Annotated in this window: 50 protein-coding genes and 4 tRNA genes; 30 read left to right on the plus strand and 24 right to left on the minus strand. The window is 39.7% G+C overall.

Annotated elements, in window-relative coordinates; genetic code table 11:
- The first annotated feature begins 138 nt into the window (after window positions 1-138).
- A complete protein-coding gene (locus AC1M89_RS13300) occupies window positions 139-1,302 on the plus strand; it encodes an acyl-CoA dehydrogenase family protein (protein WP_481592314.1) in 1,164 nt (387 codons plus the stop codon).
- Window positions 1,303-1,353: 51 nt separating this feature from the next.
- On the opposite strand, the gene AC1M89_RS13305 is transcribed toward AC1M89_RS13300, so the two are convergent.
- Complete coding sequence (locus AC1M89_RS13305; protein WP_035269534.1) at window positions 1,354-1,956, minus strand: TetR/AcrR family transcriptional regulator; 603 nt, start codon at window positions 1,954-1,956, stop codon at window positions 1,354-1,356.
- A gap of 154 nt (window positions 1,957-2,110) precedes the next feature.
- Between AC1M89_RS13305 and AC1M89_RS13310 the strand changes: the two genes are divergently transcribed.
- From AC1M89_RS13310 to AC1M89_RS13335, 6 genes are all read left to right on the plus strand, one after another.
- A complete protein-coding gene (locus AC1M89_RS13310) occupies window positions 2,111-3,916 on the plus strand; it encodes an acyclic terpene utilization AtuA family protein (protein ID WP_481592315.1) in 1,806 nt (601 codons plus the stop codon).
- 72 nt (window positions 3,917-3,988) lie between these two features.
- Entirely contained in the window at window positions 3,989-4,870 is an 882-nt protein-coding gene (locus AC1M89_RS13315) for an SDR family oxidoreductase (RefSeq protein WP_481592316.1), read from the plus strand.
- 31 nt (window positions 4,871-4,901) lie between these two features.
- Entirely contained in the window at window positions 4,902-6,515 is a 1,614-nt protein-coding gene (locus AC1M89_RS13320) for an acyl-CoA carboxylase subunit beta (RefSeq protein ID WP_481592317.1), read from the plus strand.
- A gap of 138 nt (window positions 6,516-6,653) precedes the next feature.
- Window positions 6,654-7,811, plus strand: a complete 1,158-nt coding sequence (locus AC1M89_RS13325) for an acyl-CoA dehydrogenase family protein (protein ID WP_481592318.1) — start codon at window positions 6,654-6,656, stop codon at window positions 7,809-7,811.
- A gap of 14 nt (window positions 7,812-7,825) precedes the next feature.
- Complete coding sequence (locus AC1M89_RS13330) at window positions 7,826-8,656, plus strand: enoyl-CoA hydratase/isomerase family protein (RefSeq protein ID WP_481592319.1); 831 nt, start codon at window positions 7,826-7,828, stop codon at window positions 8,654-8,656.
- Window positions 8,657-8,741: 85 nt separating this feature from the next.
- Entirely contained in the window at window positions 8,742-10,691 is a 1,950-nt protein-coding gene (locus AC1M89_RS13335; protein WP_481592320.1) for an acetyl/propionyl/methylcrotonyl-CoA carboxylase subunit alpha, read from the plus strand.
- Between the two features lie 45 nt (window positions 10,692-10,736).
- Here AC1M89_RS13335 and AC1M89_RS13340 read toward each other — a convergent pair whose 3' ends face one another.
- The 5 genes from AC1M89_RS13340 to rplM all read right to left on the minus strand — a co-directional run bounded on the left by AC1M89_RS13340 (window position 10,737) and on the right by rplM (window position 14,218).
- Window positions 10,737-11,387, minus strand: coding sequence for a hypothetical protein (locus AC1M89_RS13340; RefSeq protein ID WP_035269490.1), 651 nt, complete (start codon window positions 11,385-11,387; stop codon window positions 10,737-10,739).
- Between the two features lie 21 nt (window positions 11,388-11,408).
- Window positions 11,409-11,843, minus strand: a complete 435-nt coding sequence (locus AC1M89_RS13345; RefSeq protein WP_035269488.1) for a ClpXP protease specificity-enhancing factor — start codon at window positions 11,841-11,843, stop codon at window positions 11,409-11,411.
- 21 nt (window positions 11,844-11,864) lie between these two features.
- The gene (locus tag AC1M89_RS13350) at window positions 11,865-12,518 is read right to left on the minus strand and encodes a glutathione S-transferase N-terminal domain-containing protein (RefSeq protein ID WP_481592321.1); all 654 of its coding nucleotides are present in this window, start codon (window positions 12,516-12,518) and stop codon (window positions 11,865-11,867) included.
- A gap of 872 nt (window positions 12,519-13,390) precedes the next feature.
- The gene (rpsI, locus tag AC1M89_RS13355) at window positions 13,391-13,777 is read right to left on the minus strand and encodes a 30S ribosomal protein S9 (RefSeq protein WP_035270019.1); all 387 of its coding nucleotides are present in this window, start codon (window positions 13,775-13,777) and stop codon (window positions 13,391-13,393) included.
- A 12-nt stretch (window positions 13,778-13,789) separates the two neighbouring features.
- Window positions 13,790-14,218, minus strand: a complete 429-nt coding sequence (rplM, locus tag AC1M89_RS13360) for a 50S ribosomal protein L13 (RefSeq protein ID WP_035270016.1) — start codon at window positions 14,216-14,218, stop codon at window positions 13,790-13,792.
- A gap of 211 nt (window positions 14,219-14,429) precedes the next feature.
- On the opposite strand from rplM, the gene AC1M89_RS13365 reads away from it, so the two are divergent.
- The 4 genes from AC1M89_RS13365 to AC1M89_RS13380 all read left to right on the plus strand — a co-directional run bounded on the left by AC1M89_RS13365 (window position 14,430) and on the right by AC1M89_RS13380 (window position 17,634).
- A complete protein-coding gene (locus AC1M89_RS13365; RefSeq protein WP_481592323.1) occupies window positions 14,430-14,852 on the plus strand; it encodes a hypothetical protein in 423 nt (140 codons plus the stop codon).
- A 118-nt stretch (window positions 14,853-14,970) separates the two neighbouring features.
- Entirely contained in the window at window positions 14,971-15,939 is a 969-nt protein-coding gene (gene pdxA, locus AC1M89_RS13370) for a 4-hydroxythreonine-4-phosphate dehydrogenase PdxA (RefSeq protein ID WP_481592345.1), read from the plus strand.
- 30 nt (window positions 15,940-15,969) lie between these two features.
- Window positions 15,970-16,782, plus strand: a complete 813-nt coding sequence (gene rsmA / locus AC1M89_RS13375; protein ID WP_481592324.1) for a 16S rRNA (adenine(1518)-N(6)/adenine(1519)-N(6))-dimethyltransferase RsmA — start codon at window positions 15,970-15,972, stop codon at window positions 16,780-16,782.
- Window positions 16,783-17,634, plus strand: a complete 852-nt coding sequence (locus AC1M89_RS13380; RefSeq protein WP_481592325.1) for a symmetrical bis(5'-nucleosyl)-tetraphosphatase — start codon at window positions 16,783-16,785, stop codon at window positions 17,632-17,634.
- A gap of 75 nt (window positions 17,635-17,709) precedes the next feature.
- On the opposite strand, the gene AC1M89_RS13385 is transcribed toward AC1M89_RS13380, so the two are convergent.
- From AC1M89_RS13385 to hflX, 3 genes are read right to left on the minus strand one after another with little or no spacing between them, the layout of a single operon-like run.
- On the minus strand, window positions 17,710-18,387 hold the full coding sequence (locus AC1M89_RS13385) for an LrgB family protein (RefSeq protein WP_481592326.1): 678 nt from the start codon (window positions 18,385-18,387) through the stop codon (window positions 17,710-17,712).
- A gap of 9 nt (window positions 18,388-18,396) precedes the next feature.
- The gene (locus AC1M89_RS13390; RefSeq protein WP_092768555.1) at window positions 18,397-18,768 is read right to left on the minus strand and encodes a hypothetical protein; all 372 of its coding nucleotides are present in this window, start codon (window positions 18,766-18,768) and stop codon (window positions 18,397-18,399) included.
- Between the two features lie 42 nt (window positions 18,769-18,810).
- A complete protein-coding gene (hflX, locus tag AC1M89_RS13395) occupies window positions 18,811-20,142 on the minus strand; it encodes a ribosome rescue GTPase HflX (RefSeq protein WP_481592327.1) in 1,332 nt (443 codons plus the stop codon).
- A 378-nt stretch (window positions 20,143-20,520) separates the two neighbouring features.
- On the opposite strand from hflX, the gene AC1M89_RS13400 reads away from it, so the two are divergent.
- Complete coding sequence (locus AC1M89_RS13400) at window positions 20,521-21,315, plus strand: lysophospholipid acyltransferase family protein (RefSeq protein WP_481592328.1); 795 nt, start codon at window positions 20,521-20,523, stop codon at window positions 21,313-21,315.
- 34 nt (window positions 21,316-21,349) lie between these two features.
- On the opposite strand, the gene AC1M89_RS13405 is transcribed toward AC1M89_RS13400, so the two are convergent.
- A complete protein-coding gene (locus AC1M89_RS13405) occupies window positions 21,350-22,912 on the minus strand; it encodes a phospholipase D family protein (RefSeq protein ID WP_228143135.1) in 1,563 nt (520 codons plus the stop codon).
- Window positions 22,913-23,083: 171 nt separating this feature from the next.
- On the opposite strand from AC1M89_RS13405, the gene AC1M89_RS13410 reads away from it, so the two are divergent.
- Entirely contained in the window at window positions 23,084-24,094 is a 1,011-nt protein-coding gene (locus AC1M89_RS13410) for a metallophosphoesterase (RefSeq protein WP_035270000.1), read from the plus strand.
- A 43-nt stretch (window positions 24,095-24,137) separates the two neighbouring features.
- Here the strand turns inward: AC1M89_RS13410 and AC1M89_RS13415 are convergent, their stop codons facing one another.
- Window positions 24,138-25,448 carry an MFS transporter gene (locus AC1M89_RS13415; RefSeq protein ID WP_035267948.1) on the minus strand — a complete coding sequence of 437 codons (1,311 nt, stop codon included), beginning with the start codon at window positions 25,446-25,448 and terminating at the stop codon, window positions 24,138-24,140.
- 141 nt (window positions 25,449-25,589) lie between these two features.
- Entirely contained in the window at window positions 25,590-26,228 is a 639-nt protein-coding gene (trhA, locus tag AC1M89_RS13420; RefSeq protein WP_092768508.1) for a PAQR family membrane homeostasis protein TrhA, read from the minus strand.
- A gap of 103 nt (window positions 26,229-26,331) precedes the next feature.
- Between trhA and AC1M89_RS13425 the strand changes: the two genes are divergently transcribed.
- The gene (locus tag AC1M89_RS13425) at window positions 26,332-27,543 is read left to right on the plus strand and encodes a class I SAM-dependent methyltransferase (protein WP_481592329.1); all 1,212 of its coding nucleotides are present in this window, start codon (window positions 26,332-26,334) and stop codon (window positions 27,541-27,543) included.
- Between the two features lie 21 nt (window positions 27,544-27,564).
- On the plus strand, window positions 27,565-27,993 hold the full coding sequence (locus tag AC1M89_RS13430; protein WP_481592330.1) for a GNAT family N-acetyltransferase: 429 nt from the start codon (window positions 27,565-27,567) through the stop codon (window positions 27,991-27,993).
- A gap of 37 nt (window positions 27,994-28,030) precedes the next feature.
- Here the strand turns inward: AC1M89_RS13430 and AC1M89_RS13435 are convergent, their stop codons facing one another.
- From AC1M89_RS13435 to AC1M89_RS13455, 5 genes are all read right to left on the minus strand, one after another.
- Window positions 28,031-28,360 carry a hypothetical protein gene (locus tag AC1M89_RS13435; protein WP_481592331.1) on the minus strand — a complete coding sequence of 110 codons (330 nt, stop codon included), beginning with the start codon at window positions 28,358-28,360 and terminating at the stop codon, window positions 28,031-28,033.
- A gap of 113 nt (window positions 28,361-28,473) precedes the next feature.
- Window positions 28,474-30,606 carry a 3-hydroxyacyl-CoA dehydrogenase NAD-binding domain-containing protein gene (locus AC1M89_RS13440; RefSeq protein WP_481592332.1) on the minus strand — a complete coding sequence of 711 codons (2,133 nt, stop codon included), beginning with the start codon at window positions 30,604-30,606 and terminating at the stop codon, window positions 28,474-28,476.
- A gap of 11 nt (window positions 30,607-30,617) precedes the next feature.
- Window positions 30,618-31,823, minus strand: coding sequence for an acetyl-CoA C-acetyltransferase (locus AC1M89_RS13445; protein ID WP_035267939.1), 1,206 nt, complete (start codon window positions 31,821-31,823; stop codon window positions 30,618-30,620).
- 326 nt (window positions 31,824-32,149) lie between these two features.
- Window positions 32,150-32,461, minus strand: a complete 312-nt coding sequence (locus tag AC1M89_RS13450; protein ID WP_481614316.1) for a hypothetical protein — start codon at window positions 32,459-32,461, stop codon at window positions 32,150-32,152.
- A gap of 125 nt (window positions 32,462-32,586) precedes the next feature.
- A complete protein-coding gene (locus AC1M89_RS13455) occupies window positions 32,587-33,597 on the minus strand; it encodes an AraC family transcriptional regulator (RefSeq protein ID WP_092768523.1) in 1,011 nt (336 codons plus the stop codon).
- Window positions 33,598-33,807: 210 nt separating this feature from the next.
- Between AC1M89_RS13455 and AC1M89_RS13460 the strand changes: the two genes are divergently transcribed.
- The gene (locus AC1M89_RS13460) at window positions 33,808-34,926 is read left to right on the plus strand and encodes a CaiB/BaiF CoA transferase family protein (RefSeq protein ID WP_481592334.1); all 1,119 of its coding nucleotides are present in this window, start codon (window positions 33,808-33,810) and stop codon (window positions 34,924-34,926) included.
- A gap of 131 nt (window positions 34,927-35,057) precedes the next feature.
- Window positions 35,058-36,053, plus strand: coding sequence for a DUF2804 domain-containing protein (locus AC1M89_RS13465; protein ID WP_180028606.1), 996 nt, complete (start codon window positions 35,058-35,060; stop codon window positions 36,051-36,053).
- Between the two features lie 54 nt (window positions 36,054-36,107).
- Here the strand turns inward: AC1M89_RS13465 and AC1M89_RS13470 are convergent, their stop codons facing one another.
- Together AC1M89_RS13470 and AC1M89_RS13475 are read right to left on the minus strand one after the other, a co-directional pair.
- A complete protein-coding gene (locus tag AC1M89_RS13470) occupies window positions 36,108-36,977 on the minus strand; it encodes a metal-dependent hydrolase (protein WP_481609288.1) in 870 nt (289 codons plus the stop codon).
- Window positions 36,978-37,134: 157 nt separating this feature from the next.
- On the minus strand, window positions 37,135-38,010 hold the full coding sequence (locus AC1M89_RS13475; RefSeq protein WP_035267930.1) for a metal-dependent hydrolase: 876 nt from the start codon (window positions 38,008-38,010) through the stop codon (window positions 37,135-37,137).
- Between the two features lie 141 nt (window positions 38,011-38,151).
- Between AC1M89_RS13475 and AC1M89_RS13480 the strand changes: the two genes are divergently transcribed.
- Complete coding sequence (locus tag AC1M89_RS13480) at window positions 38,152-39,207, plus strand: AraC family transcriptional regulator (RefSeq protein ID WP_481590896.1); 1,056 nt, start codon at window positions 38,152-38,154, stop codon at window positions 39,205-39,207.
- Between the two features lie 62 nt (window positions 39,208-39,269).
- On the opposite strand, the gene AC1M89_RS13485 is transcribed toward AC1M89_RS13480, so the two are convergent.
- Complete coding sequence (locus AC1M89_RS13485; protein WP_481592336.1) at window positions 39,270-40,607, minus strand: Na+/H+ antiporter NhaC family protein; 1,338 nt, start codon at window positions 40,605-40,607, stop codon at window positions 39,270-39,272.
- A 351-nt stretch (window positions 40,608-40,958) separates the two neighbouring features.
- Between AC1M89_RS13485 and trpA the strand changes: the two genes are divergently transcribed.
- The 4 genes from trpA to AC1M89_RS13505 are packed head-to-tail and all read left to right on the plus strand — an operon-like array spanning window position 40,959 to window position 44,890.
- Window positions 40,959-41,762, plus strand: coding sequence for a tryptophan synthase subunit alpha (gene trpA / locus AC1M89_RS13490; RefSeq protein ID WP_035267926.1), 804 nt, complete (start codon window positions 40,959-40,961; stop codon window positions 41,760-41,762).
- Window positions 41,759-42,655 carry an acetyl-CoA carboxylase, carboxyltransferase subunit beta gene (gene accD, locus AC1M89_RS13495; protein ID WP_035267924.1) on the plus strand — a complete coding sequence of 299 codons (897 nt, stop codon included), beginning with the start codon at window positions 41,759-41,761 and terminating at the stop codon, window positions 42,653-42,655. The genes trpA and accD overlap by 4 nt, the downstream gene beginning before the upstream one ends.
- On the plus strand, window positions 42,652-43,941 hold the full coding sequence (gene folC / locus AC1M89_RS13500) for a bifunctional tetrahydrofolate synthase/dihydrofolate synthase (RefSeq protein WP_481592338.1): 1,290 nt from the start codon (window positions 42,652-42,654) through the stop codon (window positions 43,939-43,941). Before accD ends, folC begins: the two co-directional genes overlap by 4 nt.
- Complete coding sequence (locus tag AC1M89_RS13505; protein WP_481592339.1) at window positions 43,928-44,890, plus strand: SPOR domain-containing protein; 963 nt, start codon at window positions 43,928-43,930, stop codon at window positions 44,888-44,890. The genes folC and AC1M89_RS13505 overlap by 14 nt, the downstream gene beginning before the upstream one ends.
- Window positions 44,891-45,031: 141 nt before the next feature.
- Here the strand turns inward: AC1M89_RS13505 and AC1M89_RS13510 are convergent, their stop codons facing one another.
- On the minus strand, window positions 45,032-45,673 hold the full coding sequence (locus tag AC1M89_RS13510) for a peroxiredoxin (protein ID WP_481592340.1): 642 nt from the start codon (window positions 45,671-45,673) through the stop codon (window positions 45,032-45,034).
- Between the two features lie 330 nt (window positions 45,674-46,003).
- Here AC1M89_RS13510 and secA point away from each other — a divergent pair, with 330 nt between their 5' ends.
- The 8 genes from secA (at window position 46,004) to AC1M89_RS13550 (ending at window position 52,339) form a co-directional block, all read left to right on the plus strand.
- Window positions 46,004-48,718: a preprotein translocase subunit SecA gene (gene secA, locus AC1M89_RS13515; protein WP_035267914.1), complete on the plus strand. Its 2,715-nt coding sequence runs from the start codon at window positions 46,004-46,006 to the stop codon at window positions 48,716-48,718.
- A gap of 134 nt (window positions 48,719-48,852) precedes the next feature.
- On the plus strand, window positions 48,853-49,203 hold the full coding sequence (locus AC1M89_RS13520) for a hypothetical protein (protein WP_092768561.1): 351 nt from the start codon (window positions 48,853-48,855) through the stop codon (window positions 49,201-49,203).
- Window positions 49,204-49,372: 169 nt separating this feature from the next.
- Window positions 49,373-50,593: a bifunctional glutamate N-acetyltransferase/amino-acid acetyltransferase ArgJ gene (gene argJ / locus AC1M89_RS13525; protein WP_481592341.1), complete on the plus strand. Its 1,221-nt coding sequence runs from the start codon at window positions 49,373-49,375 to the stop codon at window positions 50,591-50,593.
- A 114-nt stretch (window positions 50,594-50,707) separates the two neighbouring features.
- Entirely contained in the window at window positions 50,708-51,775 is a 1,068-nt protein-coding gene (gene nadA, locus AC1M89_RS13530) for a quinolinate synthase NadA (protein ID WP_481590904.1), read from the plus strand.
- Between the two features lie 156 nt (window positions 51,776-51,931).
- A tRNA-Pro gene (locus AC1M89_RS13535) sits at window positions 51,932-52,008 on the plus strand.
- A 47-nt stretch (window positions 52,009-52,055) separates the two neighbouring features.
- A tRNA-Arg gene (locus tag AC1M89_RS13540) sits at window positions 52,056-52,132 on the plus strand.
- Between the two features lie 37 nt (window positions 52,133-52,169).
- Window positions 52,170-52,245, plus strand: a tRNA-His gene (locus tag AC1M89_RS13545).
- Between the two features lie 17 nt (window positions 52,246-52,262).
- Window positions 52,263-52,339 (plus strand) — tRNA-Pro (locus AC1M89_RS13550).
- Between the two features lie 110 nt (window positions 52,340-52,449).
- Here the strand turns inward: AC1M89_RS13550 and yfiB are convergent.
- From yfiB to yfiR, 3 genes are read right to left on the minus strand one after another with little or no spacing between them, the layout of a single operon-like run.
- Window positions 52,450-52,929, minus strand: a complete 480-nt coding sequence (gene yfiB, locus AC1M89_RS13555) for an outer membrane lipoprotein YfiB (RefSeq protein ID WP_481592342.1) — start codon at window positions 52,927-52,929, stop codon at window positions 52,450-52,452.
- Between the two features lie 24 nt (window positions 52,930-52,953).
- A complete protein-coding gene (gene dgcN, locus AC1M89_RS13560) occupies window positions 52,954-54,171 on the minus strand; it encodes a diguanylate cyclase DgcN/YfiN (protein WP_481596631.1) in 1,218 nt (405 codons plus the stop codon).
- On the minus strand, window positions 54,164-54,679 hold the full coding sequence (gene yfiR / locus AC1M89_RS13565) for a regulatory sequestration protein YfiR (protein ID WP_481592344.1): 516 nt from the start codon (window positions 54,677-54,679) through the stop codon (window positions 54,164-54,166). The genes dgcN and yfiR overlap by 8 nt, the downstream gene beginning before the upstream one ends.
- Window positions 54,680-54,932: the final 253 nt, after the last annotated feature.

The following is a 54,932-nucleotide window of genomic DNA, read 5'->3' on the forward strand; positions in this document are numbered from 1 at the left end:
TAATTAAACCCTTGTAATTAAATAAGAAGCTCCATTCAGTTAATTTATGCCAAAAGATTGATGATTCTTGCAATTAAAAAAACAACAATAAATGTCAGTATGCCTATGAGGATTTAAATAATTTCAGGGACATAGTTGATGCAATACAATCCGATCTATTACACAGATGAACACTTTGCATTTGCAGATGCAGTAAAAAAATTTGTAGAAAAAGAAATTATTCCCTATGTAAATGAGTGGGATGAAGCCGAATCTTTTCCACGAGAACTCTACAAAAAAGCTGCAGAAGTTGGATTGATGGCATCAGGTTTTGATGAAAAATACGGTGGTATCCCTGATACAGATGCATTCTATACTTTATTGGGGTGTGTGGAGTTGGCAAAGGCTGCATCAGGAGGGTTAATCGCTTCATTACTTTCACATATGATCGGTGCACCGCCAATCAATAGCTTTGCAAGTGAAGAGGTGAAAGCAGAGGTTTTGCCACAAATCTTATCAGGTGAGAAGATTTCGGCATTAGCAATAACAGAACCGGGAGGGGGGTCTGATGTTGCAGCACTTAAAACAAAAGCAGTAAAAGAAGGTAATTACTATGTAGTCAGTGGCGAAAAAACCTTTATTACTTCTGGTATTCGCGCTGATTACTATACCGTTGCCGTTCGAACTGATCCTGAAGGAAAAGGACCCAATGGTATCTCAATGCTACTGATTGATGCCCATACACCAGGTATTACAAAAACGAAGTTAGATAAAATGGGATGGTGGGCTTCTGATACCGCTCATCTACACTTCGATCAAGTTAAAGTGCCTGCAAGAAATTTGATTGGTCCTGAGAATATGGGTTTCTTTGTTATCATGAATAACTTCAATATGGAGCGTTTTTTCTTGGCTGCGAGTAGTTATGGTTATGCAAAAGTTTGTTATGAAGAAGCTCTAGATTGGGCTCAACAGCGACGTACTTTTGGTAAACGCTTGGTAGATCATCAAGTTGTTCGTCATAAATTGGTAGATATGGCAACACGTTTACAAACGACTCGCGCTTTACTTGAAGATACGGCATATAAAATGGGGCGTCCTGAACTTCAAGGGAATGAAATGATTGCACAAATTTGTATGCTCAAAAACGTAGCAACGCAAACTATGCAATTCTGTGCTGATGCAGCCGTTCAAACACTAGGTGGCATGGGCTTTATGCGTGGCATGAAATCTGAACGTATATATCGCGAAGTTAAAGTGAATATGATAGGCGGTGGAGCTGAGGAAATTATGAAAGATTTGGCAAGCCGACAGCTGGGCTTCTAAAAGAAATAAAAAGGTGGATAAGCCACCTTTTTTAATTGATCAGATATAAAGTTAAGCATTCATTGCCATATCCCAGACGATATTGGTTAACTCATCAAGTGACATTTTCCCTTCTGGATTGTACCAAGTTACGGTCCAAGCGATTGAACCACCAATCAGTCTTCGCCAGATAAAAGGATCGTGCTTAATTTTGCCTTTGTCATGTAATACCTTGATGACACTCAGCCATATCCCTTCATAATCATTTCTTAATTTTAATAGTTTCTTCTGATTTTCCTCAGAAAGTGAAAACCATTCATAGACCAATACAGCCATAGCGGAACCTGTATCCCCAGAGATCGCATCGAGTTCAGCTTTAATCAGAGCCTTGAGTTGTTGCTCTGGATGGTCTGAAGTGGATATGGCACTTTCAAGGCAAGCGTGATTGTAAATGATGGTTTGTTCCATCACATGCGCCAAAATATCGTCTTTGGTTTTGAAATGATGAAATAAACTTCCAGATTGGATGCCAATAAACTGTGCGAGTTCACGAACAGTGGTTTTGGCATAACCTTGTTTATGGAATAAATAAGCTGCCCCCAAAAGTAAACGACCACGTGGTGTATCGTCAAAGCAGGCTATTGGTTGAATTTGGTCAATAGAGGTCGCGATCATCTTGTTATTTTATCCTATTTTGTTTTCTAAACGCGTTGCTTCCATGCAAATTTTAGCGCAATAAGCAGATTTGCAAATAATAATAACATTTTGCACTTTACAAACCAAGCGCTTGCTTGGTAGATTAAGCTCAAATTCTAAACAGAATAATGAGATGGTTATGACAAATATTCAGGACGAACAAAAAATTGTAAAAATTGGCTGTGCTTCAGGTTTCTGGGGAGATACCAACACAGCTGCATTTCAATTGGTACACATGTCGGATATTAACTATTTAGTATTTGATTATCTTTCAGAAATCACCATGTCTATCATGGCAAAAGCCAAAATGAAAGATCCTTCTCATGGATATGCATTGGACTTTGTTAGTCGTGTTATGACACCGCTCATCAACAAAATTGCGGACAAGAAAATCAAAGTTGTAAGTAATGCTGGCGGTGTAAATCCATTGGCATGCCGTGATGCACTTCAAGAAGTGATCAAAAATGCTGGTTTAGATTTGAAAGTTGCGGTGGTACTTGGTGATGATTTAATGGATCAGCACGTTGAACTTCAAAAACAAAATATAAAAGAAATGTTTAATGGTGAGGATCTTCCTCCACATGTCGCAAGTAGTAATGCTTATTTGGGTGCTGTAGGGATTCGTGACGCTCTGGATTTAGGTGCAGACATTGTGATCACAGGTCGTGTCGTGGATTCGGCTGTGGTGATTGGGCCTTTATTGCATGAATACAAATGGGATTTAGCGGATTACGATAAATTGGCACAGGCGGCACTTGCAGGTCATGTGATTGAGTGTGGTGCACAATGTACTGGCGGTAACTTCACAGATTGGCGTTTGGTTGAAGGCTTTGACAATATGGGCTTCCCAATTGTTGAAGTGAAAGCAGATTCATCATTTGTGGTGACTAAGCCAAATGGTACAGGTGGTTTAGTATCTCCGGGTACGGTAGGCGAACAAATTGTATATGAGATTGGTCATCCACAAGCTTATCTATTGCCTGATGTAACGGCTGATTTTAGCCAAGTCAAACTTGAGCAAGTGGGTGTGCATCGTGTACTTGTGACAGGTGCAAAAGGTACAGCGCCAACACAACACTACAAAGTAAGCACGACCTATCCTGATGGTAACCGTGTATTAGTCAGCTTCTTACTTGCAGGCCAAGATGCAGAAGAAAAAGCTTATGCCGTTTCTAATGCAATTTTAAATAAAGTTGAGCGTGTAATGGCGCTTCGTTCAATTCCACCATTTACTGAAAAATCTATTGAGATTTTAGGTACGGAAACAACTTATGGTGCAAACCGACGTGTGCAAAATCCACGTGAAGTTGTGGTGAAAATTGCAGTTAAACATATGTTTAAAGAAGCATGTATGTTCTTTGCTTCTGAAATTGCACAAGCTTCTACAGGTATGGCACCTGCATTAACAGGGATTGTGGGGGGGCGTCCAAAACCATCTCCAGTAATTAAATTATTCTCGTTCTTGGTAGAAAAATCGAAATTAAATATCGAGGTGGATATCAATGGCGAGCGTCATAAAGTTGATGTTCCGCATGGTGAAGCACCACAAGAAATCCCAACCATTCCAGCAGGTGAAGTGGCAACTTTAACAGGTAATGAAGTTGAAGTGCCTTTAGTACAAGTTGCACATGCACGTAGTGGTGATAAAGGTAACTACAGCAACATCGGTGTACTTGCACGTAAACCAGAATTTTTACCTTGGATTCGTGCATCTTTAACTGAAGCGAATGTTGCGGAATATATGAAGCATGTGTTTGAAGGTGGTAATGGTGGCGAAGTACGTCGCTATGAATTGCCGGGCTTAAATGCACTTAACTTCTTGTTAATTGATGCGCTTGGTGGTGGTGGTGTTGCAAGTTTACGTATTGACCCACAAGGTAAAGCCTTTGCACAGCAATTATTAGATATGCCAGTGAAAGTGCCTGCAGATTTACTGTAAGCATAAATTTGGGCATCGCCATGGTGCCCAATCTAAAACAATTTACATCAATTAAAAATGGAAATATGCGCAATGGGTTATCAATCAATTTTTAGAAATGATGCATTCGCTGGCAAAGTCGTGATTGTAACAGGTGGTGGCTCGGGCATTGGTCGTTGTACGGCGCATGAGCTTGCATCACTTGGTGCGCAAGTGGTGATTACAGGTCGTAAGATCGAAAAACTTGAAAAAGTGATTGCTGAAATCACTGAAGATGGTGGTCGTGCACATGGCATCGTGTGTGATAACCGCGAAGAAGAACAAGTTAAAAAAATGATTGCGGAAGTGATCGAAAAATTCGGTCGTATTGATGGTTTAGTGAATAACGCAGGTGGTCAGTTCCCATCAACATTAGAAAGTATTTCTGCCAATGGTTTTGATGCGGTCATCCGTAATAACTTACATTCGACCTTCTATCTTATGCGTGAAGCCTATAACCAGTGGATGGCAAAAAATGGCGGTGCCATCGTCAATATGGCAGCAGATATGTGGGGCGGTATGCCGGGTATGGGGCACTCAGGTGCAGCACGTTCAGGTGTTGATAACCTGACCAAAACGGCTGCGGTGGAATGGGGTAAATCAGGTGTGCGGGTAAACTGTGTGGCACCGGGTTGGATTATCTCATCAGGGATGGATACCTATTCAGGCCCTGTCGCAGAATTCATTATCCCAAACCTTTCAGGCAATGTGCCTTTACAACGTATGGGAACAGAATCGGAAGTGTCTTCAGCGATTGTGTATTTACTTTCTGAAGCGGCCAACTTTGTTTCAGGGATGACAGTACGTATCGATGGTGCGGCTTCACAAGGTACACGCGTATTCCCATTATCATCTGCAGAAAATAGTGAGTCTTATAACGGCTTCCACCGTGCATTTATTCCAGATGTACTAAAGAAAAAAGACGAAAAGAATTAATCCAGATTATAAGGAACAAGGAGGAAACGGAATGGCAGTGATTCAGTCCGAAGTTGCAGTAGGAAGCGAAGTATTTGAACAGAATAAAGCGAAATTGCTCGAGCAAATCGAAGAGATTCGAGCGATTCAAAAAAGTGCGCTAGATCGTTCTTATAAAGCTAAGCCTAAGTTTGATAAAAAAGGAAAGATTTTACCGCATGAGCGTGTGCGTATGTTGCTCGATGCAGATTCTCCATTTGTAGAGTTGTGTGGTCTTGTGGGTTACAAGATGCATGATGATAAAGATGGTTCAGAAGCAGGTGGCGGGATCATTGCAGGGATTGGTTTTGTAAACGGTACACGTTGTATGGTGGCTGCCAATAATAGTGCGATCAAAGGTGGTACGATTGCTCCAATGGGTGTACACAAAAGCCTTCGTTTACACCAAATTGCGTTAGAGCAAAAATTACCAATCATTACTTTAGCAGAAAGTGGTGGTGCAAACTTAAACTACGCAGCAGAAGTATTTACTGCTGGTGGTACAACCTTTGCCAACCAAGCACGTTTATCTGCAAAAGGGATTCCACAAGTCTCTGTAGTCCATGGTAATGCCACAGCAGGTGGTGCATACCAACCGGGTCTTTCTGATTATGTGATTACGGTACGTAAGCAAACTGAAATGTTGCTTGCAGGACCGCCATTGTTATTGGCAGCAACAGGGGAAGTGGCAACTGCTGAAGAATTGGGTGGTGCAGAAATGCATGCACAAGTGGCCGGTACAGCAGAATACTTAGCAGAAAATGATGCTGATGGTATCCGTATCGCACGTGAAATCTTTAAGCATTTAAACTGGAAAGAGCAAGTTAAGCTTGAAACACCAGAATATAAAGAGCCACGTTATTCAGCAGAAGAATTACTTGGCATCATTCCATCAGATCCAAAACAACCATTGGATATGAAAGAAATCATTGCACGTATTGTTGATGATTCTGATTTCTTCGAATTTAAAAATGAGTATGATTCACATACGGTATGTGGTTGGTCGCAAATTGGTGGTATGCACTTAGGTATCATTACTAATAATGGCCCGATTACGCCACAAGGTGCAGCAAAAGCAGCACAGTTTATTCAATTATGTGAACAAACCAAACGCCCAATTTTATTCCTGCATAACACCACAGGTTTTATGGTGGGTACAGATGCAGAACAAAACGGCATCATTAAACATGGTTCTAAACTGATCCAAGCTGTTGCGAATTGTACAGTGCCGAAGATTTCGATCATTGCACATGGTTCATACGGTGCTGGTAACTATGCAATGTGTGGTCGTCCACTTGGCCCACAATTTATCTTCTCATGGCCGAACTCTCGTGTTGCGGTAATGGGTGGTGCGCAAGCTGGTAAGGTACTTCGTATTGTTGCAGAGGCGAAACAACGTGAATCTGGCATGGAGCCAAATGAGCAAATGTTGGACTTCTTAGAACAATCAACAGCGATGAAATTAGAGTCACAATCTACAGCGCTATTTAATACTGCAATGTTGCATGATGATGGCATTATCGACCCACGTGATACACGTAAATTGCTGATTTTCTTATTGCAAACGATTAATGAATCACAAGCACGTGAACTAAATCCAACACGTTTTGGTGTACCAAGATTCTAATAAATCCCTCTTGCGGAATATATTCCTCATCCCTGTGAAAAGTGAGGAATTCCCCCTCTTTTTAAAGTGGTGAGAAGCATGGCTTCGCAAGGGAGATTAAAGATTAAAAAAAATATTGAAATTTTAAGGAAGACAAAAATGAAATTTACTGAAGAACATGAAGCGCTACGCCGTACAACACGTCAATTTGTAGAAAACGAAATCAACCCATTTACAGCAGAATGGGAAAAAGCAGGTCGTTTCCCAATCCACGAAGTATTCAAAAAAATGGGTGATTTGGGTTTATTGGGTATCTGTAAACCTGAAGAAAACGGCGGTTTGGCACTCGATTATTCTTATAACTTGGTGGTTGCAGAAGAATTAGGTCGTATCAATGTTGGTGGTGTTGCACTTGCGATGGGTGTACAAACCGATATGGCAACGCCTGCGATTGCACGTTTTGGTTCTAAAGAGTTACGTGATGAGTTTTTAACGCCAGCAGTTGCAGGTGAAAAAGTTGCAGCGATTGCAGTATCTGAGGTTCAAGCAGGTTCTGACGTTGCAGCACTAAAAACCACAGCAACTAAAGATGGTGATGATTACATCATCAATGGTCACAAAATGTGGATTACAAACTCTCTACAAGCAGACTTCTTCTGTTTATTAGCGAATACCTCTGATGGTAAGCCACACTTTAACAAATCAATGATTGTGGTTCCTGCAAATACACCGGGTATTACATTCTCTGAGCCATTAGACAAGTTAGGTATGCGTTCAAGTACCACTGCACAGGTGTTCTTTGACAACGTACGTGTGCCACAGCGTAACTTAGTGGGTCAAGAAGGCATGGGCTTTATGATGCAAATGCTTCAGTTCCAAGAAGAGCGTATGTGGGGTGCTGCTAACGCCATGGGTGGTATGTTGCAATGTATCGAAAAAACAATTCAGTACACTAAAGAGCGTACGACATTTGGTCAGCCATTAATTGATAACCAATATATCCATTTCCGTTTTGCTGAATTAATGACTGAGATCGAAGCGCTGAAAGCATTAACCTATCGTGCTTGCCAATTACATATCGAAGGCGAAAACGTAACGCAAATGGCGTCTATGGCAAAACTGAAAGCAGGTCGTTTAACGCGTGAAGTTGCGGATAGCTGCTTACAGTTCTGGGGTGGTAATGGCTTTATGGCAGATAACCCAGCAGCACAATTCTACCGTGATGGTCGTTTAGTATCGATCGGTGGTGGTGCGGACGAAATCATGCTTGGCATTATCTGTAAGATGATGGACATCCTTCCTGGTAAGAAAAAATAAACAGGAGATCTGATATGACATTATCAAGTTCAATTGCCAATTTAGAGGTTGATGGCAGCATCATCCTAGAGCAAGACGGTGGCATTTTAACGTTATGGTTAAACCATCCTGAAAGCCGTAATGCCATGAGCCTAAAAATGGTGGAATCCATTCAGGCTGTATTTACAGCAATTAAAGATGATGTGTCTGTACGTGCTGTAATTTTACGTGGTAAAGGTGGTCATTTCTGTGCAGGTGGAAACATCAAAGATATGGCGGGTATCCGTGCTAAAGCCATGGAAGTCGGCAATAACACACCTTATACCGATTTTAACCGTACCTTTGGTGCAATGATTGAGCAAGTGGATCAAGCACCGCAAACTGTAGTTGCTGTACTTGAAGGTGCTGTACTTGGTGGTGGTTTTGGTTTGGCATGTGTATCTGATGTAGCCATTGCTCATGCAGAAGCACAATTTGGCTTACCTGAAACTGGCTTAGGGATTTTACCTGCACAAATCGCACCGTTTGTAGTGACACGTGTTGGCTTAACTCAAGCACGTCGCTTAGCACTTTTAGGAATGCGTTTTAAAGGTCAAACTGCTTTAGAGGTGGGGATTGTGCATCAAGTGGTTGCAGATGAAGTTGAACTTGCATCGGCACTTGAAGAAACCATTACCCAAATCAAACGCTGTGCGCCATTGGCATCTCGTGCAACCAAAGCATTATTACATCGTACCACCAAAGAAGAATTGGGGCCGTTATTAGATGATGCAGCACGCCAATTTGCAGAAGCAGTGGCAAGTGCAGAAGGCATGGAAGGTACTATGGCGTTTATCCAAAAACGTCAGCCAAGCTGGGCAGAATAAACCACATTCCAACGCCTGTATGAATGTGAATTAAAAAGGATACGCTCCTCAAAACAAGAGGAGCCTAAAGAATATTGGTGGAACTATGGCGTTTACAAAAGTATTAGTTGCAAACCGTGGTGAAATTGCTGCTCGTGTGATGCGTACAGCAAAAGCCTTAGGTTACGAAACCGTTGCTGTGTATTCTGATGCCGACAAAAATGCGCGTCATGTACAAGTAGCAGATGAAGCTGTTTATATTGGCCCTTCAAAAGTATCAGAATCTTATTTGTCGATTGCAAATATCATCGAAGCGTGTAAGAAAACGGGCGCAGATGCCGTGCATCCGGGTTATGGTTTCTTATCTGAAAATACTGATTTTGCTGCAGCATGTGCAGAAAATGGCATTACCTTTATTGGTCCGCCAGCAGGTGCGATCGAGCTCATGGGTAGCAAGCGTTTGTCTAAAATCGCCATGATTGAAGCAGGTGTACCTTGTGTACCAGGTTATGAGGGCGACCAACAAGACATCGACTTTTTAGCAGATCAAGCGAAAAAAGTAGGTTTTCCATTGATGGTGAAAGCATCAGCAGGTGGTGGTGGACGTGGTATGCGTCTTGTACATCAAGAAGCTGATTTGCTTGAAGCCTTAAAAACTGCACGTTCTGAAGCAGAAAATGCGTTTGGTTCGGGTGAGCTGATTATCGAGAAAGCAGTCATTGCACCTCGCCATGTAGAAATCCAAGTCTTTGGTGATACACATGGTAACTACGTGTATTTATTTGAACGTGATTGCTCGATTCAACGTCGTCACCAAAAAGTAGTTGAAGAAGCACCATGTCCAGTATTGACTGAAGAAACACGTCAAGCAATGGGGAATGCCGCAGTTGCAGCCGCTAAAGCATGTAACTACGTGGGTGCAGGTACAGTTGAATTCTTACTTGACCAATCAGGTGAGTTCTATTTCTTAGAAATGAATACACGTCTACAAGTAGAGCATCCTGTAACAGAAATGATTACTGGTCTTGATCTTGTAGAATGGCAACTTCGTGTGGCAAACGGTGAAACTTTACCGCTTAAGCAAGAACAATTGACTATGAATGGTCATGCCATTGAAGTGCGTTTATATGCAGAAGACCCACGCCAAGACTTCTTACCACAAACAGGTAAAGTATTGCGTTGGCAACCTGCGGATTTAGAAGGCGTACGTATTGACCACGGCATGATGCCAACCGATGAAGTTAGCCCATTCTATGATCCAATGGTCGCAAAAATTATCGTACATGGTAAAACACGTACCGATGCAATCCGTTTACTTGCACGTGCGGTGAATGACTCTGTACTGCTTGGTGTAAACAGTAATAAGGAGTTTTTAGTTAACTTATTACGTCATCCACTTGTGGTGGAGGGTGATGTGAACACTGGTTTTATTCAACAGCATTTCCAAAGTGATGTGAGTTTGAATAAACAGAGTCTAAATTTAGAAAGCTTAGCATTGATTGCAGCGTTGTTGATAAATGCATCTGCGCAAACAGATTGGAACACAGGAGTTTCTTCAGCATTACCACTGAAACTTCGATATGATGATCAAAAGTTAGATCTCATTGTGCATCGTGATGGTCGTTCAGTGAGTGTTGAAACCTGTGGTGAAAGCCAGTCGATTGAGGTTGTAGCGCAAAATACACAGCAATTGATTTATAGCATTAATGGAATTCGACGTCGAATCGACTATGTTCTTGATGGTAATTTTGTTTATTTAGATCGCGCGAATGGCAACGTCATGGTGGAAAATATTACCTATTTACCACCTGAGACTGCCGATGTGGCAGGGGATGGTAAAATTCGTGCCCCAATGGATGGTGCAATTATAAATGTCATTGCTCAACCTGGAGAGCGTGTAACTAAAGGGCAAACATTATTGATTCTTGAAGCGATGAAAATCCAACAGCAAATTAAGTCAGATGTCGACGGTGTTGTGGGTGAAATCGTAGGACAAGTTGGTCAGCAAGTGAAAAAACGTCAAATCTTGATGAATATTGAGGTTGATGCTGAATAAGCAATAAAAAAAGCCATCTAACGATGGCTTTTTTTATGACCGGATTTATGCAAATACTGTTTGTACGGCACAGTAAAGCACCCAAAGAATTGCAATCGCAACTACAGGTTCTAAAACTTTTGCCCAAGTTGGTGTAGCCACTACTTCTGGCTCAGCAACATCGTGGTGATCATGTTGAACTTGATTGACCATGTCATGAAACTCCTTCATCGTTTGGTCTAATGATATCTCTTCTTGAATGACAGGTTGAGAACCAATCAACTCATTTAGGTTATTTGTTAGCCAAACCCAATCTTTTGCTTTACCAGAGAGATGTTCAACTTGACCCTGAAGTAATTCATTCATGCCTTGTAGTTGATAATGACCTGTTACATCAAGTTGTTTAAGTTCATTAAGCTGTAAGGTCAAAATCTCTGATGTCGCAGTTTCAAGTTCTTGATGAGACAGCGTAGACTGATTATGTTGAGATGTCGTCAAATGCCGTGCGACTTCTTGAATATAAAGTTGGTCAGCGGCATGAATTTCTTGGTATATTTTTTTTTCGTCTTTACGCCATAGGCTGATGAGTTTACCTAAAGCTAAGATATTTAATTCATTGAGATATTCATGCCGTTGTTCAGCTGGATACTGTTTCAACAGCTGAGGCTTTTGAATTTTGGTCTGCTCAACAAAATATTGTACTAAATCAAAAGCCATTCAACTCTCCTGTAAGTTTTTTCAATCCAAAATTCTTAAACTCGGTTTTTTCTTTGGTGCTTCATTTTCTTGATTTTGTTGCTGTTTAGATTCTATCGGATTTTCATCCGTTTGTGCATTGGCATATTCATCAGGATCAAAGAATAATCCTTGACCATTTTCTTTTGCATATAACCCGAGTACAGCATTGATTGGCACATAAATATCTTTGGAAACACCACCAAAACGTGCAGAAAAGGTAATCGCTTCATTGCTCATGTGTAGTTGATGCACAGCATGTGGCACGATATTTAAAACAATCTGACCGTCTTGAACGAACTGTGTAGGTACATCGGTATAAGGCTGTGTGGCATCTACCAGTAGATATGGGGTGAGATTGTTATCGCAAATCCATTCATAAATCGCACGTGCTAAATACGGGCGAGTTGGACTTAATTTGATTTCTTGATCAGACATGTGACTCACTCTTTTGCTTTTTTAAGCGGATTTTAATTCAGGACTATAACGTTTTTTTTCCTGAACCGTCATGGACTTAATGAAGGCTGGACGACTGAAAACACGCTGGCAATATAAATAAAACGGGCGGCATTGTTGCTTTGGAAGCTCAATACCCATCGTTCTTAACCGTATAAAAATCGGTGCCAACATGCAATCTAAAATTGTAAATTGTTCAGACATGAAATAAGGATAGTGCTGAAACAAAGGTGTCAGCGAGATAAGCGTATCTTTTAACTTTTTTTGGGCTGCCTTTTGTGCGTCAACATCAAGTGTGTCTGGGTGGCGCAACATATCATCTGCAAGTTTTAACCAGTCATTTTCAAAACGCCATATATATTGGCGTTGTTCTGCACGTGGAGCAGGAGCATCTGCATATAACTTATTCTGACGATAGCGATCATCTAAATATTCAGAAATGATGGATGTATTGAAAAGTTTTAACTCATTTTCAATCATCATCGGGAGTCGATTGTATGGATTTAAACTCGCAAGATCCTCGTTGTCTTCGTCGACAATAAATAAATTATGTTTAATTTGTTTTTCTGCCAGTAAGAAGCGAATCCAATGCGATCGAAAGTCATCTGCATGACTATAAATGGTGATGCCTTGTAATGGGGTGGTTTCGACTGACATATTCCAATCAAAGTATTAATGAATAGATAAGGATACTAAAAATGCACGCTAAAATCATCGTTTAATGAGCGATGCATATTAAAACACTTGAATTTTATATTGAGTCGTATTTATGTCTGGAACGTTTTTTTTTTAATTTTTATCCTTGCATTGTTGAAATTCAATCTTAAACTTTTTTATCCAAAGCGATGTAAAAAGCCGATCTTTAAATCGGCCTTGTGCACTAATGTATGATTCCAGTCCACCATTGACGGACGTCGCGATTGTTAGTTAATGCACTTGTGTCGCCTGGTCTAAGTTTATAGCCACACTTGTAAACCACTGAGAATTTTTGACCTAAAGATCGATGTACCAGACTGTTATTTTGTACAGGATATCCATCTGAGCATCCAACTAACTCTAATGCTTTATTTATGTTTTCATATGAAGACATTAATCTTTGTATGGGTCCATCACAAACATGCTTACCCGTATTGGATTGCCAGCACACGGCTAAAGCATCTATTGATTGTGAGTTATTTGCTTGTGCAATATTGGATGTACCTAATATTGTAGCGGCTACGGCGAATGATAAACATATTTCCCTATTTAACATTTTTATCCTCTTAATTTAAAAAACTGCATGAAAGTATTTTTAATGAAGTTATAAAAAGTTAACAATCCTCAAATTGGGATAGATGATTAAGCATATGTTTGTTTAAGTCAGTCAAAATAGAGCAATAAAAACTAGCGTCTTTTTATTGATATCAGAGTTTAATATTCATTTTAAAGTATCGTGTACGACTGATTTTCATGAGTAAGGGAAAATATAAAGATGAAAAAAAAACCTTGGCATAAGCCAAGGTTTTTTTTGTCCGAATTCGGAAAACGAATTAACGTTTAGAGAATTGTGGACGTTTACGAGCTTTACGTAAACCAAGTTTCTTACGTTCAACTTCACGAGCATCACGAGTAACGAAACCAGCTTGACGAAGAGCAGGTTTTAAAGTTTCGTCAGCAGCGATCAATGCACGAGTAATACCGTGACGGATTGCGCCAGCTTGACCACCGATACCACCACCAGCAACAGTGATGTAAAGGTCATATTTCTCAGTAGCATCTAAAAGCTCAAGTGGTTGACGTACAACCATACGAGCAGTTTCACGACCGAAGTATTGTTCTAAAGAACGGTTGTTAATAACGAGTTTACCAGTACCAGCAGATAGGAAAACACGTGCAGTTGCGGTCTTACGGCGACCTGTACCATAGTTAGTAGCCATGTGCTGTATCCCTTAGATGTCCAAAACTTGTGGCTGTTGAGCTGTGTGAGGATGCTCAGCACCAGCATACACTTTCATTTTCTTGATCATAGCATAACCAAGAGGACCTTTTGGCAACATGCCTTTTACAGCGCGTTGGAAGATTTCTTCTGGCTTGTGAGCAACTAATTTTTCAAAGTTAGTTTCACGGATACCACCAGGGAAACCAGTGTGGCGATAGTATTTCTTATCAAGTGACTTATTACCAGTTACTTGAACTTGCTCAGCATTGATAATTACGATGTAATCACCAGTGTCAACGTGAGGAGTATAAGAAGTTTTGTGCTTACCGCGTAAACGACGTGCGATTTCAGTCGCAAGACGACCTAAAGTTTTGCCAGAAGCATCAACAACGTACCAGTCGTGTTGAACTTCAGCTGGCTTAGCGCTGAGAGTTTTCATTAACCACTACCTATTATAGTTGGTTTGGACGGTGGAATCTGTCCAAACAAAAAGGAGAGCGAATTCTAGCGGAAAAACACTAGAACCACAATCAAAATATTAAGATTTCGAGGAGCATATTCTATTTAATTTAGATTGAAAAGTATAGCGGTTTATTTAATCAATTTCTTTTAGAATGAGGAAATAATCATAATAATAGCTTTGAGTTTTGATGAGTTCACAAAATAATAATGATCGTTTCTCTCCTCCTGTTCATCATTCAGATTTATCTTCACGCCATGATCAAATCAAAGTGAGCAAGGTGACGAAATTTTTGACCGGATTTTTATTCATTTTTCTCGGAATATATTTAGCGTTAGGCATGGTGTTTGGCACTATTTATGGAATCGATGTTTTAAGTGTCATTCTTATATATTCAATGTATGCACATTTTATGATTTTCCCTTGGATCATCTATTTAATCGGTGGCTTTGGTTTCTTGTGCATTAAAGATTCAACATTTTATTCAGCGCGTTCAACGATTGGACAGATTCTTTTGTTGGGTTTGTTCTTCATCATCGTGATTGTATGTGTATCCGAAGTCGCTCATGCTTTTGGTCTATTAAATGCAAGATTTCGTATGGATTGGCGCTAAAAGACTCAAAAGAACGATTAAAAAAATCAGAGGGCTAAGATTTTACCATTTTGGTATTGTTGAACATCCTACATTCGATCTGTATTAAAATAATAAAAATCCTTGAATGATGATCGTTATGCTTCCTTTGTATGTCACCAGCGGTGAGCCTGCTGGAATTGGTCCTGATATCTGTTTAAGCCTTGCGCAACGTTTGGATGAGCGGCCACTCGTCGTGCTTGCTGATATACAAATGCTCAAGCAACGTGCAGAAAAACTTCATCTTGAAGTTGAAGTGATTGAGTATCAAGGGCAACAAACATCGTCAAAAGTGGGTCAGCTTTATGTGGAACATATTCCTTTAAATGAAACTGTAGTACTTGGTGAGTTAAATGCTCAAAATGCGAGTTATGTCTTAGAGCAACTCCGCCGTTCTGCAGACTATGCGATGTCAGGTAAAAGCGTTGGCGTGGCGACAGCACCTGTACAAAAGTCAGTGATCAATGAGGCAGGTATTCATTTCAGTGGTCACACTGAGTTTTACCAAGAGTTTGCTGGTGTATTACGCGTGGTCATGATGCTGGCAACCAAAACCTTACGTGTTGCACTTGCAACCACGCACTTACCCCTTCGTGCGGTTGCGGATGCGATTACAGCTGAGCGCTTGCATCAGGTCATCGACATTCTGATTCATGATTTAAAATCAAAATTTAAAATCGAATCTCCCAAAATTTTGGTGTGCGGTTTAAATCCTCATGCAGGTGAAGATGGTTATTTAGGAGTGGAGGAGATCGAAGTGATTAATCCTGTACTTGAACGCTATCGTGCGCAAGGGATAGACATGAGTTTATGTCTGCCTGCAGATACCTTATTTACACCAGAAAATTTAAAAGATGCCGATGCAGTTTTAGCCATGTATCACGATCAGGGATTACCTGTGTTAAAATCGCAAGGATTTGGTGAAGCCATTAATATTACTTTGGGCTTGCCGTTTATTCGCACCTCTGTCGATCATGGCACAGCACTCTCCCTCGCAGGTACTGGACTTGCGAAAAGCTCGAGCTTACATGTGGCTGTGGACTTAGCGCTCGATTTAGCGCGTCAGTGATCTTGTCTTAATTACACGTTGGAAATCTTTATGTATCAGATTAATGCCTTAAACCCGAAAGATGAAGGGCATCACACGCGTAAGCGTTTTGGTCAAAACTTCTTACATGACCAACGTGTCATTGCCAAAATTGTGCGTTCGGTGAACCCGCGTACTGGTGACAATATTGTTGAAATTGGTCCAGGTCTTGCTGCTTTAACATCGCCTTTAATTGGTGAATGTGATGCTTTGACTGTCATTGAATTAGACCGTGATTTAGCAGCTGGATTACCCGGTCGTGTACCGCATCCTGAACGTTTAACTATTGTGGAAACTGATGCTTTACGCTACGACTTCACTGAATTGTTTGATGGTCGTCCGTTGCGTGTTGTCGGTAACTTACCTTATAACATTTCTACGCCTTTGTTATTTCATCTCTTAGAGTTTGGTGACAAGGTCAAAGACATGCACTTCATGTTGCAAAAAGAAGTGGTCGATCGTATTACGGCATCACCAAATACCAAAGAATATGGTCGTTTATCAGTCATGATTCAGTACTACTGTAAACCGACATTCTTGTTTGAAGTGCCACCAGGTTCGTTCAACCCACCACCCAAAGTAACTTCTGCGGTATTTCGCTTAGAGCCGTATGATGTAAAACCAATAGTGGCGAAGAATGAAAAAGCCTTGGCACGTTTAGTCTCCCATGTATTTACACAACGCCGTAAGACACTTCGCAACAGTTTAAAAGGCATGTTGCAAGAGGAAGGATTTGAAAAAGCTGGTGTTGATCCAATGGCGCGTCCAGAAACATTAACACTTACTCAATTTGTTGCACTTGCAGATCAAATGGTAGATGCATAAATGGCTGGTGAAAACATTCGATATAATTACGTGATTGGTGATGTTCAGGGCTGTTTTGAAGCTTTGAAAATGTTACTCAAGGAAATCAAATTTGATCCTGATCAGGATTTTTTATGGTTTGCGGGTGATTTAGTCGCACGTGGTGAAAACTCGATTGGCGCTTTACGTTTCATCAAGAAACTGGTCGATCGAGGCGTTGCTGCGACAGTCTTGGGTAATCATGATTTGACCTTGTTAGCGGGCGCAAGGGGCATTAAAGAGATTAAAGAGAAAGACAATACTCGTGATGTGATTGATGCGATTGACAGTGATGATTTAATCGACTGGTTACGCAAACAACCCTTATGTTTATGTCCAAATGAAAATATTGTCATTACACATGCGGGTATTCCACATATTTGGACAGTAGAGCAAGTGAAACAGTTTGCTCAAGAGGTTGAAGCGGTTATTGCGCATGATGATTTTGATGTTCTGGATGCATTTTTGAAAGAAATGTATGGTAAAGAACCTACATTATGGTCAGATGATTTAACAGGACATGAGCGCTTACGATGTATCGTGAATTATCTAACCCGTATGCGTTTGACTGATCCAGAGGGACGACTCGAATTTAGTTTTAAAGATGCTTTAGATGAGCCGATGCCAGCTGGCTATCAGCCATGGTTTGAATATGAGTCAAAAGCTGCTCAAACTCATCAAGTCATTTTTGGACATTGGGCTGCCTTACAGGGCAGAACAATATCTGCGCATATTCAGAATGTTGACGGTGGTTGTGTCTGGGGCAATCAATTAATGGCGTATCGTCTTGAAGATCAGCAAATGTTTGCTGTAGATAATCCTATGTTTGCATAGAATCTACTTTAGGTCGTTTTCGTCTAATAAAAAAGCCACTCATCAGTGGCTTTTTTATTTTCAATCGTGGGTAAATCAAGAGGTCGCTTTTAAAAAGTGAATAAAAGTAGGGAGCCAAACGGCTGTAAACGTTGCATTTACCGCCATACCAAATGCAGCATAACGACCAGCTACACTGCCTCGTTGCCAAGCTTGAGCTGTCCCAATTGCATGAGCTGCTAAGCCGAGTGCTAAGCCTGAGGCACGCTCATCATTAATATGACGTAGTATGAGTGGTGAAAAAGCTGCGCCGATAACACCAGATAAAATGACGATTAAAATGGCTAAGCTAATTGGTGCATGGAGTAAGGTCGCAATATTAATTGCGATTGGTGTCGTCACTGCACGTGTAGCGAAAGCCATAATGGTCGAATCCGCCATATGCAGTAAATAGGCTAAGCCCATAGGCAATGCGACTGCACTGACACTAGCAAACACTAATATTCCTAAAATGCCTTTTAGTGGTAAATCGTCATAACGCATCGCTGCAAGAGGGATCGCGAGAGCCACTGTGACGTATCCTAATAAATGATCAAAAATCGGATTGACATCTTTCATGTAGTGATCATAAGGAATACCAATAATCAGTAAGATGACGATCACAAAGAACATCCCGAATACAATTACAGGAACCTGTGGTACGACACGGTTACAGGGTTTTGAAATTAAATAGGCGAATAACGTAATAGCAAAGCCGATTAAAATTGCGAGCATATTTCTCTCCTATAACCAGCGTTTTGCCATTTTGGCGTAAACCCAAAGTGGAATAAGTGTACTTAACGTGAGTACGAGTAAAAAAAGAGGAATTTCTTTACCCATATGAACCAACATAACCAATGCCCCAGCACTAATTGGTAAAAATGCGAAAGCACTTTCTTTCATGATTTTATTATTTACATCGACAACTCTGGTTGGAAGAGTGCCAAATCTACGCCAAGCAAACAGTACAAGTAGTAAGGAAAGCAACCCGACAAGATTGCCCAGTTCGGGATGATTCAATTGAGTCATAAGCCAAACTGAACCTTCTCGGAAGCCAATAATAAGCACTATGGTGCCAATCCATGCTGGCCAATCTATCGTTTTCATCCACTGCATCATGATTATACTTTTAACATTATTTATCACGTTTTAACTGATTTATGATTTGATTTCAAACTCTTCTAAAGGTCTTTTAAATTGTTGCGCCTTATCACCAAGAATTTGATCAATTGGTAAATGTGCTTGTTTTATAAGTTGCTCTAATTTATGTGGCGCAATTTGAATATTTAAAATCAAATGACCTAGATCATCATAATGTTCAGACTGAATCACATTTAATTCATACAGTTGATTGCGTAATTTGCCATATTCAGGTCTGAGTGTGAGTTCAAATTGTTGTATTTGCCCCATTAAACACGCTTGAACGGCTTGTCGCAGTAAATCTAAACCTTGACTTGAGTGTGCTGAAACATAGACTCGATCAGGCAAATTGGGAGAAGCATAAATGATTTTAGGTTTTTCACCCGTTTGATCAATTTTGTTGTATACGCGTAGTATGGGCACTTGAGCCCCAATTTCTTTTAGGACTTTTTCAACAGCATCAATTTGCTCAAGCTTTTCTGGACTATTTGAATCGATAACATGTAAAAGCAAAGTCGCCTCAAGTGTTTCTTCAAGGGTTGCTTTGAATGACTCTACTAACGAGTGTGCAAGATTGCGAACGAATCCCACTGTGTCAGCCAAGACCAATGTTCCAATGCCATCCCAATTTAATCTTCTTAAAGTTGGGTCAAGAGTTGCGAACAATTGATCTGCTGCATACACATCACTTTCAGCAAGAATATTAAATAGAGTGGATTTTCCTGCGTTGGTATAACCGACTAGAGACACTGTTGGAATAGACGCTTTTTGACGCGCTGCACGACCTTGAATTCGTGTTTGGCGGACTTTTTCAAGTTTGTCTTTGAGCTGGGTTATGCGGAGACGAAGTAAACGACGATCTGTTTCTAATTGTGTTTCACCTGGACCACGTAAACCAATACCACCTTTTTGGCCATCTAAGCCCATGCGACCACCCACTAAACGTGAAGCGAGATGGTCTAACTGAGCCAATTCAACTTGTAGTTTACCTTCATGTGTGCGTGCGCGTTGTGCAAAAATATCTAAGATAAGGCGAGTACGATCGATGACACGACATTTAATAACACGCTCGAGATTACGTTCTTGAGATGGTGTGAGGGAATGATCGAAAATGACAATATCAGCTTCTACCGCTGCAACAAATTCGGCGATTTCTTCAGCTTTACCCGAACCAATAAAAAATTTAGGGTCAGGTTTAATGCGTTGAGCTTGTATATGTTCAAGAATCTCTGCACCAGCAGATTTGGCCAATAAACGAAATTCTTCTTGATCAAGATCTTCTAATATTTGGACATTAACACTCACCAAGACCGCACGTTCATTTGCTTGATTTTGTCCAGTAACTTCCACTCAGCTAATACTCCACATCAAAACTCTAGTGTAGAGGAAATTGAACAATTGAGGGAAATAGATTTAAATTAACCTAAAGCAGTTTTGAACATAAGTATAAACGCCAGCATAAATAAAAAGACGCCACCGACAATTGATGCCAATGAGAAGAGTGCCGACCAGATGGGAATGACTTGATTTGATGGTGATTGAGTTGTAGTTTGCATAATTTTTAAATCTATAAATTCGATTTAAAAATTATATTTTATTGGGTATTTGAATTGAAATTGAATTTTCAAATCTATGTATACGGTTTTTATAATCAATGCATCTCTGGTGAGCTCAGTATAGAATGGAGCTATAGTGGATAACGCCTGTTATTATTTAGTGAAATAATTTATGACAACATTAAAGCCTAAAAAACTCAATTTATTTTCAAAAACAGCGCTATATAGCCAAAAAATCATCTCAGGTACTGCTGCTGTCACTGAAGGGTTTTATTTAATTTTTAGGCATCAAATGTATAAAAATCCGAATAATCCAAACAATACTCGCTATGTACAACATTTTTGCCGTCGCTTATGCAAAGTTTTTAATATCGATTTACAAGTACATGGCAACATTCCTCGTGAACCCGCATTATGGGTGAGCAATCATATCTCTTGGTTAGATATTCCTGTATTAGGTTCGAGTGCGCGTGTATTTTTCTTAGCAAAAGCAGAAATTGAAAATTGGCCGATTTTTGGGAAACTTGCCAAGGGTGGTGGAACACTGTTCATTAACCGAGGTTCAGGAGATTCGGTCCGTATTAAAGAGCAAATCACAGAATTTTTGAAGCAAAATATTCCTGTCTTATTTTTTCCAGAAGCAACCACGACTGATGGAACTAAAGTCAAAAAAGTGCATGGAAGACTTTTAGCTGCAGCTATCGAGGCTCAAAAACCAGTGCAAGTTTGTTTAATCTGTTATGTCAATCAAGAGGGGGAGTTAGATCAGGTTGCTCCCTTTATCGGAAATATTGGATTTACAGCGCATCTCAAAGCAGTATTGGAAATGCCTCAAGTCGTTGCACATTTAACAGCTTTGCCCACGATTGATGTTACTGGACATACAGTTGAAAGCTTAACGAGAGAAGTGCAAATCAGAATGCAGGAAGGATTGGAAGTATTACATCAAAAAGTACTCAAAGCTTAATCAGTAAAAGCAGGGATCATGATGATCCCTGCTTTTACATGAATCCTTCGATTGGCAACCAGGAGATAACTTTCAAGCTTGCTTTTTGCCACCATTTCATTTTTGGTTCTTTGGTATAGATTTTAATACCTTCAGGTGTCGCTTGTTTCCAATTAATATTATTTTGTGAATCTAGAACTAATTTATAGGCATATTTTTTTAGGTTCTGATCCATGGTTTTATGCACAGCTTGCGCTAGGGGCTGGCTGTTTAAAATGACGCCTATTTCAGTATTTAAATTGGCTGAACGTGGATCAAAATTAAATGATCCGATAAATACTTGCTTATCATCCAAAGCCATCATTTTTGCATGCAGGCTTGAGCGACTCAGCCCTTTAAGGCTCACTTTGGACTGCTTAGAAATTTCAATATTATTTTTATTTTGGAATTCTTCTGGCAAAGCAGGGAGGAACTCATATAACTCTACGCCGTTTTGCAGTAAATCTTGACGGTATTTCGCATAAAACGCATGTACAAGTGCAACATCATTGGCTTTAAAAGAGTTGGTCAGTACACGAACTTTAACGCCATCTTGTGCGATTGCACTTAAACGTTGCTCACCCTTGCGCTCAGGAACGAAGTAAGCGGAAATGATATCGACACTTTTTTCTGGTTTCTCTAAGCGTTCAACCAGTTGAAAGTTGAGATGTTCTTCTTTCTTAGCTTTCGCTTTGATTTTTTCAGGAGAATCTTTGATGACTTCTGCTTTCACCCAATCCAGCTTAATTTCTTGATTGAGCCAACGATCAAAATCATGAGATTCACGAGTAATTTCAACATAACTACGTACAGCACCATCATCAAAGTGCTCTTGCAGTTGCTGTTTTAAACCTTCATAGCGCAATGTATATTGTTGATGATTGACAATATTTTTAACTGGATAGGCATATTCATGATTCCAGTACTCATCAAATGAGTGTGTAATATCACTTACTGCATGACCGACAAGCATGACATCAACATCTGAAAATTGATATCGGTCACTGACATTGTAGTATTGATTACTCATATTTCGGCCGCCAATCAGGGTAATTTGATTGTCAGCTGTAAACGTTTTGTTGTGCATCCGTCGATTGATACGTTTCAGATCCAAAATCATATCAACGGGTCTAAGGCGTCGGAATTTATAAGGATTGAATAACTTTACGTCAATGTTTTGATGTTGATCCAGCGCGAGATAAATACTTTCCATCGTCTTAGCGTTATTATCATCCATTAACAATCTGACTTTTACACCACGATCAGCAGCTTGAATGATTTTATAAAGAGCCAATGCACCTACACGGTCGTTATCCCAAATGTAATATTGAAGGTCGAGTGTTTTTTCGGCTTTCTCAATTAATTGAAAACGTGCAGCTATCGCTTCGATTGGATCATATAAAACATGAAAACCTGTTAATTCAGGATTCTTAATTTTCAAAGGTTCGACAATTTGCGCCAATGAAGTGTCATGAGTGTCGATGTCATACGCATATTGAGGTGCAACAGCTTGTTGAGTGGGTAAAGTTGAGCATGCGGGTAAAGCAAGAATCAAACATGAACTCATGATGAAGCGCATTTTAAAAGATGTTTTCTTTTGGCGATTCAATTGTTGAGATTGATTCTTTTCCATGTGATTTGCTTGCATAATCTATTCTTTGAACTCAATGTGCTAAAGTATAAAGAGCACCATTTAAAAGATAAATGAACCACTCAGATTATTCGTCTGATTTAATGAAAGAGATTGAATATGTGGACAACAAATAACATCCTTGCTGCGTTCTATATTATTTTCTCGCTCTTCGCTATTTGGGGAGTCACGCAAGCATGGATGAGCCAATCTCGAACTGAAACCATACATCCATTTAAAGCCTTTGTTCATCTCTTGGCATTTTATCTTTCTTATTTACTTGTTCCGTTGTGGTTTTTTAGTATTTTTGCTACTTGGCAAGGTATATTTTCATTGCATGAAGGTGTGTTTATTTTCTTGTTGAGCAGTGTATTGATTTATGCACGTTTCATTGAGCCACATCGTGTAGTAGTGAATAACCTGAGTTACAAGTTAAGTTCGGCGCAACCCTTTAAACATCCGATTAAAGTGGCATTAATTGCAGACTTACATATTGGATTGTTTTCTGGGCATGAAAGACAACTGAAAATTATCGTGAATAAGATTAATCAAGCTCAACCAGATTTAGTGGTTGTGGCAGGTGATTGGACCTATGAACCAGAAAATAAGCTGGCAGAAGAGCTCCGAGTATTAAGAGAAATTCAAGCGCCTGTCTATTCTGTGAATGGTAATCATGATGAGCAATATCCAGGTCCACCGATTCAGGCATTATTAAAAGATGCGCTAGCTTCAAATCAGGTGATGGATATTGAAGGTAAGATTGTTGAGTTTGATGAGTTTAGATTGATTGGTGTGGGGGATTTGTGGGCAGGTAAGGCTGACATGCGGGATATGCCTGATTTACCACAAGATAAGCCGTGGTTAATTCTGTCACATAATCCGGATACGGTGGATATGGTGCCAAAATTGCCAACTCATCCGTTGATGTTGTCAGGGCATACTCATGGGGGACAAGTGGAGCTTCCGTGGTTGACAGATTACATCATGAAAAAAGTGTCTATCTTGGGTCATAAACGTGGTTTATATAAGCATGAACATGCCAATGTTTATGTGTCCGTAGGTACTGGCATGGTAGGTGTCCCATTCAGATTCAGAGTACCACCGATGATTGATATCATTGAGCTCAGCTAATAAAAAAACCGGCTTAAGCCGGTTTTTTTATTAGCTGAAAGCATCAAATTTGATTATTCACATCATCATGTTTCGTTTCGCGAATCATGAGGAAAGCAATCAGCGAAAGGATTGATGCAGCCGTCAAATAATAGCCTACTGCAGATAAACCATATTCAGTTGCCAATTTCGTTGCAATCAAAGGTGCGAAAGATGCACCAAAAATACCAGCAAGGTTAAATGTTAACGCCGAACCAGTATAACGCACCGATGTCGGGAAGATTTCTGAAAGTACTGTACCGATTGGACCATAGGTTAAGCCCATAATCGCAAGACCAATACATAAGAATAAGAACACAATCAGTGTGCTTCCTGACTCCAACATGTCCGCAAAGAAAATACCAAAAATAGCAGAAATTACACACACCGCGATCGAAGTGGTTTTACGACCGAACTTTTCCGCAAAAATTGCAGAAAGGGGAATAAATGCTGCAAAACAAAGCGTTGCAACCAACTGAAGTTGTAGGAACTCTTCACGAGAGTAACCTAATTGTTTTGTACCCCATTGCAAAGCAAATACAGTGGTTAAGTAAAAAACTACGAAAGTACAAATGGCTGCAATCGTTCCGAGTACAAGCATTTTTGAATGCTTTTTAAAAACTTGTACAAAAGGAACATTCACTTCTTTTTGTTTATCAAGCACGTTTTGGAATGCTGGCGTTTCATGCAACTTTAAGCGAATCCACAAGCCTACAATCACCAATAAGGCACTTGAAATAAATGGAATACGCCATCCCCATGACATGAATGCTTCTTCACTCATGAATGCCCCAAGCGTAAGGAAAGAGCCTGTGGCAAGGATGAAGCCGATAGGTGCACCAAGTTGAGGGAACATACCGTACCAAGCACGTTTGCCTTCTGGCGCATTTTCAGTTGCGAGTAGAACTGCACCTGACCATTCGCCACCTAAACCTAAGCCCTGACCTAATCGGCACAAAGCTAAAAGTAAGGGTGCCACAATGCCAATTTGCGCATAGGTTGGAAGTAAACCAATCGCAACGGTAGAAAGCCCCATGGTTAGCAAGGCTGCCACTAAGGTTGCTTTACGACCGATTCGATCTCCCAAATGACCGAATAGTGCGGCGCCGATAGGACGTGCGATGAATGCGATTGCAAAAGTTGCTAATGATTGAATCGTTGCTGTCATAGGATCTGTGCTTGTTGGAAAGAACAAGTAGGGGAAAATTATGACCGCAGCTGTTGCGTAAATATAAAAATCGAAGAACTCGATGGTTGTACCAACGAGGCTTGCAGTTAATACCCGAGTTTTAGAGTTTGCGGGCTGAGCTTGTTGTGATGCTGTATTAGACGCCATGAGAGACCTTACACTTACTAAAAATAAAAAACTTAGATTTAATAGCGTAATCTTTTTAAAAAAGGCGTAATTTCTTAAAAAAATACGAAATACCAGCTTGCTCTACGGTGTTAGGGTTGCTAGACGATGTAGTTAAAGTGGTTATAGCACGTAAAGATAAATAGACAGGAAATGTGATCCTGCACCTATCAATACAAAAATATGCCAGATAGCGTGAGTGTATCTTACCTTTTTTAAGGCATAAAACAATGCGCCTATGGTGTAAGCAAGACCACCAACAATAAGGAAGGTTAAACTTTGATCAGATAAATATGTGCGCATATCATCGATCACAAGTAATGCTAACCATCCCATTGCGAGATAGGCAAAAAGCGATATTTTTTGAAAATGGTGAATAAATACCAATTTAAATAAAGTGCCAATCGCCGCAATTACCCAAAGTGCAATTAATAAATAGTGAGCTTTTTGCGTTGGTAAAGCTATAGATAGAAAAGGCGTGTATGTTCCTGCGATGAGATAATAAATAGCCGTGTGGTCCAATTTTTTAAACCAACCCCGACGCTCAGGTGTTTCCGCAAAATGATAAAGACTAGACGCCGTAAAGAGTAGAACTAAACTAAGTCCATAGACCCAAAGCCCGATCCATTGTGCCATAGGATAAGCAGCACCTTTTATAATCAATAAAATGGCACCGATGACGGCCAAGACAGCACCAATGGCATGACTGATGAAATTAATTTTTTCTTCTAATGGATCATACGAAGCAGGAGATGCTTTCATTGTTCACTTACACATTTAATTATACATCTGTATCGTAATTGAATTTTGCTTTTCGCGTAAGACGCATTAAAATTTAATAGCATTTCTTTTTTTGGCACTGTTTATGACCGTTTCGGCATCCTCCACACCGCAAGAGCAACAATTTCTTGAAGCATTTCATCAAGCATTAGCTTCTCAGCGTTTTGATCGTATGATTCTGAGTCAGTATCAGGGCGAGATAGAAGCTTTAGAGAAGATGACTTTACGCATGATTCGATTACAAGATGAATGGATGCTGAATGTTCTGTATCGCTTTAAAACTCAAGATGTGACCAAAAATTTTCCAATTGATGAAGCTGATCCGTTGGTGAGTAAATTGGTCAGTGAATGCAAACAAGCCAATCTTTTTACATTGGACAGCGAGTTACAGCTCAAGAAAAATAAGAAAAAAGCGATCTTAACTCAAAGTAAAAAGGCTTCAGTCTCCAAGATCATTGAAAAATCACACGACCGTCAAAAACACCGTTTTGTTGAGCAAGAAAGTTATTTTCTTCAACCGTTGGGTATTACGGATCAAAAAGAACAAATTATTCCAAGCATGGCGCGTAAGTGGAAACAGATTAATAAATTTGTTGAGATTTGCTCAGGCGCATTAAACCAAATTCAAGTTGATCAGCAGCTCAACGTTGTCGATTTTGGCTCAGGTAAAGGTTATCTCACCTTTGCACTGTATGACTACTTACAAAAAAATGATTATAATCCTTATGTTACAGGTGTGGAACTGAACGAGAAAATGGTTCATTTCTGTGAAGATGTTGCCCGTAAATCAGATTTTAAGCATTTAGATTTTTTCCAAGGAGATGTACGAACTTACTCGCCTGAAAAACTCGATGTCATGATTGCGTTGCATGCCTGTGATGTAGCAACTGATTTTGCGATTCATACCGGTATTCGATTGAATGCGCAAATGATTATGTGCGCGCCGTGCTGCCACAAAGAGTTGAGACCTCAAATGCAAAGTCCCTCTGTATTAAAACCAATGTTGCAGTTTGGTATTCATGAGGGGCAACAAGCTGAAATGCTGACAGATACAATTCGAGCGCTATTGTTAAAAGCCTATGGTTACGAGACTAAAGTTTTTGAATTTGTGGCTTTGGAACATACTAGCAAAAATAAAATGATTTTAGCCACCAAGCGCAAAGATTTGAACGCACCAGATCAGCAAGTGTTAGATCAAATCATTGCATTAAAAAATATGTATGGTATTCAAAAGCACTCATTAGAGTTGCTTCTAAAAGGTGAGTGGGAGCAACAAAATATTGGTGAAAAGTGCTAACACCCCTTTGGGAATTAACATATGAGTAATGTCTTTGATGTTCAAGTAGGTTCATGGTCGCAATTAAAGTGCTACGCGATGCAGATACGAGAGCAAGTATTTATTCTGGAACAACTAATTTCACCTGAAGACGAATGGGATATGGAAGATGAGACATCGATTCATTTCGTTGTTTTTCATGAAGGTGAGGCAATCGCCACGGCTCGACTACTTCAAAACCATAGTATTGGAAGGGTAGCAGTCATAAAGGCTTATCGAGGAAAAGGTGTTGGGTTTGAGCTCATGAAATTTATAATTGAGTTTGCTCAAAGGGAAAAGCGACCAACCTTGAATCTTTCTGCTCAAGTTCATGCATTACCATTTTATCAACGTTTAGGGTTTGAGCCCCAAGGTAAGGAATACTTAGATTGTGGTATTCCTCATGTTTATATGACGATGCAGCTTGAATAAAAAACGGAGCCAATGCTCCGTTTTTTCATCACAAATATCAATGACTATGTGAACCTGATTCACCATCATGTGTATGACTGTGTTCGCCCATTGCTGCGTGTTCATCTTCAGTCATATTGTGTTCAGTTGCACTAGCTTGAGCAGCTTTGTTGGCTTCTATTTTTGCTGCTGCTTCTTCAGACATCACAGGTGATGCTTTGAATGCATGATGTTCACTGGTTTCTGTTCGTTGTTTACTTGGCATATAGTCAGGTTCATTTTCAATGGCTATATAGAAAATCACCATAAATATAATACTTAAAATGATCGCGATAATTAGCGCTTTCCAACCCCAAGGAGATTTTTCTGGTGAAGAATGATCAGTCATAATGCTATACCAAGTTGGGTAAAATGAATCTGAGAATATGTTACTTTATAACACATATTTATCGACAAGACCGAAAAAAACCTCTCCGAAGAGAGGTTTTTAGTTTATATCAATCAGATCGACTGACCAGACTGAACTTTGTCCTTGAGGAGTTGAGGTGCTTTAAAACGCTCACCATACTTCGCTTCAAGCTGATTCGCGCGCTCAAGCGCTTGTGCGAGTCCATATTGATTGAGGAACTGTAAAGCGCCGCCAGTCCAAGGAGCGAATCCTATGCCGAAAATAGAACCGATATTTCCATCAATGACAGACTCTAAAACGCCTTCTTCCAAACAGCGCAGCGTATCCAAGGATTGAACAAATAGGAAGCGATCAATCATTTCTTGTTCAGAAATATCTGTTTCTTTCGTCCAATGGTTTAAACCATCCCAAAGGTATTTTTTACCACTTTCTGGATATTCATAAAAACCAGCACCAGCAGCTTTGCCTTTACGCCCAAACTCATGGATCATTTGCTTTAAAACATCTTCAGCAGGGGAGTGTGGTAAATCTTTGCCTTCAGCCTGAAGCGCTTTACGCGTTTCGTTGGTCACATGCTCAGACAAGGTTAATGCGACTTCATCTTGGATTGCTAATGGACCGACTGGCATACCTGCTTTTAAAGCAGCCATTTCAATTTTGGCTGGATGTACTCCCTCAGCCAGTAAACGCAAACCTTCGTTGACAAAAGTACCAAATACGCGGCTGGTGAAGAAACCACGACTATCATTAACAACGATAGGTGTTTTTCCAATTTGTTGAACATAATCATAGGCTTTAGCTAGTGTCTCAGCTGAAGTCTCTTTACCTTTAATAATTTCAACCAACTGCATTTTATCGACAGGGCTAAAGAAATGCAGTCCAATAAAGTTTTTCGCATCTTTACTTGCTGTTGCAAGACCTGTGATTGGTAAGGTTGACGTATTAGAAGCCATCACACCGCCGTCAACCAAATATTGCTCAGCTTCTTGAGTTACTTTGGCTTTGAGTTCTTGATTTTCGAATACAGCTTCAATGATTAAATCACAGCCTTGTAAATCGGATGCATTCGCTGTAGGGGTAATGAGAGATAAAATTTGTTCGCGCTTTTCAGCAGTCATTCGACCTTGTGAAACACGTTTATCTAACAGTTTTTGACTATATGCCTTACCTTTTTCCGCATTTTCAATCGATACATCTTTAAGGACGACTTGAATTCCCTTAATCGCTGTCGAGTAGGCAATGCCAGCCCCCATCATTCCAGCGCCTAAAACACCTACTTTGGTCGCTTGCCATTTTGCAGGCTCTTTAGGGCGGCTTTCACCTGATTTGATTGCATTCAGTCCATGCCAGAAAGTACCAATCATGTTTTTCGCAACTTGACCAGTTGCTAGATACGTAAAATAGCGAGACTCAATAGTTAACGCAGTATCAACATCTACCTGAGCACCTTCAACGGCAGCAGCCATAATGGCTTCAGGGGCTGGATAGCAACCTTTTGTTTTGTCACGCAACATTGCTGGTGCAATCGCAAGGACTTGAGCCACTTGAGGTGATGATGGCGTACCACCTGGAATTTTGTATCCTTTAACATCGAATGGTTGTTGAGATTTTGGATTTGCTTTAACCCAAGCAATCGCTTTATCTATGAGCTCTTGTTCAGAATCAGCCGTATCTTGAATTAAGCCTAAAGATTTTGCTTTTTCTACACCAAATTGTTTACCTTCCATCAGGAAAGGAAAAGCATTCTGCAAGCCGAGCAGTCGTACCATACGCACGATACCACCGCCACCTGGTAACAATCCTAAGGTAACCTCAGGTAGACCAAATTTCGCTTTAGGATCATTTAATGCAATACGAGCATGACAGCCTAGTGCGATTTCCCAACCACCACCGAGAGCTGTTCCATTTAATGCAGCAACAACTGGTACACCCAAGGTTTCAATATAGCGGAATTCCGCTTTCATTTTTTGGATCATGCCAAAGAATTCAGTGGCGTGTTCTGGTTGAGCTTGAATCAACTCATCCAAATCACCGCCTGCAAAAAAGGTTTTCTTTGCAGATTTAAAAATGATACCTGTAATGCCAGATTCGGCTTTCAGTTTTGCTACAGTCTCTTCCAAAGCAACTCGGAAATCTGCATTCATGGTATTGGCAGACTGATTAGGTGAGTCTAAGGTGAGAATAACAATGCCATCAGCATTTTTTTCAAATTGAATTGCACTCATTATTCTTCTCCTTATACCAATTCAATGATCGTTGCGATACCCATACCACCACCTACACACAGTGTAGCCAAGCCACGTTTTTTACCTTGACGCTCAAGTTCATCGAGCAACGTACCTAAAATCATGGCACCTGTCGCACCGAGTGGATGACCCATTGCAATTGCACCACCATTTACATTGACTTTTGCAGGATCGACATTGAGTTCATTAATAAAGCGCATTACTACAGCCGCAAACGCCTCGTTCACTTCAAATAAATCGATATCATCAATGGTTAAGCCAGCTTTTTCCAAAGCTTTACGTGCCGCAGGTGCTGGACCAGTTAACATGATTGTTGGATCAGTTCCGACAAGCGCAGTTGCTAATACTTTGGCACGTGGTTTTAAGCCTTGTTCTTGAACCGCTTTTTCAGATGCAAGTAGAACAACAGCAGCGCCGTCTACAATGCCTGAAGAGTTTCCTGCATGGTGAACGTGATTAATCTTCTGAGCTTCTGGATATTTTTGTAATGCGACTGCATCAAATCCCATACCACCCATCATTTCAAAGCTTGGATTTAATTTGGCTAAGCCTTCAACGGTAGTCGTTGGTTTGATGAACTCGTCTTTATCTAAAACGACAACGCCAGCTTTATCTTTTACTGGTACAACTGATTTATTGAAGTAACCATTCGCTTGAGCCGCTGCTGCTTTCTTTTGGGAATCTGCAGCAAAAGCATCTACATCAGCACGAGAGTATCCATCTAAAGTTGCGATTAAATCAGCACCAATCCCTTGTGGAACAAAGGTAGATTTCAGGTTTGTTTCTGGATCGAGTGCCCATGGCCCGCCATCGGAGCCCATTGGAATACGCGACATTGACTCTACACCACCTGCAACGACAACATCTTCCCAGCCTGAACGAACTTTCTGTGCAGCAAGATTGACAGCTTCTAGTCCTGAAGCACAAAAACGGTTGATTTGAACGCCTGCTACATCATCATTCCAGCCTGCAGCAATTGCAGCAGTTTTAGCGATATCACCGCCTTGATCACCAATTGGAGTTACACAACCCAGCACGATGTCATCGACTTTAGAAGTATCGAGTTGATGGCGAGTTTGAAGTTCATTTAACAGCGTTGTGAGTAATGTGATTGGTTTTACTTCATGTAAAGAACCATCTTTTTTTCCTTTTCCGCGTGGTGTGCGAATGGCATCAATGATGTAAGCCTCGCTCATAATAGTTCCTTTTTTATAGGTTGAAATTGTTATGGTGTTTTGAGTGTAGATGATCTATGTGATTGTGCAATGACGAGAACGGATGAGTCGTTTGATATTTTTGGTCACTGAAAAATTAAGTGTTTTAAATTGTGAAATGAAAGTTTTTGACGAATTAAAAAAAATTTGTATTGCGAATGCTTTGATTATAATTTTGCTATATCAAATCTTTGGCGCTTGATATGGCAAGCTTTACACCATAAGAACCTTCATCATCTTTATCAACATACCAACCACCGTTAATTACAGCGGGCACTTTTTTATTGATAATCTGCCCTTTCAGCTTTTCAGCTTTTCAGCTTTTCAGCTTCTAATTTACTTAAATAGCCAACTGTTAATCCGTTGATTTCAACTTTGATTGCATTTGGATCGTATTGGTTAAATGGTTCTGACAGAACATGAGCAGTACATTCATGAAATTTAGATACAGCTTTTTTTTGACCAGCTATTTTAAGTAAATTTTTTTGATATGCATTTTCTCCGACAATATTATAAGTGTACTGTATATCAGCTTGAGGTCGAGAGCTGTGCGATTTTACACTGTAAAAATAAATTGCTATTCCAATCAAAATTGAGATTAAGATTGCAGTAAGTGTCATCTTATTATTCCTTTAAATATTACGAATATTTTAATTTCAACTTGAATATTTTTGTTAAATAAGCACTTAAATCCATATGTAAAAAAAAGCCTGAACAATGTCAGACTTTTTTATGTTTGAATAAATTAATGATAACCATGTAATTGACGATACAGTCCTGGTGTTACCCCTGTCCACTTTTTAAATGCTCGGTGGAAGGTACTGGTTTCACTAAAGCCGACTTGTTGTGCCACATCTTCTAAAGTTAAAGATGGGTTTAACAGTAAGTGAATTGCAGCGTCTCGACGTAAGGCATCTTTTACACCTTGATAGCTCTTACCTTCAGCAGCTAAGCGACGGCGAAGCGTCTGTGGTGATAAATAAAGCATGGCTGCAACATCATTTAATGTTGGCATTTCTTCACCAATTTGGCTCTTCAATACTTCACGAATACGTGATGTGAGCGAATTGGTATTTTTGAATTTCACCAACAGTTTCGCTGGAGCACCTTTTAGAAACTCTTCCAAGGTGTTTTCATCTTGGCGAATTGGAAGATCTAAGTAGTCTGCAGCAAATGTGATTTCAGTACGAGCTGAATCAAATTGGATTACTGGCGCAAAAAATAACGCATCATATTCATCTGCATGTTGTGGGCGTGGATATGAAAAATGTACACGCTCTAACGGGATACGACGCTCAATGAGCCACGATGCCAAACCATGCCAGATCATGAGCATACTTTCAGTAATGAAATGGTCAGGATCCATTGTTTTTGGAATGAGTGGAACTAAGCGTGCTTCATGCTTATCGCGCTCTAAAGTCACAGACCACTCATCACCAAATAACTTGTAGAACTGTGATGATAACTCAAGCGCATCACCTAAAGTTTTGGCATGTATGATCAATTGACACATGATCGCAAAGGTCCCTAAGCGACGTGGCTGGATATCAAAACCAACGTGTTCATCTTGGGTGACCATCCACAGCATTTTAACAAAGCGTGTGTACTGCTCAGGAGAAATACGTGCTTTAGGTTGGCGGAGTAGTTCAGCTTCAATGCCGACATGTGAAAGTAAAGTGTCAACATCCATCCCTAGACGTTTTACCCCAGTCAGGGCTGCATTCACAAAATGGATACTTATCGTATCGCGACTCATGTTAAATCCTTCAGTCTCTTTGATGTTCACTGCTACTTGACCTAAATGACACAAAAAATAATTTAATTGGCAATTATCACTAGAGTAATTGCTCTTTTACATCATAAATTGCCGAAATGATCAAGGTAAATGGCTGAACATGACATTGTTAATCTTGTTTTATATTTCTATTATGGGTGAAAAATCAACATATTCTTGGTGAAAATAACAATGACAGCTGCATTAAAGGGATTGAAAGTTTTAGATTTTTCCACATTATTACCCGGACCCTTTGCGACCTTGTACTTAGCAGATCTAGGGGCAGAGGTGGTCCATATAGAGTCACCAAATCGACCAGACCTTGTCAGAATGTTGCCACCTTATGCAAATGGTCAAGCCACGGCGCACAGTTATTTGAATCGTAACAAGCAGTCGATTGCCCTAGATTTAAAAGATAGTCAGAGTATTGAACTCATTAAATCAAAAATTTCAGAATACGATATCGTCATTGAGCAGTTCCGTCCTGAAGTGATGCGACGTTTAGGACTCGACTATCAAACTTTATCTGAAATAAACCCACGTCTGATTTATTGTTCAATAACAGGATATGGGCAAACAGGTCCTTATAAAGATAAAGCGGGACATGACATTAATTATGTTTCGCTTTCAGGGATTGCTGGACATTCAGGTCGACAGGAAAATGGACCACCACCAATGGGGATTCAAATTGCAGATGTCGCAGGCGGTTCTTTACACGCAGTGATCGGCATTTTAACAGCCGTGATCGAAAGGCAACGAAGTGGTTTAGGTCAATATATTGATATCTCTATGACGGATTGTGCGGTGACTTTAAACAATATGGCCGCGGCAGCTGTACTTGCAGGTGGGCAGAATCAGTACCCTGAAAATGAACATCTGAACGGGGGAACATTTTATGACTATTATCAAACGCAAGACGGGCGCTATATCTCAATTGGAAGTTTAGAACCTCAATTTATGACAGGTCTGGCAACTGTATTAGAACTGCCTATCTTATTGGAAAAAGGAACTTCATTTGATGTTGAAGATCGAAAAGCAGTCAAGACTGCCATCGCTGATAAAATCAAGGAAAAAAGTTTTGATGTATGGCGTAAAACATTTTCTGAATTAGACGTATGTGTAGAACCTGTGTTAAATCTAGACGAAGCTCTGACGTCAGATTTGGCTCAACAACGTGCTTGGACAGTGGATGTACCTCTAAGGAAAGATGCAAATGAGGTAGAAAAACAGTTGGCTTGCCCAATTAAATTTTCAAGATCCAAGGCACAATATCATTATATTGGCCAAACACTGGGTGAAGGGAACTGGTAGTCAAAGTATTGAATATATGAAAAAAAAGAACCGATTTGTATCGGTTCTTTAATCTATGTTTTCATACAATAAATGAAATACTTTAGACTAAAGTCTATAATTGTCATGGAATGAAATTAGGCTGAGTCCCAATGGATTTAATTCAAGTAAATGGTCAACCGCGCTATGGGCGTTTTACAGAATTGCCAAGTGCAATTTCTGTCTCAAAATATATTTATAAAACGCCATATGGCAAAGTGCTCAAAGGATGGAGAAAAAAACTTAAATATAAGAAATTTAAGTTTTGTAGTATCCAACATGAGCATTACAGCATTGGGATGGCTATCGTCGATATCGCTTGGGCGGGACATGGTTTCATCTATATTTATGACCATAACACCGGACAAGTCGTCGAGTGGAATGCGATTAATGTATTGGCACACAGTACGGTTTTAGATGAACAGCCACTATTTAATCATAGCCATTTTCAACATGGAAAAATCCAACTCGATATCCAACATGCCAATGGTGTTCGTTATATCAAAGTGATCAAACATGGTGAAGAAAAACTGTCTGCACGAATCTTTTGTGCTGGAACAGATCCTTTGTCGATGTGCAGTCCTACTGGTATAAATGGTTGGACCTATACTCAGAAACTAACTACATTGGCCGTTGAAGGGTATTTCATTAATAAACAAAAAGAAAAAATTGAATTTAACTCACGAACTTTTGCTTCGCTTGATGATACTTGCGGTTTTCTAAGACCTGAAACGGCTTGGTTTTGGCTATCTTCTAATTTTTGGGATGCGCAAGGAAACCGTGTGGGTTTGAATCTTGCCTCTGGCGTGAATGAAAGCTTTGGCAATGAAAACTGTTTGTGGATTAATGGACGCCTTTATGCGTTGACGGATGTTCTTTTTGAAATGCAAAATGATCAGATGTGGACCATACGATCTATGGATGACAAATTACAATTGACCATTGAAACAGGCTGGCGCCGTTATGAAAATCTTAATCTTAGAATGGTAGGCAGCCAGTTCAGTCAGTGGCAATCTAAAATTACGGGTTTTATTATTTCAGATGATGGTCAGCATATTGAGCTTAATCAAGAGTATGGACTATTAGAGCAACATTACGCTAAATGGTAACGGCGTCATAACAACAAAAAAGTCCGATTGATCGGACTTTTTTTACATTCTTTTTTATATCGCAGCTTCCCAAAAAGCTTCACCTGCTTGAAGTGGATCTTGAGTTTCAGCGAGCGTATCAACCCAAACTTGGTATTGATGAATAATAGGGTGTTGATTTGGGTGAAAATCAGCTTTAAACCAGTCTAAATATTCTCGTTTTTTTGCCGTTAAAATGCCATCTTTTCCAAGCAACCATTTCAAGCCTTGAGCAAACATTTTTAACCTTTCAATTCGAGTAAAACCATCTTGTTTGAGAAGTCCATGTGTTCTTTGCATGGTAAATCCAAACATCATAAGCGTAACTAAAACCAAGGCGGTATAACGTGTAAGGTTTGAAGTCTGCGCTACCTCGATCATAACATCATAAGCAACATCGCGATGTTCCATTTCTTCAATACTATGCCATGCAAATAAACCCCGGACAAAAGGATGTGCATGGGCCATCGTACTTTTATGACTGAAAAATGTCGTTGCCATTAAAGCGGTTAAGTGTTCGCATGAAGCGGTGATCGCAATATTAAAACGATCAGGATACCTTTTTAACGCATGTTTGAAACGTTGATTGACTTGATGAATATATTTTTCAATCGGCATACCTTGCTCAATTAAAATTTTATTCATTTTGTCATGGGCAATACCGTGTTGCGCTTCTTGTTGAATAAAGTCTTTCACACGTTTGGCTAAGACAGGATCTTTAATATGCGGTTGAAATAGTCGGACACACTGTATGAAATATCGTTCTCCATCTGGAAATGTCAAACTCAAAGCATCAAATACACGTGTTTTAAAAGGATCGTTGTTAAACCAAAATCGTGGTACTTCGTTGAGTCGGAAATCAAGGTGCTTACGAATCACTGGATGGTATGTGGTAATTGCATTCATTTTATTTTTATCACTTATGCAGAAAGAACAAGTATGTAAAAAAATCACATTAAGGTCATTATCTCTACAGGACAAAAGAAGAGAGAAGGAGATTAAAACTGTAAGTAATGTTGGCTAAATCATCCGAATAAAAATGATTTAGCCAGTAATAGAAATACTATCGAGCTGCTTGCCAGAATGCTTCACCAGCTTGAATTGGATCATTGGTCTCGGCTAATGTTTTTACCCATACATCATATTGGGCAATCACAGGATGTTGGCTTGGATGGAAGTCTTTTTTAAACCAATCTAGGTATGGACCTTTCATTCTCGTTAACATGCCATTTCGACCGATAAACCATGGAAGTCCTTTGACGGTCATTTTGAAACGGTCTAAACGACTAAATCCGTCATACTTCAACATGATATTGGCACGATAAGTTGTAAATCCAAGCATCATGAAAGTTGTAAATGCCAAAGCAAATTGTCGAGTAAGTTCTGGAACATCACCGACTTGTTTCATGACATCAAAAGCCACATCACGATGCTCCATCTCTTCGATAGCATGCCATGCTAAAAGCGCGCGCACATAGGGGTGAGCATCTTCAAGGGTTGCTTTTTGACTATAAAAAGTATCAGCCATTAATGCAGTTAAGTGTTCGGCTGCAGCAGTCATGGCAATATTATATTGAGGTGAACGACGTGTCAGTTCGAATTTAAAAATTTTGTTAAGAACCTTAATAAATTGATCGACAGGCATACCTTGATCTTTCATGACCTGATTCATCTTGTCATGCGCAATTCCATGCTGTGCTTCTTGTCGAATAAAATCTGCGACGCGTTTTTGTAATTCAGGGTCTTTGATTTTATCTCTAAATAATCGAACTGATTCAATGAAGTAGCGCTCTCCGTCTGGGAAAGTTAGACTCAATGCATCAAACATACGGGTTTTGAATGGATCTCCACCAAACCAAAAACGAGGAATTTCTGAGAGCTTGAAATTGAGATTCGTGCGTACGACAGGATCAACCTGATATTTTACCAATGCGTTCATCTTATTTTCATTCATCCGCTTTAGATCGTTTAAGTATGTATGGCATTGGTCTGATTGTTTTGACAGTACTTGCCATTTTTTATACATTTTACGACAAATGAAAATGAATAAAGTCAATTTTGCCTAAAGGAATAGTGCATCGTGAAAGATATTCAAATACCCAATGGATATTTCCATTTATGGCAAACATTTATTCAAGTGAAACAGCTCGATAAAGAGATAAAGACTGCGTTAAATCAGGATGTTGATACGCTGAATAAAATTTTGGCAGCACCGATTGCCATGCAATCATCATATTCTTTTTTCTTAAAACTTAACTCTCTCACGCAGGTTTATTTGAATCGCGCCAATTATATTTTTGAAATGGCTCAATATGTGAAACCTGAGCATTTTGGTGTGCTTGGATATATGGCGACACGAAGTGAGACGGTGGCGGAAGCACTGAACTATATTTTAAGATTTAGCCGCTTGGTGATTGATGGTGAAGAGATTACACCCATGCAGATTCACCAGAACGGTGAAATACTGATTTTAAGCTGGCCGTTTATTTGTGATGACTATAATTTTATCAATGAGCTGACGAATGCCATGATGGTTTCATTGGCAAAGCAAATATTAGTGCATGATACCTTTCCACTGTATAAAGTGATCATGGCGCATGAAGCTATCGCACCATTGTATGAATATCAAAAGTTCTATGGTTGTCAGGTAGAGTTCAGCCAAGTTGAATATCAGTTTCAAATTCGCACTCAGGGGTTGCAGCTAAAACCCCAACAAGCAGATCCTTCACTTATGCAATTGTTGGTTCAACAAGCGGAAGAGGCGATTGCATCAAAACCCGTGCAATCGAGTCTTGATCGGCAACTCCACTTAATTATTGCTGAGTATTTGCGTATTCGTCACGAAGCGCCAAAGATTGAAGATATTGCGACAGAATTATGTTTGTCGGTGAGGACTTTGCAACGACAATTAAAAGATCGCGGAACATCATTTAAACGCATACTTGAGCAAGAGCGGATGTCACAATGTGAGCGCCTATTAAATCAGGGGCTAGAGTTAACGGATATCGCAGTGCAACTCGGTTACTCAGATCAGTCTGCGCTTGCTAGAGCATTTAAAATGTATAATGGAATAACGCTGTTGCAGTTTAAAAAACAACTTAAACAACGACCAACTCACCACCATAATCTAAGTTAGATTATGGAAATAAAAAAGGTAAGCATGTAGCTTACCTTTAAAGACTTCACTTTTATGCCAGTCTAAAATTGATTCATCTGTATTTTGGGATATCTAAAAGCAATGGAGAGTATAGCAATCACCGCTAAGATCCAGCAGTAATAAACGTTTTGGATCATTTCCATTGGCGATAATTTTGCAATTGAACATGCCAATAATAATTGTGCGCCAAACGGAATTAAGCCTTGAACAACACAAGAAAAAATATCCAACAAAGCAGCCGAGCGTTTTGGGTCAACACCATATTCTTTAGCAACTTCACGTGCCATATCGCCAGATAGAATAATGGCAACCGTATTATTTGCCACAAAGAAATTAGACAAGATTACCAGAAGGCAGATTCCGATTTCACCAGCTCTTTGCGTTCCCACTTTGAATAAACGCGTAAGTTGATAAATGCGTTGTATTAGCCACTCTAAGCCACCTTCTTTTCGCATAAGGGCAGAAATACCACCGAGTAACATTGAAAGCAATGCGACTTCAAACATGCCCAAAAAGCCATCGTAAATCGCAATATTTAATTTAAGTAGGTTAAAGTCGGGGGCTTGAATCAGACCGACGAGTCCAGACATAACAATGCCCAGCATAAGTACAGCCAACACATGTAATCGGGTAAAAGCCAAAGCAAATACAGCTAAATAAGGCAAAATCAGCCAAAAATTATAGTCATTGAAAGAAACTTGTTGCGTATCACGACTCATCACAAAATAAATCAAAATCGTGAAAAGTGCTGCTGGTACTGCAATCCATACATTGACTTTAAATTTATCTTTTAGTTCTACACGTTGACTACGAGTTGCGGCGATAGTGGTATCTGAAATCATTGACAAGTTATCACCAAACATGGCTCCTCCAACCACAGCACCAATCGCAACAACAGGATTTATATCGGTGACTTGAGTGAAGCCAAATGCGATCGGCGCACAAGCAGCGATAGTACCCATCGAGGTGCCCATCGCAGTAGCAATAAACGCTGAAATAACAAAGAGCATTGGCAGGACAAAAGCCGAAGGAATGAGAGATAAACCTAATTGTACTGTTGCATCAACACTACCAATGGCACTACTAATACTGGCAAAAGCACCTGCCAGCATAAAGACCATAAACATTAAAATAAGATTAGGATGGCTTGCCCCACGGAGAAACTCATCTATACCTGTATTTAATTTGCCACGATAAAGTAATACCGCAAGAATGAGGGCAGGGATAGCAGCAATGGGTGCTTTAATTTGGTAGAAGGCAAACTCAGTGCCAATCAGAGTGTGATAAATACCGCTGCCCAAAAAAATGGCTAAAAACACAATAAGCGGTAGAAGGGCAAGCGCTCGCGAAGAAGCTTTGCCTGGGGAGATTGTGGTCATAACATAAGAAATAAAAGAGTAAGCATGTATAGTATAGAACAGCTTTGGCTAATTCAGAAAAGTTAAAATGTAAGTGCTAAGCTATTTGTTTTTAAACATTTTTAATCAATAAACATAAGTTCATATAAATATTCATGATTTAGAAAAAACAGAAAAAATCGAGCTTTTTGATCATTGTTAAAAAAATCAAAACATTGATAAATATGCACTTGGAATACTTAACTGAAAAGAGTGTTTGGTGCTTTTCATCACACTCTGTTCAATGAGTAAAAAATAGCGTTACAATGGGCCGTCTTGTATTTTACAAAACCAACTCCTCAATTCTATACAATTCAAGGAAAGTACATCCCTATGTCACGTTTAGCCACACGATTTGCACAGCTTAAATCTCAACAGCGTAAGGCTCTAGTTTCTTATGTCATGGCAGGTGACCCTCATCCACACGTAACGGTTCCTTTGTTACATCAAATGGTGGAAGCAGGTGTGGATGTAATTGAACTTGGCTTACCATTTTCAGATCCAATGGCCGATGGTCCAGTGATTGCACTTGCGGCTGAGCGTGCATTGGCAGCCGGTACAAATACATTGGATGCATTGGAAATGGTCAAGCAATTCCGTGAAAAAGACACAGATACACCAGTGGTGTTGATGGGTTATTTGAATCCTGTAGAAGTCATTGGATATGAAAAATTTGTATCAACTGCTCATGACTGTGGTGTGGACGGTATTCTGTTGGTGGACTTACCACCTGAAGAAGCACAAGCGCTCGATGTTGTCTTGAAAAAGTTTGATATGGATCAGATCTTCTTGTTGGCGCCAACATCTACAGATCAACGTATTCAACATGTCGCTAATCAAGCGAGTGGTTTTATTTATTACGTGTCTTTGAAGGGTGTAACAGGTGCAGCGACTTTAGATGTGAATGAAGCTGCTCAACGCATCGAAAAAATCAAGTCGATGACGGATGTACCTGTTGGTGTAGGTTTTGGTATTAGTGATGCAGCCTCTGCAAAAGCAATCGGAAGCGCAGCGGATGCGGTCATTGTTGGTAGTGCTTTTGTTAAACCATTTGCACAGACAACTCCTGATCAAGCAGTTGAACAGGCGGTCAATAAAGTCAAGGAGCTTCGAGCAGCGCTCGATGAGTTAGTATGAATCAAGAAGTTAAATCAGGGAAAACTTTAGCACCTGCAACACCTTGGACAGATCGTTCAGTACCAGGTATTCAAATCCCTGATCAACAGCAATCGTTAAAAGCGACGTTTACTGAGCCTACGATTGAATGTCCAGAATGTCATGCTCTGGTGACTCGTACGGCGATGTCTTTCAATGCTTATGTTTGTCCTCAATGTGATGAGCATTTAAAAATGAAAGCACGTGACCGCTTAAATTGGTTCTTTGATCAAACCGCAAAAGAATTAGGTCAAGAGTTTGTTGCAAAAGACCCACTCAAGTTTGTGGATAGTAAAGCTTATCCTGTGCGTATGAAAGAAGCACAAGAGAAAACTGGCGAAACTGAAGCACTCGTGGTGATGGAAGGACAAATCAAAGGTTTATCATTAATCGCTTGTGCATTTGAATTTGATTTCATGGGCGGTTCGATGGGAACTGTAGTTGGTGATCGATTTGTACAAGCAGCAGAGCGTGCGATTGAAACCAAACAGCCAATGATTTGTTTTGCTGCCTCTGGTGGTGCTCGTATGCAAGAAGGAATGTTATCTTTAATGCAAATGGCACGTACGTCAGCTGCGATTCAAAAAATGAAAGATGCTCGTATTCCGTACATTGTTGTATTAACTCATCCAGTATATGGTGGTGTGACCGCATCTTTAGCCATGTTGGGTGATGTGCATATTGCTGAGCCTAAAGCAATGATTGGTTTCGCTGGTAAACGTGTCATTGAACAGACTGTACGCGAAAAGTTAGAAGAGCCGTTTCAACGTGCTGAATTCTTGCTTGATCATGGTGTAGTCGATCAAATTGTTCATCGTCACGCATTACGTGATACAGTTTATCGTATCGTAGCGAAATTGATGAATTTGCCTTGAACCTCACTGCTCCACTCAGTACAGATAATTTACAAACATGGCTCGATTATTGGAGCCATGTTCACGTTACAGGAATTGATTTAGGGCTTGAACGCGTCATTCCTGTGGCTGAAAAATTGGGCGTTACACACCCGCAAGCGAAAGTCATTACTGTCGCTGGTACGAATGGTAAGGGTTCAACAACCACAACCTTAGCTTCTATTCTGAATGCTCAAGGATATCAAGTCGGTTTGTATCAATCTCCGCATATCTATCGTTTCAATGAGCGTGTAAAACTCGCAGGTCAGGAAGTTTCAGATGAGCTTCTGATCGAAGCATTTGTTCAAGTTGATCAAGCACGACGTGAATGTGATTTAAGTTTATCTTTTTTTGAAGCAACAACCCTTGCAGCTTTTGTCATCTTCAAACAACAGAAATGTGATGTTTGGGTATTGGAAGTTGGACTTGGGGGACGTTTGGATGTTGTGAATGTCGTTAATCCAAATGTTGCGGTCATTACCAATATTGGATTGGATCACACAGATTGGCTGGGTGACACCATTGAAAAAATTGCTTTTGAGAAAGCGGGTATTATTCGTCCAGATATTCCAGTCATTTTTGGTGGGCAACAAATACTTCCAACATCAATTCAGGATAAAGTCATTGCATGTAATGCGACGCTGTCATGTCTAAATCAGGATTATTTTTATCAAGCAAATGGTGATGGTAAAACTTGGACATTTTCAAGTTCAGCACTGACCTTAAAATTACCATGTGGTCAGTTGGCCCTAGATAATGTTTCTACTGCCGTAGCTGCATTATTGGTCAGTGGATTGAAAATTTCTCAAACTGCACTAGAGCAGGGCATTATTCAAGCACATTTACCAGGTCGATTTGAAATAAGGGAAATCGCAGGAAAAACAGTGATTTTCGATGCGGGACATAATCCGCATGGTGTAGAATTTTTGTTAAAGCAATTGCGAAATTATTTAGAATACAATAAACAGTACACAGAAGTTATCGCTGTGTTTTCGATGTTAGCGGATAAAGATATAGATTCAGTCGTTAATTTATTGAAAAACACGGTATTTATGTGGAAAATTGCGCCGATGGATGTGCCTCGTGCAGCACCATTAAAACAATTAAAGTCAGCGCTTCAAGGTGAGACAGTACAACAGTATTCAAATGTACAGGTCGCATTTAAATCAGCACTTGAAGAAACAAAAAATAATCAGCTGATTTTGGTGTGTGGTTCGTTTCATACCTTAGAAGCGGTCTGGGAGTATTTAGAGAATGTCAATGAATAACAAACAACGCTGGATGGGTGGTGTTGTTTTATTGGGTGGTGGTGTTTTATTGGCAGCATTACTTCTAAAAGGCAAAGAAGAGATCCACCAAAATAATGTTGAACAACCGGTTGAAGCTGTTCAACAAAAAAAGAATGAACCTGAAGCAGTACAACTTCAACCTCTCACAGTTGATGTGGAAACTGAAAAGCGTTTACTTGAAGAGCAACGACGTGCTCGTGAGAAAGCTGTGGCAGAGCAAGAGGCGCGTGCTGCTGAATATTTAAGAATGCAACAAGAGGCCGAAGCTGAAGCCGCACGTCGCGCTGCTGAAGAATATGCTGCAATGAATGCTCGTCGAAACGCTGCTCAGCAAAGTTCAGACAATATTCCTCCTGAATTGGTTGAGGATGAAGCTGAAAAGAAAAAGCGTTTGGCTGAAGAAAAACGCATAGCTGAACAGAAGCGTTTAGCTGAGCAAAAAGAACAACAGGCGAAATTCTCAGAAGAACAAAAGCGTAAAGCCGAAGCAGAAAAACGTGCAGCTGAAAAGAAAGCAGCAGAGCAAAAAGCTGCTGAGGAAAAACGTAAAGCAGAAGAAGCGAAGAAGAAAGCTGAAGCTGATAAAAAAGCTGCAGAAGAGAAAAAACGCAAAGCTGCTGAAGAAGCGAAGAAAAAAGCTGAGGCAGAAAAAGCTCGTGATCTGCTGGAAAATGGAGATCGTCAATGGATGGTTCAAGTGGCATTGGCTGCGAATGAGGCGAATGCAGATGCGCTTGCGGCTAAGCTTCGTGCCAAAGGATATAAGGTAACGAAGAGTCCAACGTCGAAAGGTATTCGAATTATGGTTGGTCCATCTAAAGATCGTGATTCGGCAGATGCGTTACGTAAGAAAATTAACAGTGATGCAAGTTTAAATATGAAATCAGCATGGGTGATTGATTGGGTACCACTGGATAAGCGTCAATAGTTTCTTGCTTTGTTTTAGAAAAAAGGATTCAAACTATAATTTGAATCCTTTTTAAATCAATATGTTAAAGATTATAAGCCATAATCAAAAAAAGCCTATCTGAGGATAGGCTGAACGCTGAAACTTGATGGTTCGTCAAAATTAATCAAGATCAGGTTGAGGTGTTAAACGTAGATAAGGTGTCACTGCCTTGTACCCTTTAGGGAAGCGTTGTTGAATTTCATTTTCGTCTTTAATAGACGGAACAATCACAACATCTTCACCATGTTGCCAGTTTGCAGGGGTTGCCACTTTATAGTTATCTGTTAACTGTAATGAATCTATAACACGTAAAATTTCATGGAAATTGCGACCAGTTGACGCTGGATAAGTAATAATCAAGCGTACTTTTTTATTTGGATCAATGATCACAAGAGATCGGACCGTTAGGGTCTCGTTGGCATTGGGATGGATGAAATCATATAAAGTCGAAACTTTACGATCCTGATCAGCAATGATTGGGAAGTTCACCGTGGTAGACTGAGTTTCATTGATATCTTTAATCCAACCATGATGTGATTCAACATCATCTACAGAGAGAGCAATCGCTTTAACATTACGTTTTTCAAACTCGTCTTTTAGTTTTGCTGTAAAACCTAATTCCGTCGTACATACGGGAGTATAGTCGGCAGGGTGTGAAAATAAAACTCCCCAATGATCTCCTAGAAAATCATAAAAATTAATTACTCCTTCACTTGATTGCTGTTCAAAGTCTGGAGCGGTGTCACCTAAACGTAATGCCATATATACCTCTATTCTTATCAAAACCTTAATGTGCTGAAATTAATATGGCGGAAACTCTTTATAATTAAAAATAGTGTTTTTTTATTTGGTTATGAAAAAAACAGATTTATTTGAATGTCTGAAGGCAAATAAACGTTCGTAAATTTGAATTTGAACGATATATATTTCTGATCAAATTTGCTACATTAACTCGCCGTTGCTCATGCGTCATGGAAAATAATCCAGAAATTTTTTGATTGCATTTGTTTAAAACCCTTGTACTTCAAATTTCTAGCACCATAATAACGTTTGAGAAAAATCATTTTGATAAGTAAGTTTTAGAGAGTCTATATGTTGGCAAGTCTGATCGGAGGAATCTTCGGTACTAAAAACGAGCGCGAATTGAAGCGTATGCGCAAAATTGTCGAGAAGATCAATGCGCTCGAGCCGACGATATCTGTGTTAAGTGATGCAGACTTATCTGCAAAAACAGAAGAATTCAAACAACGTTATAAAAACGGCGAAAGTCTTGATCGCTTGTTACCAGAAGCTTTCGCAGTATGTCGTGAAGCTGGTAAGCGTATTATGGGTATGCGTCATTATGACGTACAGTTGATTGGTGGTATTACCCTACATGAAGGTAAAATTGCAGAAATGCGTACAGGTGAAGGTAAAACCCTAATGGGTACTTTGGCTGTATATTTAAATGCAATTAGTGAACAAGGTGTTCACGTTATTACTGTCAATGATTATCTGGCGCAACGTGATGCTGAGTTAAACCGTCCACTTTATGAATTTTTGGGATTATCTGTTGGGGTGATTTACTCCATGCAGAATCCTGTCGAAAAAGCAGAAGCTTATCGAGCAGACATTACCTACGGTACAAACAACGAATTTGGTTTCGACTATCTTCGTGACAATATGGTGTTCTCGTTAGCCGAGAAAAAACAACGTGGTCTTGCTTATGCGATTATCGATGAGGTTGACTCAATCTTAATTGACGAAGCACGTACTCCACTTATTATTTCGGGTCAAAGCGAAGATTCCTCACAACTGTACGCGGCAATGAATGCGATTCCGCCAAAGTTACATGCTCAAAAAGAAGAAAAAGTTGCAGATGGTGGGCACTTCTGGATCGATGAAAAGCAACGTTCAGTCGAAATCACAGAAGCTGGTTTTGAAGCCATTGAAAGTGAACTTATTGCGATGGGATTATTGGCAGAAGGTGAGAGTCTATATTCTGCAGCCAACTTAAATCTTGTTCATCATGTGACAGCTTCTATTCGCGCACATTACTTGTATCAACGTAACGTGCATTATATTGTCCATGACGGTGAAGTGATTATTGTCGACGAAAATACAGGTCGTACGATGCCTGGTCGTCGTTGGTCTGAAGGTTTACATCAAGCGGTAGAAGCGAAAGAAGGTTTAGAAATTCAACCTGAAAACCAAACGCTTGCAACGACCACATTCCAAAACTATTTCCGTTTATACCGTAAACTTTCAGGTATGACAGGTACAGCAGATACTGAAGCTGCTGAAATGAAAGAAATTTATGGCTTAGATGTGGTGTTGATTCCAACCCATCGTCCAATGATTCGTAAAGATCTGAATGACTTAATTTATTTGAATCGTAATGGTAAATACAATGCGATTATTGAAGAAATTAAGAAAATTCATGAAGCTGGTGTTGCACCGATTTTGATTGGTACGGCAACAATTGAAGCTTCTGAAATCTTATCGGATAAACTGAAAGAAGCGGGTATCGCACACGAAGTACTGAATGCCAAACAGCATGAGCGTGAAGCGGATATTATTGCACAAGCCGGCTCTCCACGTGCCGTGACTATTGCGACCAACATGGCAGGGCGTGGTACGGATATCTTGCTCGGTGGTAACTGGAAAGCGAAACTGGCGAAAATTGAAAATCCAACTCCTGAAGATGAAGCACGTTTAAAAGCAGAATGGGAACAAAATAACCAACTGGTGCTGAATTCTGGTGGTTTACATATTATTGGTTCTGAACGTCATGAATCTCGTCGTATTGATAACCAATTACGTGGTCGTTCAGGTCGTCAAGGTGATCCAGGTGTTTCGCGTTTCTTCTTATCGTTAGAAGATGATTTGATGCGTATCTTTGCGGGTGATCGTGTCGTCGCAATGATGCGTGCAATGGGTCTGCAAGAAAATGAAGCCATTGAACATAAAATGGTGTCTCGTTCGATTGAAAATGCGCAACGTAAAGTTGAAGCGCGTAACTTCGATATTCGTAAGAACCTGTTGAAGTATGATGATGTAAATAACGAACAACGTAAAATTATATACTCACAGCGTGATGAAATTCTGGCAGAAAGTACATTGCAAGAATACATCGAGTCAATGCATGAAGAAGTGATGAAAGGGGTGATTGAAACGTATATCCCACCTGAATCAATTCATGATCAGTGGGATGTACCAGGTCTTGAATCTGCATTACGCTCAGACTTTAATATTGATCTTCCTGTGCAGCAATGGTTGGATCAAGATCGTCGATTAGATGAAGAAGCATTAGCACGTCGTATCACTGATGAGGTTTTACAACGCTATCGTGCGCGTCGTGAACAAATGGGTGCTGAATCTGCAGCAGTGTTAGAACGAAACTTTATGTTAAGTTCTTTAGATCGCCACTGGAAAGATCATTTAGCAGCGATGGATTATTTACGTCAAGGTATTCATTTACGCGGTTATGCGCAAAAGAATCCTGAGCAGGAATATAAGAAAGAAGCATTCAATCTGTTTGTAAATATGTTAGCTGTCATTAAGTCTGATGTTGTGACAGATCTTTCATTAGTACGTTTACCAACGCCTGAAGAGTTGGCAGAAATGGAAGCACAGCAGCAAGCTCAAGCTGAAGCGATGCAACTTTCACTTTCTCATGCTGAAGTTGATGGTTTAACAGGTGAGCAAACAGTTAATACTCAAGAATTGGATCAGAATGAAGTTGAGATTACGCCACCTCAAAGCCGTAATGCACCTTGTCCATGTGGTTCTGGTTTAAAATACAAGCAGTGTCACGGTAAAATCTAAATTTCATGAAGCAGAACTTAGGTTCTGCTTTTTTTATTTTATTATAGTGCTTGGTCAGTTCATGTGAATAAGCATTGCCAATTTTCTCAGTTAATGCTATTTAATTTTGCATGATTGAATATATGGAAGCGACAATGAAAAAAATACTAAAACCGGCTTTATTTGCAGTTTTTGCTTTACCAGCTTTTGCATTTGCCAATACTGATACAAAAACTGTACCTCTAGCGAAAGTTCAAGCAGCTGCGGGTGTTACTCAAGCACAAACTGAAGTTAAAAATGACTCCACAACGGTGATAAGTCCACGCACTGGTATTCGTTATACACTTGGTAATACGGCTGGTCGACCAATTATTCTTCAAACAGCTGCAATAGCACCAGCAACACCAGCTACAGCAAATCGTATTGTTGCATCAAATCCAGCTCTTTCAAGTTCAAGTCAAGAAAAAGCAAAACAAGCTTTATTAGAACAAACTGTATCTAATTAATTTTAGAATTTCGTACTAAAGCCAGTCTTTGACTGGCTTTATTGTTTTTAGGGATCGAGATTTATTTCAAATCATTCATTTCAATCAACCCTAATGCCTTATTCACTCGATTTTTTTTCTAATTTCTAATAAGCTTAGCCATCATTTTTTTTAATTCGGACAATCAAAAATGGCGGTGGGTGACGTATCAATGCCACAAATGCATGTGGTAAAGGGTGTAAGAATTGGCTCAGCAGAAGCGTATGTACGTTACCCAAATCGACGTGACTTGGTTGTATTTGAATTTGCACAAGGCACTCAAGTTGCAGGTGTATTTACCCAAAATGCTTTTTGCGCAGCGCCAGTACATATTTCAAAACTGCATTTGTCTCAAACAAATCCACGTTACCTTGTAATTAATACAGGCAATGCGAATGCAGGTACTGGTCCTACAGGTATGAAAAATGCAAAGGACACTTGTGCTGAATTTGCCAAAATTGCTGGTGTAAATGAGAACGAGGTTTTGCCATTCTCAACAGGCGTAATTGGTGAACAATTACCCATGGAGCGTTTGATTGCTGGGTTAAAACCAGCATTTGAGAGTCTTGAAGATGATGTATGGCCTCAGGCAGCATCAGGTATTATGACGACGGATACTTTACCTAAGGGTGCTTCTGAACAATTTGAAATTGACGGGGTTGTTTATACAATGACGGGGATTTCAAAAGGTGCAGGAATGATCCGTCCTAATATGGCAACAATGTTGTCTTTCGTAGCGACAGACGCGCCTATTGCTCGTGAATTGGTTCAAAAACTATTAAAAACCACGGTTGAACAATCATTTAATCGCATCACGATTGATGGTGATACATCTACTAACGACTCTTGTATTTTTGCAGCAACTGGTCAAGCAGGTGGTGCTGAAATTACATCTAAAGAAGATGCTCGTTACTCTGTTGTTTTAGATGTACTTACACGTGTCATGAAGCGCTTGGCTCAGTTGATCGTTCGAGATGGTGAAGGTGCAACCAAATTTATAACTGTTTCAGTTGAAGGTGGTGCAAATACGCAAGAGTGTTGTGACATCGCTTACAGCATTGCACATTCACCTTTGGTAAAAACAGCGTTCTTTGCTTCTGACCCTAACTGGGGGCGTATCTTGGCTGCAATCGGTTATGCTGGTGTCCCAGATTTAAATGTCGACAAAATCCAAGTATGGTTAGATGATGTCCAGATCTGTAAAGATGGTGGTGCAGCGGCAGATTACACAGAAGAGGCTGGTGCTAAAGTAATGAATCAATCAGAAATTACTATCCGCGTTGATTTGGGCCGTGGTTCTGCCAAAGATACGGTTTACACCTGTGATTTGTCATATGATTATGTCAAGATCAACGCAGATTATCGTTCTTAAATAAATTAAGCCTCCCTGTTGAGGCTTTTTATTTATCAAATTTTAATGATTGGTCAAATCCAATCGGTGTGTAATTGCTTATATTGATAAGCGCTATGGATAGAGATGCAAATAATGAATGATGCAACCAATTTAATTGCAAATGATGCGAAAGCAATTGTTCAAGCTCATTTAGACCTGATTGGTGAATCTAACAATCAAGATTTAACACCAGAGTTAAAGCAGCAAAAATTTGCTGAGATCCAGGCTGAATTGGAAAAGCGTAATGCGGTATTGGTTGCTCATTATTATTGTGATCCGGTCGTACAGGAGCTTGCGGAGCTTACTGGTGGTTGTGTTTCAGATTCACTTGAAATGGCACGTTTTGGACGTGATCATGATGCGACAACACTCGTTGTGGCTGGTGTGAAGTTTATGGGTGAAACTTCTAAAATTTTATCACCTAACAAAACCATTTTAATGCCTACTTTAGAGGCAACTTGTTCACTCGATCTAGGTTGTCCTGTAGATGAGTTTACCAAGTTCTGTGATGCTCATCCTGATCATACTGTTGTGGTTTATGCAAATACCTCAGCTGCGGTAAAAGCACGTGCAGATTGGGTGGTAACATCAAGTTGTGCTGTCGAAATTGTTGAGCATTTAGATAGTTTAGGTGAAAAAATTATTTGGGCACCTGATCAGCATTTAGGACGTTACATTCAAAAGAAAACTGGAGCGGATATGTTGCTCTGGGATGGTTCTTGTATCGTACATGAAGAATTTAGAGCACGTGGCATCGCTCAGATGAAAGCCATCTATCCTGATGCTGCAGTTTTAGTACATCCTGAATCACCAGAATCGGTAATTGATGTTGCTGACGCAGTAGGAAGTACCTCACAATTGATTAAAGCTGCAAAAGAACTACCGCATGAAACAATGATTGTTGCGACCGATCGCGGTATTTTTTATAAGATGCAACAAATGGTGCCGAATAAGACTTTGATTGAGGCTCCTACGGCAGGTGAGGGGGCGACTTGTCGTTCTTGTGCACACTGTCCATGGATGGCAATGAATGAATTGGATGGCATTTTGCATGTTTTACGACATGGTGATCAGGAAGTGCATGTTGATCCCGCTTTAGCAGAGCGCGCTAAATTACCATTAGATCGAATGTTAAACTTTAGTGCGTCATTAAAGCGTTAATATTAGTCAAAATGCTTGATAAATATACATTTGAAGTGTTTTTTTGATTTTTTTTGAAGATAGGTGTTGACGTTATCCAGCGTCACGCCTAGAATGCACACCGTACCGAACGATACATCAAACGATAAGTTGAACGGTATAAAAGCTGAGATGAATCGGAGTATAGCACAGCCTGGTAGTGCACCTGGTTTGGGACCAGGGGGTCGTAGGTTCGAATCCTACTGCTCCGACCAATTCTTCAAGGCAAAGGTTTTCCAATGATCTCGCAATCATGGGTAATGCGCCTGTAGCTCAGTTGGATAGAGCATCCGCCTTCTAAGCGGATGGTCACAGGTTCGAATCCTGTCAGGCGCGCCATTGGTCGCTTGATTTTATAGAACCAAATTTTGTGATGGTGGATGTAGCTCAGTTGGTAGAGCCCCGGATTGTGATTCCGGTTGTCGCGGGTTCGAATCCCGTCATTCACCCCAACACAAACCGATGTAATCGGAGTATAGCACAGCCTGGTAGTGCACCTGGTTTGGGACCAGGGGGTCGTAGGTTCGAATCCTACTGCTCCGACCATTTATTTCATTATAAATGGTCAGATAAAATATACCGCGTTAAGCGGTTTTTTTATGTCTGATTTTTGCTGTTAAAAAAAGATCCTATCAGGATCTTTTTTTGTTGAATGTTTAAGGCACGATAATAACAGCAACGCGTCTATTTTCTGCATGGGCAGCGTCAGTATTTGCAGTATTAATAGGTTGGGTGGAACCGCGACCAATAGTTTGGATATGAGTAGGGTTAAAACCCTCTTCGATAAAAATAGTGCTTACGCTTCGGGCACGGCTTTCAGAAAGTTTAAAATTATAATCTGGATTGCCAATAAGATCGGTATGACCGACGATACGGACTTTCTTTAAATTGTATTTTTGTAGTTGTGCTGCGAGATGTTGAATCTGTTCACGATTTTTTTTAGAGATTTCAGCCTGATCGAAATCGAAAAGAAGTCGTTCGGGTAGTCCCAAACTCCAACCTTCCTCTGTGAGTACGAAACCTTGTTGTTTTAACATTTTTACTTGTTTATAGCTTAAAGATCCCATACCCAAGCATGCGCTTAATCCTATACAAAGAATGCTCATGATAAAAAGTTTGAAACTACGATTGAGCATAGGTATTAATCCTCAGTAAAAACTCTATTGTTGAAATATGTGCCAATGATGTTTTAGATTCTTCGCTTTGTACATCGCTTGGTCTGCTTGAGAAATTAAGTCCTCTGGGTTATGAGCTTCTTTAGCCAAAGCAATACCAAGACTAAAACTAAAATGAATTGATTGTCCGTTATATTTTAAGGGCTCATCAGAACATTTTATAAGATTTTCGGCGATCGAAATTAAGTGATCCACCTGACTGACAGGACTTAGGATAATTGCAAATTCATCACCGCTTAATCTTGCGACAAAATCATTTTGACGAGTGTTTTGTTTTAATCGTTTAGCCATTTCTTTCAACACTTCATCCCCTACTAAATGACCATATTGATCGTTAATAGACTTAAATTTATTGTTATCTATAAAAATCAAAACAGTATTTTCAAGTTTATCAGGCTGATCGAAAAGGCTACACAAAACTTTATAAAAGTAATGTCGGTTTGGTAATTGTGTTAATTCATCATGTTGTACTTGATAATTAAGCTGAGTATTTTCAGACTGTAACTGATTGTGCCAAGATTGAATTTCTTCTAATAGTTGATTAAATACTGAGTTTAGATGATGAAATTCTTGAATATCATTTTTTGGAAAGCGGAGATTATATGCTTTTTGTTGACTCACTAATTGTGCTGTATGAATAATTGGTGATATAGAATTCATAATATGACGATAGGTTGCATTAACCGACCACCATAAGGCGAAAATCATAAAAAGCATACCTAAAATCAAGGCTAAGCAAATCTTGATAATGAATAAAATGATATCTTGAGAACTGCCGAATAGATGAAGCTCACCGACCAATTGTCCATTGTGAGTAACTTCAATTTGAATCGGCTTAGAAAAAAATAATCCATCAAACCAAGTTTGAAGTTCTGAATGGCGATCTATCAGTTTACTGCTTTCAGTTATTTTAACTTTACTGCTATCCAATACTTGGATAAGGCGAATTGAATGTTGTTGTGTGTACTCGTGTAAAATATTGTCTAAAGTGTATTTATCTTGGAAAACAAGAGCAGGTTGAATGCGTTCCGCAATTGTGCGACTCACTAAGGTTAAGTTTTGATTGGCGTATGATTTCACCGTAAAAATTGAAATCGTTGCAAAAATTAAAGTGCAGATCAAAAAAGTAATCGCAAAAATTAAAAATTGTGATCTTCTAAATAGTGATTGGAGTGAAGTTAATCCAAAAAATTTATCAATCATCTGAATTACTCCATTTCTGTGCAAGAAGTAATACACGAGGATCAACGTGGATTTTGGTTTTTGCAAGACTGTCTAAATTGACTTTAAATTTTGTAATACCTGCTTTATTGCTATAGAGACAGAAAACACTTCCAACCTCGCAATCTTCATTATTTGTTGAAAATGAGAGAATTGACTTATTTAGTGATTCTCGGATGAGTTTTTGTTCGACTGTTGGAGAAGATTTAGAGAAAAATATAACATCACAATTGGTCTTGTTTAATTCATAATCATGAATATTTTGTGCTTTGATATTTGAATTTTGCTTTTGAATAGTTTGATTAAACTCTGCTAATGCCACAGTGTTATCAATTAGACATAAATCTGGTTGTGGAGATGAAATTTTGGCATAGCTCAAAATAGATAGAGTCATTTGATAAATGTTCTGGTTGGAATTGGCATGGCTAAAGCTGCACATCAAAAGCAGTAGGGAGATCAATACGGCTTTTTTGATTTTAAATATAGCCATTTAGTAACATAGTTCTAGTCAGTTAAATAATAGTGACTATTCTAATCTAATTTTAATAAAGTTAAAGTGTTCGATTTTTTATCAATATCATACTGAATGATGTGAATTTGACTATTAAATGCCCACTCAAAACTCATAATTTAAAAAAATACTAAAATATTGAAAAAAGAGGTTGCATTGGGGGAGGAATACTGTAGAATGCACATCCATCGGCGGTGATGTTGATTAAAACTTGTTGAAAAACAAGGGTTTA

It is taken from the genome of Acinetobacter sp. ANC_7635 (assembly GCF_056779945.1).

What these genes read in the sequence shown, in the direction of transcription:
- AC1M89_RS13445 (WP_035267939.1), bottom strand. Translation starts at nt 31,823, where the DNA reads ATGAGCGAGGCTTACATCATTGATGCCATTCGCACACCACGCGGAAAA.
- AC1M89_RS13300 (WP_481592314.1), top strand. Translation starts at nt 139, where the DNA reads ATGCAATACAATCCGATCTATTACACAGATGAACACTTTGCATTTGCA.
- secA (WP_035267914.1), top strand. Translation starts at nt 46,004, where the DNA reads ATGTTGGCAAGTCTGATCGGAGGAATCTTCGGTACTAAAAACGAGCGC.
- AC1M89_RS13510 (WP_481592340.1), bottom strand. Translation starts at nt 45,673, where the DNA reads ATGGCATTACGTTTAGGTGACACCGCTCCAGACTTTGAACAGCAATCA.
- AC1M89_RS13440 (WP_481592332.1), bottom strand. Translation starts at nt 30,606, where the DNA reads ATGAGTGCAATTCAATTTGAAAAAAATGCTGATGGCATTGTTATTCTC.
- AC1M89_RS13345 (WP_035269488.1), bottom strand. Translation starts at nt 11,843, where the DNA reads ATGTCTGATCAAGAAATCAAATTAAGTCCAACTCGCCCGTATTTAGCA.
- pdxA (WP_481592345.1), top strand. Translation starts at nt 14,971, where the DNA reads ATGCTTCCTTTGTATGTCACCAGCGGTGAGCCTGCTGGAATTGGTCCT.
- AC1M89_RS13425 (WP_481592329.1), top strand. Translation starts at nt 26,332, where the DNA reads ATGACCGTTTCGGCATCCTCCACACCGCAAGAGCAACAATTTCTTGAA.
- AC1M89_RS13435 (WP_481592331.1), bottom strand. Translation starts at nt 28,360, where the DNA reads ATGACTGATCATTCTTCACCAGAAAAATCTCCTTGGGGTTGGAAAGCG.
- AC1M89_RS13450 (WP_481614316.1), bottom strand. Translation starts at nt 32,461, where the DNA reads ATGACACTTACTGCAATCTTAATCTCAATTTTGATTGGAATAGCAATT.
- rplM (WP_035270016.1), bottom strand. Translation starts at nt 14,218, where the DNA reads ATGAAAACTCTCAGCGCTAAGCCAGCTGAAGTTCAACACGACTGGTAC.
- trhA (WP_092768508.1), bottom strand. Translation starts at nt 26,228, where the DNA reads ATGAAAGCATCTCCTGCTTCGTATGATCCATTAGAAGAAAAAATTAAT.
- AC1M89_RS13485 (WP_481592336.1), bottom strand. Translation starts at nt 40,607, where the DNA reads ATGACCACAATCTCCCCAGGCAAAGCTTCTTCGCGAGCGCTTGCCCTT.
- AC1M89_RS13350 (WP_481592321.1), bottom strand. Translation starts at nt 12,518, where the DNA reads ATGTCAGTCGAAACCACCCCATTACAAGGCATCACCATTTATAGTCAT.
- dgcN (WP_481596631.1), bottom strand. Translation starts at nt 54,171, where the DNA reads ATGATTGATAAATTTTTTGGATTAACTTCACTCCAATCACTATTTAGA.
- yfiB (WP_481592342.1), bottom strand. Translation starts at nt 52,929, where the DNA reads ATGCTCAATCGTAGTTTCAAACTTTTTATCATGAGCATTCTTTGTATA.
- rpsI (WP_035270019.1), bottom strand. Translation starts at nt 13,777, where the DNA reads ATGGCTACTAACTATGGTACAGGTCGCCGTAAGACCGCAACTGCACGT.
- AC1M89_RS13385 (WP_481592326.1), bottom strand. Translation starts at nt 18,387, where the DNA reads ATGCTCGCAATTTTAATCGGCTTTGCTATTACGTTATTCGCCTATTTA.
- AC1M89_RS13365 (WP_481592323.1), top strand. Translation starts at nt 14,430, where the DNA reads ATGAGTTCACAAAATAATAATGATCGTTTCTCTCCTCCTGTTCATCAT.
- AC1M89_RS13320 (WP_481592317.1), top strand. Translation starts at nt 4,902, where the DNA reads ATGGCAGTGATTCAGTCCGAAGTTGCAGTAGGAAGCGAAGTATTTGAA.
- AC1M89_RS13410 (WP_035270000.1), top strand. Translation starts at nt 23,084, where the DNA reads ATGTGGACAACAAATAACATCCTTGCTGCGTTCTATATTATTTTCTCG.
- AC1M89_RS13325 (WP_481592318.1), top strand. Translation starts at nt 6,654, where the DNA reads ATGAAATTTACTGAAGAACATGAAGCGCTACGCCGTACAACACGTCAA.
- AC1M89_RS13460 (WP_481592334.1), top strand. Translation starts at nt 33,808, where the DNA reads ATGACAGCTGCATTAAAGGGATTGAAAGTTTTAGATTTTTCCACATTA.
- AC1M89_RS13310 (WP_481592315.1), top strand. Translation starts at nt 2,111, where the DNA reads ATGGTTATGACAAATATTCAGGACGAACAAAAAATTGTAAAAATTGGC.
- AC1M89_RS13400 (WP_481592328.1), top strand. Translation starts at nt 20,521, where the DNA reads ATGACAACATTAAAGCCTAAAAAACTCAATTTATTTTCAAAAACAGCG.
- accD (WP_035267924.1), top strand. Translation starts at nt 41,759, where the DNA reads ATGAATCAAGAAGTTAAATCAGGGAAAACTTTAGCACCTGCAACACCT.
- AC1M89_RS13505 (WP_481592339.1), top strand. Translation starts at nt 43,928, where the DNA reads ATGTCAATGAATAACAAACAACGCTGGATGGGTGGTGTTGTTTTATTG.
- AC1M89_RS13340 (WP_035269490.1), bottom strand. Translation starts at nt 11,387, where the DNA reads ATGGCTTTTGATTTAGTACAATATTTTGTTGAGCAGACCAAAATTCAA.
- AC1M89_RS13380 (WP_481592325.1), top strand. Translation starts at nt 16,783, where the DNA reads ATGGCTGGTGAAAACATTCGATATAATTACGTGATTGGTGATGTTCAG.
- AC1M89_RS13475 (WP_035267930.1), bottom strand. Translation starts at nt 38,010, where the DNA reads ATGAACGCATTGGTAAAATATCAGGTTGATCCTGTCGTACGCACGAAT.
- nadA (WP_481590904.1), top strand. Translation starts at nt 50,708, where the DNA reads ATGAATGATGCAACCAATTTAATTGCAAATGATGCGAAAGCAATTGTT.
- AC1M89_RS13315 (WP_481592316.1), top strand. Translation starts at nt 3,989, where the DNA reads ATGGGTTATCAATCAATTTTTAGAAATGATGCATTCGCTGGCAAAGTC.
- AC1M89_RS13455 (WP_092768523.1), bottom strand. Translation starts at nt 33,597, where the DNA reads ATGAGTCGCGATACGATAAGTATCCATTTTGTGAATGCAGCCCTGACT.
- yfiR (WP_481592344.1), bottom strand. Translation starts at nt 54,679, where the DNA reads ATGGCTATATTTAAAATCAAAAAAGCCGTATTGATCTCCCTACTGCTT.
- argJ (WP_481592341.1), top strand. Translation starts at nt 49,373, where the DNA reads ATGGCGGTGGGTGACGTATCAATGCCACAAATGCATGTGGTAAAGGGT.
- AC1M89_RS13390 (WP_092768555.1), bottom strand. Translation starts at nt 18,768, where the DNA reads ATGCAGTGGATGAAAACGATAGATTGGCCAGCATGGATTGGCACCATA.
- AC1M89_RS13430 (WP_481592330.1), top strand. Translation starts at nt 27,565, where the DNA reads ATGAGTAATGTCTTTGATGTTCAAGTAGGTTCATGGTCGCAATTAAAG.
- AC1M89_RS13330 (WP_481592319.1), top strand. Translation starts at nt 7,826, where the DNA reads ATGACATTATCAAGTTCAATTGCCAATTTAGAGGTTGATGGCAGCATC.
- AC1M89_RS13470 (WP_481609288.1), bottom strand. Translation starts at nt 36,977, where the DNA reads ATGAATGCAATTACCACATACCATCCAGTGATTCGTAAGCACCTTGAT.
- AC1M89_RS13415 (WP_035267948.1), bottom strand. Translation starts at nt 25,448, where the DNA reads ATGGCGTCTAATACAGCATCACAACAAGCTCAGCCCGCAAACTCTAAA.
- trpA (WP_035267926.1), top strand. Translation starts at nt 40,959, where the DNA reads ATGTCACGTTTAGCCACACGATTTGCACAGCTTAAATCTCAACAGCGT.
- rsmA (WP_481592324.1), top strand. Translation starts at nt 15,970, where the DNA reads ATGTATCAGATTAATGCCTTAAACCCGAAAGATGAAGGGCATCACACG.
- AC1M89_RS13465 (WP_180028606.1), top strand. Translation starts at nt 35,058, where the DNA reads ATGGATTTAATTCAAGTAAATGGTCAACCGCGCTATGGGCGTTTTACA.
- AC1M89_RS13405 (WP_228143135.1), bottom strand. Translation starts at nt 22,912, where the DNA reads ATGCGCTTCATCATGAGTTCATGTTTGATTCTTGCTTTACCCGCATGC.
- AC1M89_RS13335 (WP_481592320.1), top strand. Translation starts at nt 8,742, where the DNA reads ATGGCGTTTACAAAAGTATTAGTTGCAAACCGTGGTGAAATTGCTGCT.
- AC1M89_RS13520 (WP_092768561.1), top strand. Translation starts at nt 48,853, where the DNA reads ATGAAAAAAATACTAAAACCGGCTTTATTTGCAGTTTTTGCTTTACCA.
- AC1M89_RS13305 (WP_035269534.1), bottom strand. Translation starts at nt 1,956, where the DNA reads ATGATCGCGACCTCTATTGACCAAATTCAACCAATAGCCTGCTTTGAC.